This is a genomic window from Pandoraea thiooxydans (genome assembly GCF_001931675.1).
In the GTDB taxonomy this organism is placed as follows: Bacteria; Pseudomonadota; Gammaproteobacteria; order Burkholderiales; family Burkholderiaceae; genus Pandoraea; species Pandoraea thiooxydans.
Window position 1 is genome coordinate 227,549 of sequence record NZ_CP014839.1, and the last position, 57,464, is coordinate 285,012.

General features: G+C 64.7%; 49 protein-coding genes (2 of these 49 running past the window's edge). 19 read left to right on the forward strand and 30 right to left on the reverse strand.

The genetic code is table 11. The features are described from left to right. Positions 1–1,360: the 5' portion of an NAD-dependent succinate-semialdehyde dehydrogenase gene (locus PATSB16_RS01105; protein WP_083566633.1), read on the reverse strand. Its footprint begins 113 nt before the window's first position; the window shows 1,360 of its 1,473 coding nt (coding positions 1–1,360); its start codon is at positions 1,358–1,360; the stop codon falls past the left edge of the window. Positions 1,361–1,527: 167 nt separating this feature from the next. Then, entirely contained in the window at positions 1,528–3,084 is a 1,557-nt protein-coding gene (locus tag PATSB16_RS01110; protein WP_047216057.1) for a UbiD family decarboxylase, read from the reverse strand. A gap of 534 nt (positions 3,085–3,618) precedes the next feature. Between PATSB16_RS01110 and PATSB16_RS01115 the strand changes: the two genes are divergently transcribed. Next, positions 3,619–4,683 carry a lytic transglycosylase domain-containing protein gene (locus PATSB16_RS01115; protein ID WP_052892774.1) on the forward strand — a complete coding sequence of 355 codons (1,065 nt, stop codon included), beginning with the start codon at positions 3,619–3,621 and terminating at the stop codon, positions 4,681–4,683. A gap of 90 nt (positions 4,684–4,773) precedes the next feature. Here PATSB16_RS01115 and PATSB16_RS01120 read toward each other — a convergent pair whose 3' ends face one another. The 5 genes from PATSB16_RS01120 to PATSB16_RS01140 all read right to left on the reverse strand — a co-directional run bounded on the left by PATSB16_RS01120 (position 4,774) and on the right by PATSB16_RS01140 (position 9,158). Then, on the reverse strand, positions 4,774–5,961 hold the full coding sequence (locus PATSB16_RS01120) for a pyridoxal phosphate-dependent aminotransferase (protein ID WP_047216059.1): 1,188 nt from the start codon (positions 5,959–5,961) through the stop codon (positions 4,774–4,776). 18 nt (positions 5,962–5,979) lie between these two features. Continuing rightward, positions 5,980–6,444, reverse strand: coding sequence for a transcription antitermination factor NusB (nusB, locus tag PATSB16_RS01125; RefSeq protein ID WP_047216060.1), 465 nt, complete (start codon positions 6,442–6,444; stop codon positions 5,980–5,982). After that, entirely contained in the window at positions 6,444–6,974 is a 531-nt protein-coding gene (ribH, locus tag PATSB16_RS01130; RefSeq protein ID WP_047216061.1) for a 6,7-dimethyl-8-ribityllumazine synthase, read from the reverse strand. The genes nusB and ribH overlap by 1 nt, the downstream gene beginning before the upstream one ends. A gap of 167 nt (positions 6,975–7,141) precedes the next feature. Continuing rightward, positions 7,142–8,260: a bifunctional 3,4-dihydroxy-2-butanone-4-phosphate synthase/GTP cyclohydrolase II gene (gene ribBA / locus PATSB16_RS01135; RefSeq protein WP_047216062.1), complete on the reverse strand. Its 1,119-nt coding sequence runs from the start codon at positions 8,258–8,260 to the stop codon at positions 7,142–7,144. A 124-nt stretch (positions 8,261–8,384) separates the two neighbouring features. Beyond that, positions 8,385–9,158, reverse strand: coding sequence for a putative hydro-lyase (locus tag PATSB16_RS01140; RefSeq protein ID WP_047216063.1), 774 nt, complete (start codon positions 9,156–9,158; stop codon positions 8,385–8,387). A 132-nt stretch (positions 9,159–9,290) separates the two neighbouring features. Here PATSB16_RS01140 and PATSB16_RS01145 point away from each other — a divergent pair, with 132 nt between their 5' ends. Continuing rightward, a complete protein-coding gene (locus PATSB16_RS01145) occupies positions 9,291–10,229 on the forward strand; it encodes a LysR family transcriptional regulator (RefSeq protein ID WP_047216064.1) in 939 nt (312 codons plus the stop codon). A 134-nt stretch (positions 10,230–10,363) separates the two neighbouring features. After that, a complete protein-coding gene (locus tag PATSB16_RS01150) occupies positions 10,364–10,675 on the forward strand; it encodes a cupin domain-containing protein (RefSeq protein WP_047216066.1) in 312 nt (103 codons plus the stop codon). 30 nt (positions 10,676–10,705) lie between these two features. On the opposite strand, the gene PATSB16_RS01155 is transcribed toward PATSB16_RS01150, so the two are convergent. Continuing rightward, positions 10,706–11,617, reverse strand: coding sequence for a LysR family transcriptional regulator (locus PATSB16_RS01155; protein ID WP_047216067.1), 912 nt, complete (start codon positions 11,615–11,617; stop codon positions 10,706–10,708). Positions 11,618–11,762: 145 nt separating this feature from the next. On the opposite strand from PATSB16_RS01155, the gene PATSB16_RS01160 reads away from it, so the two are divergent. Continuing rightward, positions 11,763–13,226, forward strand: coding sequence for an MFS transporter (locus PATSB16_RS01160; protein ID WP_083566634.1), 1,464 nt, complete (start codon positions 11,763–11,765; stop codon positions 13,224–13,226). Here PATSB16_RS01160 and PATSB16_RS01165 read toward each other — a convergent pair. The 3 genes from PATSB16_RS01165 to PATSB16_RS01175 are packed head-to-tail and all read right to left on the reverse strand — an operon-like array spanning position 13,136 to position 16,768. Next, positions 13,136–14,350: a YbfB/YjiJ family MFS transporter gene (locus tag PATSB16_RS01165; protein ID WP_047216068.1), complete on the reverse strand. Its 1,215-nt coding sequence runs from the start codon at positions 14,348–14,350 to the stop codon at positions 13,136–13,138. The genes PATSB16_RS01160 and PATSB16_RS01165 overlap by 91 nt on opposite strands. A gap of 1 nt (position 14,351) precedes the next feature. Beyond that, on the reverse strand, positions 14,352–15,647 hold the full coding sequence (locus tag PATSB16_RS01170) for an MFS transporter (protein WP_047216069.1): 1,296 nt from the start codon (positions 15,645–15,647) through the stop codon (positions 14,352–14,354). Positions 15,648–15,694: 47 nt separating this feature from the next. After that, complete coding sequence (locus PATSB16_RS01175) at positions 15,695–16,768, reverse strand: NAD(P)H-dependent flavin oxidoreductase (protein WP_047216071.1); 1,074 nt, start codon at positions 16,766–16,768, stop codon at positions 15,695–15,697. A gap of 89 nt (positions 16,769–16,857) precedes the next feature. Between PATSB16_RS01175 and PATSB16_RS01180 the strand changes: the two genes are divergently transcribed. Continuing rightward, on the forward strand, positions 16,858–17,763 hold the full coding sequence (locus tag PATSB16_RS01180) for a LysR family transcriptional regulator (protein WP_047216072.1): 906 nt from the start codon (positions 16,858–16,860) through the stop codon (positions 17,761–17,763). Here PATSB16_RS01180 and PATSB16_RS01185 read toward each other — a convergent pair. From PATSB16_RS01185 to PATSB16_RS01200, 3 genes are all read right to left on the reverse strand, one after another. Further along, on the reverse strand, positions 17,760–19,016 hold the full coding sequence (locus PATSB16_RS01185) for a sensor domain-containing phosphodiesterase (RefSeq protein WP_047216073.1): 1,257 nt from the start codon (positions 19,014–19,016) through the stop codon (positions 17,760–17,762). The two genes, PATSB16_RS01180 and PATSB16_RS01185, sit on opposite strands and share 4 nt — an antisense overlap. A gap of 171 nt (positions 19,017–19,187) precedes the next feature. Then, positions 19,188–20,045 carry a helix-turn-helix domain-containing protein gene (locus PATSB16_RS01190; protein ID WP_047216075.1) on the reverse strand — a complete coding sequence of 286 codons (858 nt, stop codon included), beginning with the start codon at positions 20,043–20,045 and terminating at the stop codon, positions 19,188–19,190. A 278-nt stretch (positions 20,046–20,323) separates the two neighbouring features. Further along, on the reverse strand, positions 20,324–21,139 hold the full coding sequence (locus PATSB16_RS01200) for an acetoacetate decarboxylase family protein (protein WP_047216076.1): 816 nt from the start codon (positions 21,137–21,139) through the stop codon (positions 20,324–20,326). A gap of 437 nt (positions 21,140–21,576) precedes the next feature. Here PATSB16_RS01200 and PATSB16_RS01205 point away from each other — a divergent pair, with 437 nt between their 5' ends. Continuing rightward, positions 21,577–22,773 (forward strand): D-alanyl-D-alanine carboxypeptidase family protein, encoded by a 1,197-nt coding sequence (locus tag PATSB16_RS01205; RefSeq protein WP_052892775.1) that lies wholly within the window; start codon positions 21,577–21,579, stop codon positions 22,771–22,773. Here PATSB16_RS01205 and PATSB16_RS01210 read toward each other — a convergent pair. The 7 genes from PATSB16_RS01210 to PATSB16_RS01240 form a co-directional block, all read right to left on the reverse strand. Beyond that, positions 22,736–23,371, reverse strand: a complete 636-nt coding sequence (locus PATSB16_RS01210; protein ID WP_047216078.1) for a riboflavin synthase — start codon at positions 23,369–23,371, stop codon at positions 22,736–22,738. The two genes, PATSB16_RS01205 and PATSB16_RS01210, sit on opposite strands and share 38 nt — an antisense overlap. 2 nt (positions 23,372–23,373) lie before the next feature. Beyond that, the gene (gene ribD / locus PATSB16_RS01215; RefSeq protein WP_047216080.1) at positions 23,374–24,495 is read right to left on the reverse strand and encodes a bifunctional diaminohydroxyphosphoribosylaminopyrimidine deaminase/5-amino-6-(5-phosphoribosylamino)uracil reductase RibD; all 1,122 of its coding nucleotides are present in this window, start codon (positions 24,493–24,495) and stop codon (positions 23,374–23,376) included. A 14-nt stretch (positions 24,496–24,509) separates the two neighbouring features. After that, a complete protein-coding gene (locus tag PATSB16_RS01220; protein WP_047216835.1) occupies positions 24,510–25,019 on the reverse strand; it encodes a TPM domain-containing protein in 510 nt (169 codons plus the stop codon). Positions 25,020–25,024: 5 nt separating this feature from the next. Further along, positions 25,025–25,963, reverse strand: a complete 939-nt coding sequence (locus tag PATSB16_RS01225; protein WP_052892777.1) for a TPM domain-containing protein — start codon at positions 25,961–25,963, stop codon at positions 25,025–25,027. Positions 25,964–25,974: 11 nt separating this feature from the next. Beyond that, positions 25,975–26,595, reverse strand: a complete 621-nt coding sequence (locus PATSB16_RS01230; protein ID WP_047216082.1) for a LemA family protein — start codon at positions 26,593–26,595, stop codon at positions 25,975–25,977. A 116-nt stretch (positions 26,596–26,711) separates the two neighbouring features. Beyond that, positions 26,712–28,007, reverse strand: a complete 1,296-nt coding sequence (gene hemL / locus PATSB16_RS01235; RefSeq protein ID WP_047216084.1) for a glutamate-1-semialdehyde 2,1-aminomutase — start codon at positions 28,005–28,007, stop codon at positions 26,712–26,714. 137 nt (positions 28,008–28,144) lie between these two features. Beyond that, positions 28,145–28,774 (reverse strand): phosphatase PAP2 family protein, encoded by a 630-nt coding sequence (locus PATSB16_RS01240; RefSeq protein WP_052892778.1) that lies wholly within the window; start codon positions 28,772–28,774, stop codon positions 28,145–28,147. Positions 28,775–28,920: 146 nt separating this feature from the next. Here PATSB16_RS01240 and PATSB16_RS01245 point away from each other — a divergent pair, with 146 nt between their 5' ends. After that, the gene (locus PATSB16_RS01245; RefSeq protein WP_052892779.1) at positions 28,921–30,210 is read left to right on the forward strand and encodes a glycerol-3-phosphate dehydrogenase/oxidase; all 1,290 of its coding nucleotides are present in this window, start codon (positions 28,921–28,923) and stop codon (positions 30,208–30,210) included. Here the strand turns inward: PATSB16_RS01245 and edd are convergent. Further along, a complete protein-coding gene (gene edd, locus PATSB16_RS01250; protein WP_062551247.1) occupies positions 30,205–32,022 on the reverse strand; it encodes a phosphogluconate dehydratase in 1,818 nt (605 codons plus the stop codon). The genes PATSB16_RS01245 and edd overlap by 6 nt on opposite strands. Before the next feature lie 98 nt (positions 32,023–32,120). On the opposite strand from edd, the gene zwf reads away from it, so the two are divergent. The 5 genes from zwf to PATSB16_RS01275 all read left to right on the forward strand — a co-directional run bounded on the left by zwf (position 32,121) and on the right by PATSB16_RS01275 (position 38,118). After that, the gene (gene zwf / locus PATSB16_RS01255; RefSeq protein ID WP_047216086.1) at positions 32,121–33,590 is read left to right on the forward strand and encodes a glucose-6-phosphate dehydrogenase; all 1,470 of its coding nucleotides are present in this window, start codon (positions 32,121–32,123) and stop codon (positions 33,588–33,590) included. A 4-nt stretch (positions 33,591–33,594) separates the two neighbouring features. Further along, entirely contained in the window at positions 33,595–34,278 is a 684-nt protein-coding gene (gene pgl / locus PATSB16_RS01260; protein WP_047216087.1) for a 6-phosphogluconolactonase, read from the forward strand. Beyond that, complete coding sequence (locus tag PATSB16_RS01265) at positions 34,253–36,208, forward strand: bifunctional transcriptional regulator/glucokinase (protein ID WP_047216088.1); 1,956 nt, start codon at positions 34,253–34,255, stop codon at positions 36,206–36,208. The genes pgl and PATSB16_RS01265 overlap by 26 nt, the downstream gene beginning before the upstream one ends. 88 nt (positions 36,209–36,296) lie before the next feature. Then, positions 36,297–36,506 carry a dodecin gene (locus PATSB16_RS01270; protein WP_047216089.1) on the forward strand — a complete coding sequence of 70 codons (210 nt, stop codon included), beginning with the start codon at positions 36,297–36,299 and terminating at the stop codon, positions 36,504–36,506. 112 nt (positions 36,507–36,618) lie between these two features. Further along, positions 36,619–38,118: an AMP nucleosidase gene (locus PATSB16_RS01275; protein ID WP_047216090.1), complete on the forward strand. Its 1,500-nt coding sequence runs from the start codon at positions 36,619–36,621 to the stop codon at positions 38,116–38,118. 33 nt (positions 38,119–38,151) lie between these two features. On the opposite strand, the gene PATSB16_RS01280 is transcribed toward PATSB16_RS01275, so the two are convergent. The 6 genes from PATSB16_RS01280 to PATSB16_RS01305 all read right to left on the reverse strand — a co-directional run bounded on the left by PATSB16_RS01280 (position 38,152) and on the right by PATSB16_RS01305 (position 47,181). Continuing rightward, positions 38,152–38,934, reverse strand: coding sequence for a peptidylprolyl isomerase (locus PATSB16_RS01280; protein WP_047216091.1), 783 nt, complete (start codon positions 38,932–38,934; stop codon positions 38,152–38,154). Between the two features lie 15 nt (positions 38,935–38,949). Next, on the reverse strand, positions 38,950–39,636 hold the full coding sequence (narI, locus tag PATSB16_RS01285; RefSeq protein WP_047216092.1) for a respiratory nitrate reductase subunit gamma: 687 nt from the start codon (positions 39,634–39,636) through the stop codon (positions 38,950–38,952). Positions 39,637–39,704: 68 nt separating this feature from the next. After that, positions 39,705–40,394 (reverse strand): nitrate reductase molybdenum cofactor assembly chaperone, encoded by a 690-nt coding sequence (gene narJ / locus PATSB16_RS01290; RefSeq protein WP_047216093.1) that lies wholly within the window; start codon positions 40,392–40,394, stop codon positions 39,705–39,707. Further along, positions 40,391–41,932, reverse strand: a complete 1,542-nt coding sequence (gene narH / locus PATSB16_RS01295) for a nitrate reductase subunit beta (protein WP_047216094.1) — start codon at positions 41,930–41,932, stop codon at positions 40,391–40,393. Before narH ends, narJ begins: the two co-directional genes overlap by 4 nt. Next, positions 41,929–45,708 (reverse strand): nitrate reductase subunit alpha, encoded by a 3,780-nt coding sequence (locus PATSB16_RS01300; protein ID WP_047216095.1) that lies wholly within the window; start codon positions 45,706–45,708, stop codon positions 41,929–41,931. Before PATSB16_RS01300 ends, narH begins: the two co-directional genes overlap by 4 nt. Positions 45,709–45,822: 114 nt before the next feature. Then, positions 45,823–47,181, reverse strand: a complete 1,359-nt coding sequence (locus PATSB16_RS01305; RefSeq protein ID WP_047216096.1) for an MFS transporter — start codon at positions 47,179–47,181, stop codon at positions 45,823–45,825. Positions 47,182–47,485: 304 nt separating this feature from the next. On the opposite strand from PATSB16_RS01305, the gene hmpA reads away from it, so the two are divergent. The 4 genes from hmpA (at position 47,486) to PATSB16_RS01325 (ending at position 51,617) form a co-directional block, all read left to right on the forward strand. Next, positions 47,486–48,700, forward strand: a complete 1,215-nt coding sequence (hmpA, locus tag PATSB16_RS01310) for an NO-inducible flavohemoprotein (protein ID WP_047216097.1) — start codon at positions 47,486–47,488, stop codon at positions 48,698–48,700. Positions 48,701–49,076: 376 nt separating this feature from the next. After that, positions 49,077–50,258 (forward strand): HPP family protein, encoded by a 1,182-nt coding sequence (locus tag PATSB16_RS01315; RefSeq protein WP_047216098.1) that lies wholly within the window; start codon positions 49,077–49,079, stop codon positions 50,256–50,258. A gap of 36 nt (positions 50,259–50,294) precedes the next feature. After that, on the forward strand, positions 50,295–50,462 hold the full coding sequence (locus PATSB16_RS01320) for a rubredoxin (RefSeq protein ID WP_047216099.1): 168 nt from the start codon (positions 50,295–50,297) through the stop codon (positions 50,460–50,462). 6 nt (positions 50,463–50,468) lie between these two features. After that, a complete protein-coding gene (locus PATSB16_RS01325) occupies positions 50,469–51,617 on the forward strand; it encodes an NAD(P)/FAD-dependent oxidoreductase (protein WP_047216100.1) in 1,149 nt (382 codons plus the stop codon). Between the two features lie 66 nt (positions 51,618–51,683). Here the strand turns inward: PATSB16_RS01325 and PATSB16_RS01330 are convergent, their stop codons facing one another. Continuing rightward, on the reverse strand, positions 51,684–52,100 hold the full coding sequence (locus PATSB16_RS01330; protein ID WP_047216101.1) for a MarR family winged helix-turn-helix transcriptional regulator: 417 nt from the start codon (positions 52,098–52,100) through the stop codon (positions 51,684–51,686). A 392-nt stretch (positions 52,101–52,492) separates the two neighbouring features. On the opposite strand from PATSB16_RS01330, the gene PATSB16_RS01335 reads away from it, so the two are divergent. Both PATSB16_RS01335 and PATSB16_RS01340 read left to right on the forward strand, forming a co-directional pair. Continuing rightward, positions 52,493–54,250 carry an ABC transporter permease gene (locus tag PATSB16_RS01335; RefSeq protein WP_156884544.1) on the forward strand — a complete coding sequence of 586 codons (1,758 nt, stop codon included), beginning with the start codon at positions 52,493–52,495 and terminating at the stop codon, positions 54,248–54,250. 41 nt (positions 54,251–54,291) lie between these two features. Next, entirely contained in the window at positions 54,292–55,581 is a 1,290-nt protein-coding gene (locus PATSB16_RS01340) for an ABC transporter ATP-binding protein (RefSeq protein ID WP_072628694.1), read from the forward strand. 31 nt (positions 55,582–55,612) lie between these two features. Here PATSB16_RS01340 and PATSB16_RS01345 read toward each other — a convergent pair whose 3' ends face one another. Beyond that, on the reverse strand, positions 55,613–56,293 hold the full coding sequence (locus PATSB16_RS01345) for an ArsR/SmtB family transcription factor (RefSeq protein ID WP_047216103.1): 681 nt from the start codon (positions 56,291–56,293) through the stop codon (positions 55,613–55,615). Positions 56,294–56,451: 158 nt separating this feature from the next. Here PATSB16_RS01345 and PATSB16_RS01350 point away from each other — a divergent pair, with 158 nt between their 5' ends. After that, on the forward strand, positions 56,452–57,464 hold the 5' portion of the coding sequence (locus PATSB16_RS01350; protein WP_047216104.1) for an MFS transporter. 430 nt of this gene lie beyond the right edge of the window; only the first 1,013 of its 1,443 coding nucleotides appear in the window; it begins with the start codon at positions 56,452–56,454; its stop codon lies beyond the right edge, outside the window.

Genomic DNA, 57,464 nt, shown 5'->3' on the forward strand with positions numbered 1-57,464 from the left:
TGGAAATGATGCCGGTGTTGATGCCGACCATGCCGTAATCCAGCGCCTCCGCCACGCGCCATACGCGGCCGATGTCGCGGCTATAGAAGTACGAAGCCAGGCCGAAGTCGGTGTCGTTGGCCAACTGAACCACTTCGGCTTCGTCCTTGAACTTGAACACCGCTGCGACCGGCCCGAAGGTCTCTTCCTGCGCGATCAGCATGTTCTTGGTGGCGCCCGCCAGCACGGTCGGTTCGACGAAGTGGCCGGAAATCACCTTGCCGCCGGTGGCCACGCGGGCCCCCTTGCTCTGTGCATCCGCGATATGCTCCGAGACCTTCTTGACCGCGGCGTCGTCGATCAGCGGCCCCTGATTGACGCCCGGCTCGAAACCGTTGCCGACGCGCAGCTTCTTGACGGCCTCGGCCAGCTTCTCGACAAAGGCGTCATACAGCTTTTCCTGCACGTAAAAGCGGTTGGTACACACGCACGTTTGGCCGGCGTTGCGGTATTTCGAGGCGATCGCGCCTTCGATCGCGGCGCCCAGATCGGCGTCGTCGAAAACGATGAACGGCGCATGGCCGCCCAGTTCGAGCGCCATTTTCTTGACCGTCGGCGCGCACTGCTGCATCAGGATGCGGCCCACCGGCGTGGAGCCGGTAAACGACATGTGACGCACGCGCGGACTCGCGCACAGCACCTTGCCGACCTTGATCGAGTTGTCGCTGTCGGCGGTGATCACGTTGAAAACACCTTTCGGGATGCCGGCGCGATCGGCCAGTTCGGCCAGCGCCAGTGCCGACAGCGGCGTTTGCTCCGCCGGCTTGACGACGATCGTGCAGCCGGCGGCGATCGCCGGGGCGACCTTGCGCGTGATCATCGCAATCGGGAAGTTCCACGGGGTGATCGAGGCGCACACGCCAATCGGCTGTTTGATCGTAAACATGCGTTTGCCGGGTTGCGGGCTGTCGAGCACGTCACCGCACACCCGCTTGGCTTCCTCGGCGAACCATTCGAGAAACGACGCGCCATACACGACTTCTCCCTTGGCCTCGGCCAGCGGCTTGCCTTGCTCGGCGGTCATGATGGCCGCCAGATCGTCCTGATGGGCGATCACCAGATCGAACCAGGCGCGCAGAATCGCCGCGCGCTCCTTGCCGGTCTTCGCACGCCAGGCCGGCAGCGCGGCATCGGCCGCGGCAATCGCGCGCTCGGTTTCCGTCTCGCTCAGATCGGCAACCTGGGCAATCTCGGCCCGGGTTGCGGGGTCGACGACGGCGAATGTCGCCTTCGAATCGGCGCCGATCCAGGCGCCGTCGATATAGGCTCCGGTCTTCAGCAGAGCGGCATCTTTCAATTTGGCGAGGGCGGGGTGAGACACAGTGAACTCCTCATGCAAGGTGGCAATGGAATAGGGGTGGGCCGAGCACGCGAACCGCAAGCCCACGGTGTGGCAGTCCAGCTATTTAATTAATATATTAACAAAATTGTCGCGATGCGGACGTACCGCACCGGCATCGCTCAGCATAACGCAAATGCTTCGACCTTTCAGGCGCCCAGTCCGAGCTCGCGCCACAGCGCCGCCATGCGAGCGTCGACGGCGGGATCCATCTCGATCGGACGGCCCCATTCGCGTTGGGTTTCGCCCGGCCACTTGTTGGTGGCATCGATGCCCATTTTGGAACCCAGGCCGGCGACCGGCGAAGCGAAATCGAGATAGTCGATCGGTGTCTGGTCGACCAGGGTAGTGTCGCGAATCGGGTCGACCCGCGTGGTCATGGCCCAGATGACCTCTTTCCAGTCGCGAATATTGACGTCTTCGTCGACCACCACGATGAACTTGGTGTACATGAACTGGCGCAGAAAGCTCCATACCCCGAACATCACCCGCTTGGCGTGACCGGGATAGCTCTTTTTCATCTGCACGATGGCCATCCGGTAGCTGCATCCCTCCGGCGGCAGGTAGAAGTCGGTGATTTCAGCGAATTGCTTTTGCAGCAACGGCACGAATACTTCGTTGAGCGCCACGCCCAGAATCGCCGGCTCGTCAGGCGGCTTGCCGGTATACGTGGAGTGGTAGACCGGATCGCGACGCATCGTGATGCGCTCGATCGTCATGACCGGGAACCATTCCTGCTCGTTGTAGTAGCCCGTGTGGTCGCCGTAGGGGCCCTCCAATGCGTGCTCGTAGCCGGCGGTGGCGCCCTGGCGGGGCGCTGGCGGCGCGCCGGCCGGCACCACGGGCTGATGCGCGGCCGGACGGATAAATCCCTCCAGCACGATTTCCGCCCGCGCCGGCACACGCAGGGCTTCGAGCCCGGGGCTCAGGCATTTGGCCAGTTCGGTGCGCCCGCCGCGCAACAGGCCGGCGAATTGATACTCCGACAGCGTATCCGGTACCGGTGTGACCGCTCCGAGCGTGGTCGCGGGATCGGCGCCGAGCACTACCGCGATCGGAAACGGCTGGCCGGGGTTGGCGAGCGCGAACTCGCGAAAATCGAGCGCACCGCCGCGGTGGGCGAGCCAGCGCATGATGACCTGGTTGCGGCCGATCACCTGCTGGCGATAAATGCCGAGATTCTGCCGCTTGCGGTGCGGCCCCTGGGTGACCACCAAGCCCCAGGTGATGAGTGGCGCGACGTCGCCGGGCCAGCAGGTCTGGATCGGCAGGCGCGCCAAATCGACGTCATTGCCTTCCCAAACGATTTCCTGACATACAGGACTGCCAACGACCTTCGGGCCCATGTCCCAGACAGCCTTGGCCAGCGACAACAATTTCCCGGCATCCTTCAGGCCACGCGGGGGCTCGGGCTCCTTGAGCGCCGACAGGAGCCGGCCGATGTTGCGTAACTCGAGCAGTGGATCCGCGTCGCCGTCGATACCCATGCCGAGCGCCACTCGGCGTGGAGTGCCAAATAAATTGGCGAGCACCGGCATGGTGTGGGCCGTGGGGCGCTCGAACCACAGTGCCGGACCGCCGGCGCGCAAGGTTCGATCACACAGCGCGGTCATTTCCAGGTTCGGCGATACTTCGGCGCTTACGCGCTTGAGTTCGCCCAGATGTTCCAATTGCTCGGAGAAGTCCCGCAAGTCGTGGTAATTCATGCAACAAATCGTAACGGGGAAGAAAAAAATTCGGCAATTATTGCCGGCCCATGACAACGCTGAACGACCGGAAATCCCCGGTATGCCGTGCATTTTACCGACTGAGCCCACAATAACGGCAAGTTCGTTTGTGAATTTTAATTACTTTTAGTAATTGAAATTGATTTTTATAGTATTGACCATTTATATATCCTTGCTAGAATCCGCTCGTCGAATCCAATAAAGCGTGACACAGGTGCCGGGAAACTCCCGACTGTGATGCGCGACAACTACAACACCGACGTGGATTTTCAGTGACCGGTTCCCAGCGCTCAGCTATTCGGGAGCCGGTTTTTTAGGAAGCAGCGGGGATTTCGATTCCTCGACATTGGCCCAGAGACATGCCAATGCGCTGCGCGGCCGTGCCAACCGCTTGGTGCAGCCGCCCTGTTCCAAAATGCCGCATGAGCAACCCGGGGGAAGGCCGCGAGGCCTCCGTGGGCTCATCCATGCGCCGGCGTGCCGGCGAACGTGGCGTCAGAGGAGTAAGTTGCAATGAAGTTGTCTAACGTTAAATCTTGGCAATTGCTGGCCGGTCGCGCCGAAAAATCCAGCGACAGCGCGCGCGCCGCCGGACTGGATTGGCGTCGCGTATTGCGGCACAGCAGCCGTGTCAGTCTCTACGGCTTCAGCGCGGTCGGTTTGTTGTCGGTGCTGGGCGCGATGGCGCTTTGGACCCAACCGGCGCTGCGTAGTCAACTCGCCGCCCAGGTGGCGCCGCTGCTGGCTGCTGCCACGGGCAAGCAGGCCGCTTCGACGTCTTCGGTGCCATCCCCTGCTGGCGATGCCGACCTGATCGCCAAGGCTGCGCAGCACGCGCCGTCGATTGCAGTGCTGGCTTCCTATATCCCCAACAAGCGAATTGCCGTCGACGCCCGCAATGGCCAGATGCCGCTGACCACCAAGGAGCAGGTACTGGTAGCCGAATACCTGGCCAAACGTTATCACGTGGCCAGCGACGTCACCGCCAATCTGGTGAAGGCCTCTTATACGACCGGGCAGCAGGTTGGGCTCGATCCGTTGCTGCTGCTGGCCGTAATGGCCATTGAATCGGGCTTCAACCCCTATGCCGAGAGCGGCGTCGGTGCGCAGGGCTTGATGCAGGTGATGTCCAAGGTCCATATGGACAAGCTAGCCTACTTCGGTGGCGCTGACGCGGCGCTGCATCCGCTGACCAACATCAAGGTCGGCGCATTGATTTTGAAGGAATGCATCGCCCGTGGCGGTTCGTTGGCCAACGGGCTGCGTCTGTATGTCGGATCCACCAGTACCAACGACGGCGGCTATGGCGCCAAGGTGCTGGCCGAGCGCAATCGCTTGCGCAGCGTGGCGCTGGGGCGCCACGTGTCGGTGACTGCGCCGCAGGCGCCGGTGCTCGTGTCGCAACAAGGCAAGACAGCCGGCAAAACGGCGGGCAAGGCGGTGCAGCCTGCCGTGGAACCGTCCACGACCACGCCGACAGCGCCGCAAAATTCGGCGGCGATCGAAAAGGTCAAAGCCGCCGGGCAAGGTGCAACGATCGATGCTGATGCGACCGGCAAGGACGGCAGCGCAGCCTGAGTCTGTGCGTCAACGGCACATTCGCCGTGGCAATATTGATGAAAAAAGGAGCTTCGGCTCCTTTTTTTGTCGGCGCGATTTTCCGGGCGCTCAGGCCAGGCGTCGCGCCAGGCGCTCGACCGCTTCGTGCAGTTTCGCTTGCGAGGTTGCGTAAGACAGGCGGATGTAGCGGCGCGGATCGGCGTGGCCGAAATCGAGACCGGGTACGAGGACGACTTCGGCTTCGTGGAGCAGCGCCTGAGTCAGGGCGTCGCTGTCATGCCGCGCCGGATGGTTGACGGCGCTGACGTCGGCGTACACATAGAAGGCGCCGTCCGGCTTGACCGGTACCTGAAAGCCGAGCTTCTCCAGCGCGGGCACGATGAAATCCCGGCGCTGCCGGAATTCTTCCTTGCGCTGTTCGTAGATCGCCAGGGCTTCCGGTGAAAAACACGCCACCGCCGCATACTGCGCGACAGCCGACGGGCAAATGAACAAATTCTGCGAGAGTTTCTCGAAATCCGGAACCAGCGCCGGCGGCACGACCAGCCAGCCCAGGCGCCAGCCGGTCATGTTGAAATACTTCGAGAAGCTGTTGACCACCAGAATGTCGTCGCCGTGGGCCAGCGCGCTCACGGGCGGGGCATCATATGACAGGCCCTGATAGATTTCGTCGACCACCGTGAAGCCGCCACGCTCGCGGGCGATGCGCGCGATACGCGCCAGTTCGGCCGGCGCGATCGACGTACCGGTCGGGTTCGACGGCGAGGCAAGCAGCACGCCGCGCGTACGAGGCCCCCAATGGGCCTCGACGTGCTCGGCGCTCAGTTGAAAGCGGTCCGCCGGCCCGCTTGGGACCAGCACCGGCCGGCCGTCGAAGGCGGCCACGAAATGGCGATTGCACGGATAGCAGGGGTCGGGCATCAGCACTTCGTCGCCCGGGTTGACGAGCGCGGCGCACGCCAGCACCAGGGCAGCCGATGCGCCCGCCGTGACGATAATGCGCTCCGGCGCGACGTCCAGTCCGTGCTGGGCACGGTAAAAGCCGGCAATGGCCTCGCGCAGCTGCCGCAATCCGAGGGCGCTCGTGTACTGCGTGCGGCCGTCGCGCATCGCTTGAGCGGCGGCTGCCACGACCGGCTCGGGCGCGGTGAAATCGGGTTCGCCGATCCCCATATGAATGATCGGGCGCCCCGCGTGCTCGAGATGGGCGGCCTGCTTGGCCAGTTCCATCACATGGAAGGGGGCGATATGGGCTACGCGCTCGGCGAGCTGCAAGGCACAGGTCAGGCGGTCCATCGTCACGTATGGGGGTGATCAGTTGGCGGAACGTGCGCGGGGCGGTGCGTTGCGCGCCGCCTCGACCTCCGGTGCGCGCGCTTGCGCGGCGAATTTGTCCAGTACGCCGTTGACATAGCGGAATCCGTCGGCGCCGCCGAATGTCTTCGCCAGTTCGACCGCCTCGTTGATCACGACCTTGTAAGGGATGTCGAGGTGATGACGCAACTCGACCGCGCCGATCAGCAATACCGCGTGCTCGACCGGCGACAATTCGGCCACAGGCCTGTCGAGATAGGGTTGCAGTTGCGCGGACAGATCGCTGGCCTCGCGAATCGCGCTGTGCAGCAGTGCGTCGAGATGCGTCTTGTCGGCCTTCTCGAAACCCGGCGAGGCGCGCAGGTGCGCGTCGATCTCGCCGGCGTCGCTGCGCGAGAGCAGCCACTGGTACATGCCTTGCAGCGCCAACTCCCGGGCGCGGCGTCGTGCACTCTTGGTCGTCATTACCTAAGTTCCTCGTCGATGGCGGTCGGCTCGTCGTCGCCCTCGTCCTCGTCGTCGTCTTCGCCGTTGAGCAGGTCGAGCGCTTCGAGCAGATTGGCCATTTCGACGGCCACGCGTGCCGCGTCCCGCCCTTTCTCGGCACTGCGCGCATGGGCTTGTTCGTCGGTATCGGTGGTGAGTACCGCATTGGCCACCGGGATGCCGAAGTCCAACCCGATGCGGCTGATGCCGGCGCCGCTCTCGTTCGAGACCAGCTCGAAATGGTAGGTCTCGCCGCGAATCACCGCGCCGATTGCCACCAGGGCGTCGAATTGGCCGCTTTCGGCCAGTTTTTGCAGTGCCAGCGGAATCTCCAGAGCGCCGGGCACGGTGATCAGCAGCACGTCCTCGCCCGCGACGCCCAGGCGTTCGAGCTCGGCAACACAGGCTTCGCGCAGTTCATGGCCGACGCTGGTGTTGAAGCGGGCCTGTACGATGCCGATGCGCAACCCTTCGCCGTCCAGTTCGGGTTGATATTGTCCAATGTCCATGGCATTTTTCCTTCGAGGCCGTTGAAAATCAAAATGGGGGGCGGCACGGTCGGCATGGATCGTCTGACGCGTCCGAATTGCCAGGCCGAGCCGGACTGCGAAACCGCTTCGCCGAATCTTGCAACAGCTTCTTCAAACAGTGCAGTGTGGGCGGTAAACCGTAATTATCAGGCCATTGCCTTGGGTGTGGGTTGAAATCCGCAAACTTCCAGGCCGTAACCTGCCATGTTCGGAATCTTGCGCGGGCTTGAGAGCACCCGCATTTTGCTCACGCCAACGTCGCGCAGGATCTGGGCGCCGATGCCATGGGTGCGGAAATCCATCGGGCGTCGCTTGAGCGCCGCGGCCCGCTCCTGTTCGTCGAACGCTGAAAACAGCGTGAAGAAATGCTCGCGGTTGTCGGCGCAATTGAGCAGCACGATCACGCCCTGTCCGACCTCGGCGATTTCCTGCATGGCATTGTGCAGCGTCCAGGAATGCGTGGTGGAGGCTGTTTCGAGCAGATCGAGGGCCGACAACGGCTCGTGCACGCGCACCAGGGTTTCGGTCTCTGGGCGCGGGGTGCCGCGCACCAGCGCCAGATGAGGCATGCCGCTCGGTTTGTCGCGATACAGGGTGGCCTGGAACGGGCCGTGAGCCGTTTGCATTTCGCGCGAAGCGACGCGCTCGATGACGGATTCGGTCCGACTGCGGTAATGGATCAGGTCGACGATGGTGCCGATCTTGATATCGTGCGTTTCGGCGAACTCGAGCAAATCCGGCAAGCGCGCCATCGTACCGTCGTCTTTCATGATCTCGCAGATCACCGCGGCAGGCGTCAGGCCCGCCAGGTGCGTCAGATCGCAGCCGGCCTCGGTGTGCCCGGCGCGCATCAGCACACCGCCGGGCTGGGCCATGATCGGAAATACGTGTCCGGGTTGAACGATGTCTTCGGCGCTGGCGCCCGCAGCGATCGCGGTTTGCACCGTGCGTGCGCGATCTGCGGCGGAAATGCCGGTGGTCACGCCCTCGGCCGCTTCGATGCTGATGGTGAACGCGGTGCCGTACTGGGTGCCATTGCGGTGTGTCATCAGCGGCAAATTCAGCTGGCGGCAGCGCTCTTGCGTCAGGGTCAGGCAAATCAGCCCGCGGCCGTACTTCGACATGAAGTTGATCGCTTCCGGCGTGACGAAGTCGGCCGCCAGCACCAGGTCACCCTCGTTCTCGCGATCCTCCTCGTCGACCAGCACGACCATGCGGCCGGCCTTGAGCTCTGCAATGATTTCTTCTGTGGAGGCGAGGGGCATGATGCGTCAGAACACGTAAAGGCTCTATTCTACGTCATGCGCGGCGGGAATTGCGGGTTGCGAGATGGCGCCGGAGCGGCTCGCCGGCCGTGCCGCCATCGCACTGCCGGCGTATGGCGCCGGCTCAGAACACGGCCAGGCGTGAATTGGGAATGTCGGTCATCAGCATATGCCCCGGCTTATGCGTGATTGCGATCGGCAGGCGCGCCGCGCGCAGCGCTTCCTGAGGCGTCACTCCGCAGGCCCAGAAGACCGGAAGTTCGTTCGGCTTGACGGTGACTGGATCGCCATAGTCGGGCGCCTGCAGGTCGGCGATGCCGATCTCTCGCGGGTCGCCGATATGCACCGGCGCGCCGTGCACGGCCGGGAAGCGGCTGGTGATCTGCACCGCGCGGATCGCATCCGCGCCTCGCATCGGCCGCATCGAAACGACCAGATTGCCGCCGAACGGGCCGGCCGCGACGTTCGCCATGTTGGTGCGGTACATCGATACGTTCCGTTCTTCCTCGATATGCCGCAGCGGCACACCTGCCTGTGCCAGCATGTACTCGAACGAGAAGGAGCAGCCGATCGCGAACGTGACGAAGTCCTTTTGCCAGATTGTCTCCAGCGAATCCAATTCCTCAGCCACCTGGCCGTCCCGATAGACGTAATAACGCGGAATATCGGTCCGAATGTCGACGTCCCGGCCCAGCGAAGGCACCTGCCACTGGCCCGGCTCGCCCACGCCCAGCAGTGGGCAGGGTTTCGGGTTGAAGGTACAAAAACGCAGGAAGTCGTCGGCGTGAGCCTTGGGCAACACGACCAGATTGGCCTGGGCGAATTCGCCGCAGTAGCCGGCGGTAGGGCGGCGAAAGTCTCCGCGGCGAACTTGCTGCCTGAATTCTGAAGGGGTCATGACGTTATTCCGCGAGGGGCCAAAGAGGCATTGATCAGAGGATAAATTTAAATCAAATGCGTTGCTATCGAGTTTTTTTTATGAAAATGTATAGTTTTTCTTAACGACGGAATCACTTCTCCTGAGCCCTCCATGAATACGCGTTTCATCGAGACCTTTGTCACGCTGGCCCACTTGCGCAGTTTTCGTGCAACGGCGCGCGAATTGCATGCGACACCGGCGGCCATTTCGCTGCGGGTCAAGAGTCTGGAGCAGGAATTGGGCACCGACCTGATCGACCGCTCGTCAAAGACGTTCCGTCTGACTGCCAACGGCGAGCACCTGCTCAGCCACGCTCGCGCGGTCGTCGGCGCGGTGCGCAAGATGCAGGCCGCAGCACACGCGCAGGACCGCGTGCACGGCACGCTGCGCCTGGGGGTCAACGAATCGATCGTGCACAGCTGGCTGGCGCGCTACATCGAGGAGCTGGATGCGGCGTATCCGGAGCTCGAGGTCGATCTGACGGTCGACGCGAGCGGCGTGCTGCAGCGCCGCCTGCTGGCCGGTGAGCTCGATCTGGTGCTGCGCGTCGAGGGTATCGACAGCGATAAGGTCATGTCGGAGGCATTGGCGATATATCCGGTGCGCTGGATCGCGCGCCGAGGCCTGTTCTCGCCGCGCAAAAGCGGCCTGATCAAGCGTGTGCTGCAGCGTCCGGTGCTGACCTTCGGGCGGGGCACCGCGCCGCAGCGGGCGGTCGAGCAGATCATCGCCAGCCTGGCGGGCCAGGCGGATATCCCGGCGGGGCAGGTTCGCATAACCTGCTCGCCGTCGGTGGCGGCGATCGTACAACTGATCAGGGACGGCTTCGGCGTGGCCGCCATACCGGCGCTGTTCGTGGCAGAAGGCATTGCCAGCGGCGAATTCGTCGAGCTGCCGATCCAGCCCATCCCGCCCTCGATCGTCATTTCGATGTGCCGCCGGGTCGATGCCGGCAAGCATGTGCATGCCGCCGCCGCCGTGGCCCGTGCCGCCTGCGAGCAGTATTGCCGGCAAACCGAGCGCAACCTGGTCGAGGCGGTGCCCGATTGAGCGGCGTTCATTGCTTCGGTCGACAGCCGTGGCGACCGCCATGGCGCGAATAGCCCGGAACCTGTCCCGATTCGGCATTGCAGGCATGAATCGTCCTGCCTAGACTGGCCGGATCGTTTTGATCAGGAGGCAGCGTGCAATTTATCCAAAGCAGCGCATTTACCGCGCAACGCGCCTGGGGCGCACTCGACATCGCGAACCTGAACGGCATTACCGTGCGGTTGCATTGGACGGATGAACCCTATGTGTGGCACGTCAATGACGGAGAAGAGGTGTTTGCGGTCATGAGCGGACGAGTCGACATGCACTACCGCGAAAGCGGCGAGGAAAAGGTCGTGACGATGCTCGCGGGCGATATCTTCCACGCGACTGTCGGCACCGAGCACGTAGCTCATCCGATCGGGCAGGCGCGCATTCTCGTGATTGAAAAGGAGGGCAGCGTCTAATTGCGCGCGGCTCGACGGGGCGTGCCGCGGTTATCGAGCGTCAGGGCCGAAACGTTCGAGGACAAAATCGATGAAGCTGCGCAGCTTCGGCGAAATGCGCCGATCCTGCAAATACAGCAGGTTCAATGCGCGCGACGGCGGCGCGTAGGCGGGCAGCAGACGTACCAGACGGCCGGCGGCGATATCGTCGGACAGCATGATTTCCGGCAGCAGCACGATGCCCATGCCGGCGAGCGCCGCGCGGCGCAAGCCCTGCGCGCTGTCGGCCTGCAGGTGGCCCGCAATCGCGACGTTGATCTCCCCCTGCGGGCCGCTCATGCGCCACGACGACTGGGTCGAGCGCCATTCGGAGCGCGACGAATAGGTATAGGCGAGGCAATTGTGGCGCCCGAGTTCATCGGGGTGCCGTGGTTCGCCGTGCCGTGCCAGATAGCCGGGGGCGGCGCAGATAACGAGCCGATAGGGCGCCAGCGGGCGAGCGATCAGATTCGAGGCGGGCAGGCTGCCGATGCGGATCGCGGCTTCGAAACCTTCCTCGGCCAGATCCACCACGGTATCGGTGATTACGACGTCGAGATCGACGCCCGGATGGCGCGCCGCATAGTCGGCCAGCGCCGGTATCAGCCGCTCCGTGCCGAACGCGGCGGAGGATGTGATCCGCAAGCGACCCTTGGGCACCTTGTGCGACTCGAGCGCGAGCGCCTCGGTGTCTTCGACCAGGCCAAGGATTTCGACGCAGCGGTCATAGTAAGTCTTGCCGAACTCGGTCAGATGCTGCCGTCTTGTGGTGCGGTTGAGCAACCGTGTACCCAGATGCGCTTCGAGCGCCTGCAGGTGATTGCCCACCATCGTCGGCGACAAACCGCATTCCGCGGCCGCGGCCGACAGGCTGCCGCGATCGACGGTCAGTACGAACAGGCTCATCGCCTTGAAATGATCCATTACCAAATTTTTCTGGAAGATGATCCAAGTATAGGCATCTTTATCAAATTATTCGGATCAATAAAACTGGTCTCTGGTGCATGTCGCCGCCGGCTTGCCGGCGTGTGCGTGCAGATTTTGCTCATTCAACACCAGGACCTCTTTCATGTTGCCTCGCTCAACCTGCCGTCCCATTTCGCCGGGGTGGACGCTGGTCGCCGCCAGCCTCGGCTTCGTACTCGTCGTGCTCGACGTCACCGTCGTCAATGTCGCGATGGCGCGCATCCAGCTCTCATTGCAAACCAGCGTCACCGGCCTGCAGTGGGTGCTCAACGCCTACACGCTGGTATTCGCGAGCCTGTTGCTGACGGCTGGCGCGCTGGGTGACCGGCTCGGCGCAAAGCGCGTTTTCGTCGCTGGTTTCGTGCTGTTTACGGCGGCTTCGCTGGCGTGCGGCCTGTCGGGCAGCATTGCGGTGCTGATCGGCGCCCGGGCGGTCCAGGGCATTGGCGCGGCGCTGTGCGTGCCGGCCTCGCTGGCCTTGCTCAATGCCGCTTATCCTGAACCGGGCGCGCGTGCCAGGGCGATCAGCATTTGGGCTGGCGTGGGCGGCCTGGCCGTGGCGGCCGGACCGGTCGTGGGGGGCTTGATGGTCTACCGGCTCGGCTGGCCGAGTATCTTCTTCGTCAATGTACCCCTCGGTCTGGTGGGAATCGGCTTGACGCTGTTTCATGCGCCATCGGGTCCCAGGACACCCGGGCGCGGATTGGACCTGACGGGGCAACTGCTGGCCGTGCTTGCGCTGTCGGGCATCACGATTGCCTGCGTCGAGAGCGGTGCTCTAGGCTGGACGCACCCGTTGGTGATGGCTGGCTTCGGCGGTTTCGTCGTGGCAGGGGCGCTGTTTCTGATGGTGCAGGCGCGCAGCGCCGAGCCAATGCTGCCGTTGTCGCTGTTCCGCTCGTCGGTGGTGAGCGTGGCCTGCTGGACCGGGCTCACTGTCAACTTTGCGTTCTATGGACTGATGTTCGTGTTCAGCCTGTTTTTTCAGACAGTGAAAGGCTATTCGCCGCTGATGACCGGTCTGGCGTTCCTGCCGATGACGGCGCTGATAACCGTCGCCAACCTCGTCGCCGGCCGGCTGAGCGCACGCTTCGGCCCCACGGTGCCGATGATGGCGGGCCAGGCGATTGCCGCGTGCGGCTATTTCGCGCTGCTGGGCATCACGCCGGCGACCCGCTACGGTGTCATCGTAACGCCGCTGCTGGCGGCCGGCGTCGGCGCCGCGCTGACCGTGCCGGCGATGACCGCGGCCGTGCTCGATAATGCCCCTCGCCAGCAGGCTGGCATTGCCGCGGGGGCCCTGAACGCCGCGCGTCAGACAGGCGGCGTGATTGGCGTTGGTGTTTTCGGGTCGCTGCTCGCGAGCCGCGCGGGCCAGCCGCTGGGCAGTGTGCATTTGGCGCTGCTGATCGCCGGTCTGGCGTTGGTCGTCGGATGCATCTCGTGTTGGCTTTGGGGTGGCGTGCGGCGTGCGGATCACGACCGCCGTGAACTGTGTCCCACCACCAAATCGATGGCCAACGCCAGCAGCAAGGCCGCGACCCCCAGGACGAACAGCAGGCGGTAGTCGCCCCCTTGACTGGAGAACAAGTACGACATGCCATAGGCCGCGATCGCCTGCATGACGGCAAAGCTGGTGGTCGCGGCGCTCCAGGCGGTTTTCTGTTCGGCCGGATGGTGCGCGAGCAATTCATGCACGCGCCCCAACACCAGCGGAACGATACCTGGCGTGAAAGCGCCGACCACCACGCTCGAGAGCATCAGCCAGATCGATCCCAGTCCGAACGCCGGCAGCGACACCGCAATCGCCTGGATCAGATAGGCCAGCCGCAAGGCACGCCCGAAACCCACACGGTCGGCCAACAGGCCGCTGAGCAGCGGTCCGACCACGGCGCCCAGGCCGAATAGCACCCAGTATTCGGCCCCGACCTGCAGGCCCAGTCCGAGGCCGCGCGCGACAAAATCGACCAGAAAGATCATGTGCGGCACCAGCCCCGCGGCGTTCAGCGCATACTCGGCGTAGAGCGCGCGCAGCGTCGTGACTTGATGCGCGCGGCGCGGCTGCGCCGCTGCGAGAGCCGGCGCGGCATCCCCGCGCGGCCAGCTTCCCCAGGCGGCCAAGGTCAGCAGCAGCGAGAGCATACCCAGGCCAAGCCACGTCTGTGTCAGTCCGTGGCGCAGCAGCAGCGGCACCAGCGTGCCCGACGCGGCGATACCGACACCCACGCCCATGAATATCACGCCGCCGGCCAGCCCGCGGCGCGCTGGCGCGATGTGCGGCAGCACCGCCGGGGCCGCCAGCACCATCAGCGCGCCGCCTGCCAGGCCGGAGGCAAAGCGCCAAAGGAAGAACCACAGAAACGATACCGGCAATGCGCAAGCGAAGAATGCGGCGGTGGCCAGCGCCATCATCGCGCGAATGATCGTCGGCACTGCCATCGCGCGCGCCGCCGGGCGGGCGCTCAGCGCCCCGCCAAGATAACCGGCGAGATTGGCGGCCCCGAGGTACGCCGCCGCCGATGGGGCGAACCAGTGCGCACCGATGATCGCCGGCAGCAGCGGCGTGTACGCGAAACGGGCGATACCGATGCCCACGAGGCTGGCGCAGAAGCCGGCCATGGTGGCCCGCCATGCGCTGACGATGGGCGCTTGCGCGCCAGAGAGGCCCGCTTGGGCCGTGTTACCGTTCATCTCATTCTCCTGCATTGAGCAACGCCTCAGGCGTGTGCTGCGTCTTTCGCGGGCGGGCCCAATGATTGAGCCCGGCACATAACACCAGCAGCGACGCGGTGACGAAAAACACGTCGTGCAAGCCAACCCGGGCGCCGATTTGCCCGCCGATGAGCGGACCGACGACTTGACCAGTGAACTGGGACGACTGCAGATAGCCGAGCGTTTTCCCGGAGTTGTGTTCGGCTACCGAGTGACGCACCAGCTTGGCGATCGCCGGCAGCAATCCCGCGATGGTCATGCCCATCAGGCAGCGCAACACCGCCAGTTGCCACCATTGGGTCACGAATGCTTGCGGCACCATGACGAGCCCGGTTGCCAGCAGGCAGCCGATGATGACGTTCCAGGCGCCGACGCGGTCCGCCAGAGCGCCGAGGCGGGCGGCGGTCAGCAGGCTGCCCAGCGCCGAGCAGGCCATCACGATCCCTGCCATGCGAGCGAGGTGACCGGTGGGCACGCCGAGTTGCCCGATATAGACGGTGATGATCGGCTCGATCGACATATTGGCCAGCAACACCATCATTGCGGTGACCAGCAGCGCCGCCATGCGGGTACGGTCTGGCTTGGTGGGCGTGGCAGTTTGCGCGGCGGCGGCGTGCTTGGCGTCGGACACGTGATCGAACTCTTCACGCACCAGTGCGATGGTCGCGGCCGCCGCCACCGCGATCATTGCGCCGCCAACGAAAAAGGTCCCGCGAATACCGACCCAGTCGGGCAGAAAGCCGCCAACCAGCGGACCGACCAGGTTGCCCGCGAGCGCGCCGGTCGAAAGCACGCCGAGAGCCCATCCGGCCCGCTCGCGCGGTGCCTGGGTGCCGACCATCACGATCGACGCCGAGGCATAGCCACCGACCAGCCCGGCCAGCAGGCGAAGCCCGACCAGTTCGACCACGCTGTGCGCCATGCCGATGAGCGACATCACCACGGCCATGCCGATCGCCGCGCGTACCAGCATCGGCTTGCGCCCGTAGCGGTCGGCCAGGCGCCCCCACAGCGGGGCAGTGACTGCCGTGCCGAAGAAGGTGGCGCCGAATGCCACGCCGGACCATTGCACGACGGCCGACGGCGAAGAGATTCCCAACTCCTGCACGTAAAGAGGCAGAAATGGCAGCAACATGCTGAGGCTGACCAGGGTCGTGAAGGAGCCGAACACGCAGATCGCAAGGTTGCGCCGCCAGTACCGGGCGTTGCGCTCGGCGTAGCTGATTTTGGCGGGCTGCGCCGAGCGCAGCCCTGTTGAATGGAGACGGGGGGACATGAGGCTTTTTTGCTGCCGACAGGGGGTCGAGGGATGAACGGGCGTGCTTACATCGTCCGCACGTCGTTGAGTTCCTGCGCCAGGGTGGCGACCAATTCAGCCGCCGGCAGCGCGCGCGCCAGCGGCGCGCCTTGCCCGGCCCAGTGCGCCGCGAAGTCGCTGCTGCCCTGCGCGCTGGCTGCCGCATGCAGCCTTTTCGCCGCGTCGTAGGCGATCGGATAATCCGGCACCGGCGGCGACGTTGGCCCGCTCAGGTCGGTGACGAAGCGATTGACCAGCCCGCGTGCCGGGCGCCCGGAAATCGCCGCCGTGATGGCCGTGTGCCGCGCCCGTTGGCTGCTCAACGCCGTGCGGTAACTCACGTCGGCGGCCGATTCGGGACACAGGATGAACGCCGTACCAAGTTGCGCGGCCGCGGCGCCCAATTGCATGGCTGCCGCGATACCTCGCCCGTCCATGATGCCGCCGGCGGCGATTACCGGCCGCTGGGTTTGGCGGGCAATCAGGCGCACCAGCGCCAGCGTGCCGAATTGGGCATCGCCCTGGGCCGGATCGAAAACGCCACGGTGGCCGCCCGCCTCGGCGCCTTGCGCGATGATTGCGTCCACACCCGCTGCCTCGATCTGCGCGGCTTCCTCAGGCGTAGTGGCGCACCCCAGCGTGACGACGCCGGCCTCGCGCAACTCGCGCACCCAATCCGACGGCGGCACGCCGAAATGAAAGCTTACGACGGCTGGCCGTTCCTGCAGCAGCATCTCGAGCGCGCAGCGATCGGCAAGAAAGCCCTTGTAGATTTCGCCCAGCGCGGCGGGCGGGGTTGCGCCGAAGGATTCGAACCAGGGACGCAAATGCGCCAGCCAGGCCGTTTCCCGGGCTGAATTTGCCGTTGCGGGGCGATGACAAAAAACGTTGACATTAAACGGCCGGCCGGTGAGCGCGCGGGTGGCGGCGATCATCTCGCACGCTTTGTCGACAGAACTCGCGCCAATGCCGATCGAGCCGAGCGCGCCGGCCTCGGAGACGGCCGCGGCGAGCCGAGGTGTGGAGACGCCGGCCATTGGCGCCTGGATGATCGGATACTGGATCTTCAGCAAGTGCAATACTTCGTCGGTACGGTTCATGGCAAGCCACCTTGAACATTGAGCTTGCTTCGTATATTATCTTAAAAAAAGATTTATTCAATGTTTTTATTTTCATTTTGAGAATTTAAGTGGACCACTCGACCCTGGAAATTTTTTGTGTGGTTGCCGAAGAGCTCAGCATTACGCGTGCCGCGCAGCGGCTGGGCCGCGTGCAGTCCAACGTGACGACGCGCATCCAGCAACTCGAGGAAGAGCTCGGCGCGGCGCTTTTCCTGCGCGACAACAAGCGCTTGCGCCTGTCGCCGCAGGGCGAGAAATTCCTGGGATACGCGCAGAGCCTGCTGGCGCTCGCCGAAGAGGCGCGCCAGGTGCTGCACCCCGGCGTACCGGAAGGCCTGCTGAGCATCGGCTCGATGGAGAGCACGGCGGCCAGCCGCTTGCCGGCGGTGCTGGCGCGCTATCACCGCCAATGGCCCGAGGTGCAAATCCGCCTTTGCACCAATCCGTCGCGGCAGTTGCTGGAGGCTTTGCAGGCCCGGGCCATCGATTGTGCGCTGGTCGCCCTGCCGTTGCCGGCCAAGGACGAAGCGCCGCTCGATCTCGCGCAATTGGGTCTGGCCGGGCAACCGGTGTTTGGGGAGGAGTTGATGCTGGTGTTGCCGGCCGATCATCGACCGGTCAAGACTGCCAAGGACCTGACGGTGCGATCGCTGGCGGCGTTTCGCGGTGGGTGCACCTACCGCGCGTTTGCCGAAGACTGGCTGCGTGAGGCGTCCGGGCAAGCCGAAACGCCGTTCGACATCCAGGAGGTCGGCTCGTATCACGCGATGCTCGCCTGTGTTGCATCGGGGACGTGCGTGAGTGTGATCCCGCGCAGTGTGATCGAACTCACGCGCGAACCGGCGGCCGTGCGGCTAGTCGCATTGGGTCGCATCGACACTTGGCTGGTGTGGCGCGACGGCTATGAGACGCCGGCATTCGGGGCACTGCGAGAGGCGCTGGCGCAGGCGCGCGAGCCGCGCCAGCGGGGTTAGGACGCCTGCCAGTTGATGTCGACGCACAGCACCTGCATGCCGTGCGCGGTCGGCGCCGCGATCGAGGCGGTCACGCACAGATGCGCCTCATTGATCGATAGATAAGGCGCGGTGATGTGCGTTTGCCCGGGCGCGCGCATGGCTTCGATGAAATAGGGGCGGCGCGCCCAACTCGCGCCCTCGGAGTGCAGCAGGGGCCGGAACCGTTTGGCCCGTGGCGATACGTCGCCACCCGGCAGCACGTTATCGCCGACCTGGCGACCCGCGGCGTCGAGCAGGAAGCAACGCGCCGTATCGGGCAGCGCCAGCAGTTCACCGGCGGCTTGCGCGATGCTTTGCCCGTTGGCGGCAAGTTCGCTGGCCAATTCGAGAGCCGCGACGTAGGGTGCAAGGCGTGCCGCGAGCGTGCGCTCGCGCTCGGCCACGCGCAGTTGCAATGCGTCGGACAGCTGGTCCATGCATACCGCGGCTGCCAGCGGCTCCACCGGATCGATGCCGGGGCCGGCGAAATACTGGCCCTGCACGAAATCGACGTTGCATTCGAGCGCGATGAGCGCTTCGCGCTCGGTGCTCAGCCCGCCCATCAACACCAATTGCCCTGATTCGTGCAAGAGCGACACCAGCCCCGGCAACACGCGCTCCAGATAAGAGTGCTCGCTTGCCTGGGCGAGAATGCCGCGGTCGAGTGTCACGATATCCGGATGCAGGTGCCACACGCGATCGATATTCGAATGCTTGGCGCCAAATCCGCCGAGCGCGATCAGAAAGCCCGCCTTGCGCAAGCTCTCGACGATCGCCCCAAAGCGAGGCGTGTCCCCGCCTGCCTGCTCCGGCACTTCGAGCACGACGCGCTGTGGCGAGAGTCCGAGCGTTTTCAGGTTCGTCAGCAGCACGTCGCCATAGACCGTGTCGAGCAGCGCCGCCGGGTGCAGGCTCAGGAAGAGCCATTCGTCCCGACTGTCGAATACCTGGAAATTGCCCAGATGCAGAGACTCCGCGAGCCGTCCGAGTTCGAGCAGGTCGCCGCGTCGCGCGGCCTGCGTAAACACTTCGTGGGACGGCACCGGATCGCCCTGCGCATCGCGCGCCCGCAGCGACGCGTGATAGCCGATCGCGCGCCGGTGCGATACCGAGAATACTGGCTGGAACACGCTGAAGACGGTGTAGTCGCCGTAAAGTACGGTACGTCGATTGCCGTCTTCGCCGGCGATCGGGCGGGGTGGCTGAAAGCCGGGGGGGTCAATGTCGATCATGTCCGTAGGTCACGCCCAAAGTGCGCTCAGTTTACCTACAGAATAGCCGAGCAAGAAGCGTGCGCGGGCAATTCTACGCCGGCCGGCCGGGTTCGGCCGCACCGACGCCCGCCATGCCCATTTTCGGTGCAATCAGGGGCCGCGGCGGTGCGCCGCGCTTCCGCGCTTGCGTCAGCGATCGTGCCGGTGCGCCCGGAGGGTCTCGTCGTCGGTCTGCTCGGCACGGCGGACCGACGATTTCTGTAACGCCCCTGGGGCCGCGCCATGAATGCGCTTGAACACTCGGGTGAGGTGGGCCTGGTCGGCAAACCCGGTAGCGGCGGCGACGTCCGCCAGCGGCATGCCGTCGCGAATCAGTGCTTTGGCTTTGACGGCTCGCCAATTGCGCAGCCAGGTGTCGGGCGGTAACCCGTAGCGCTGCGCAAATCGCTTGCTCAAAGTCGTGCGATGCATTCCCCAGCGGCGTGCCAGTCCGTCCACGTCGGCCTTCGGCAGATCGCGCCCGTGCATCGATGCCTGCAGTTCGGCGCAAGCGTCGCCGCCCGTCACCGGAACCGACGGCATGTCTGGCGCCCGCGCGCCGTATTTCGCAAGCAGCTCGAGCAGCGCCAGCGAAATGGCCCGCTTGCGTTGCTCGTCGGACAGGTCAGGGCGGGTGAGCGCTGCGGCCCACCGCTCGCACAACGCGGTGTCCGAGATGACCACCGTGGGGAAGCCGACAGGCGCACCGTGAGTCAGCATGGCATGAGCGTCGAACCACTCGGTCTGGAGATAAGCCATGCCATAGGCAAGCGGCGCGGCCGAGGTGCCGCCGGTATGCACCGCGCGCGGCGGAATGATTACCATATCCGCCTGACGGGCAATGTGCTCCGTGCCGTGACAGGAAAATGTGCAGCATCCGGCGACGATTGCGCCGACCGACCACGCATCGTGGAAATGGGGTTGGAAATGATAGGCCTCGAGGGCGGCGTTCATGACTTCGCCCGGCAGTGTCGTGCCGCAATACCAGGTAAAGCTCGATATCGTCATTTGCGCCTCCGCGACCGTCCAGCCGAACCCGTAACCCTAGCCGTTGCCGCGCGCCGCGCGCGATCAGCCACGCGCTACGCGGAGGCTCGCCCACGCGCCGGGCCGCGCAGGGCCACCAGTCCTCGCCGAACGGCAGATAGACGCGTACCCGATAGCCCATGCTGCGTAGTTTAAGCTGCCAATCGGTGCGCAGGCCATACAGCAGCTCGAATTCGAATCAGCGCCGTGCGCCTGCCAGGCCGACGAATCCAGCGCGATCATGCCATTCTGAATGGAGGTCACGGTGTCGGCTCCGTGTAATCGTCGATCAACTGCAAGTCGTCCACGCTGAGCGACATGGTCATGCGAAACCCTCGCCCCACCGACAGCGGCCCGAATGCCGCGAGCTCGAGGCCCGGATGATCGAACAGGACGAGCGACGCATCGCCGACCATGAGGTTTTCGACCGCGACATTGCGGGCCCGCAGTTGGACGAGCTCGTGGACGGCTGGATCGTCGTGTCGGCCCGCGCTCAGACGCGCGAAATGGCGAACATTGAAGGTCGAGGCGAAGCCGGGATCCGGTAACCGATCGCTCTTGCTGTGCAGGGTGACTTGGGCGTCGGCGACACGCCGGTCGCGAAACGCCAGCGAAGCGGCAAAGCGTCCGCCGGCGCCGGCCGACGGCGAGGCGGGCGAACGCACGCCGTAGCTGCGGGTGATGGCGGTGCGTCCAAATTGCTTGGGCCAGCCCTGGATCAGACCGCGCATCAGCGCCAGATCCTGATCCACCCAGATGAATGGGCAGAACGATGCGCTCGCGCCATCGCGCTCGCAGGCCATTAGAAGAATGGTCTCCCGATATTGGCTGGCGACCGGATCCAGATATTCGAGACCGGCATCCGTGGCAAATTGCCATTCGCAAAAAAATATCGCGCAACGCCCCTCGCGCGCGCCGCGGGCCGCCGTCAGCCCGTCGGGAAGATGCGCGGCAAGCGCTTGCGGATCGGCCTCGAATTCAATGGACAAAGCCTCGCCCGCATAGTGCCACGGCGGGCGCGGCGCGAGCGACGAGCGCCCGGCGGGCGTGCGGGGAATGGAATAGCCTTGCAGCATGCTGTCTCCTTGTCGTGTGCCACGGAGGCAGTTTGGGCGCCGGCGGGCAGCACGTCTTGAACGCCAGTGCCCGGTGACGCGGCATACCGATGCGGGCTGCCCGGCGTCACGCGATTGTGATCCGGCGCGAGGCCGCAGACGGGAGGTTACTGACCGGTGGGCGGCACGCCGACGCCGGCACGCTTGGCGCGCGGTGCGGTAACTAGGCCACACCCGGGTGTCGCGCGCCGCCTCGCTCCTGTATATTGACGGCTTAATTGGCCAGCAACGGCATTTTCCCCTGCTGCTTCGGTCAGGGGCCAGTCATATTGAAGGAGATAGGGTAATTGGACGCGGCGCGAGCCTGGATAGTCATCCAGAAAAAATGGACTGCGGTGCTCACAGCGGTTTTTGGCTTGGTGGTTTGCGCTGCGATATTCCCGGCTCGGGCGGCCAGCATGATCGGCGTGCCGACGTTTCCGGGCACCGACTGGATCGTCATGGATGTCACCAGCGGGCGCGTTTTGTCCGAGCACGGCGCCCACACGGAGCGATACCCGGCCAGCCTGACCAAGCTGATGACGCTCGAACTCGCATTCGAGGCGTTGCACGCCGGGCGGCTGAAGCTCGATACGCGAATTCCCGTGAGCCGGGCCGCCGCCGGGGTTCAGCGTATGCGCCTCGACCTGCGGCCCGGCCAGACCATCACGGTGCGTCAGGCGATATTGGGCATGACGACACTGTCGGCCAACGACGCGGCGACCGCGCTTGGCGAGTATCTCGGCCACGGCAGCATCGAGCGGTTCGCCCGCGCCATGACGGCCCGCGCCCATGCACTGGGCATGCTTCACACGAGCTTTCGCAATCCATCCGGATTACCCGATCCCGAGCAAGTGGTCGACGCTTACGATATGGCGGTCCTGGCTCGTCATATTCTCGTGACCTATCCGCAGTACCGCTATATGTTCGCGGTGCCCAGCTTCGTGTTCGAGGGGCGCGTGATCCACAATCTGAACGGCATGCTCGGACACTACCCGGGCGTGATCGGCATGAAAACCGGTTATACGGATGCCGCCCGTTTCAATGTCGTGACTGCGGCGGTGCGCGATGGCCGGTTGCTGGTCGGGGTCGAGCTTCATGCGCAGTCGTGGAGCATGGCGTATGGCACGATGGGCAAACTGCTTGACGCCGGGTTCGCGTCGGATGCCAAACCCAACGAGATGCTGGCGGCAAATCACCATGTGCCGCCGGCCGTGGCCGATACCGCTGTCGATGCGACCGACCCCGCCGTCCCGGTGCAGTCGCTTGCGCGCCGACGGGTGCGGGTCACGCTGCCGGCGCCGCATCCGTCGCCGCGCCATCTGCTGGCTGCCCGCGCGGATCACGCGAACAAAGGTGGCTCGGCCAACTGGACCGCGCAGGTTGGCGCTTACGACGGTTATGCCCTTGCGCGCCGACAGGCGGCCCTGTTGCGAGACGTGCGGCATGGTGAGGCACGCGTCGTCGGACTGTTCCGACACCATCGCCGCATCTGGGTGGTGCGACTCACTAGATTGACCGAGTCGCGAGCCCGCGCGACCTGCGCGCGGCGAGACCTGCGCGGCAAGTCCTGCTTCGTCATTGCTCCGCGCAATGAAGTGTTGGCGGTGCGCTGAGCATCCGCTCCACATACCGCGCAATCAAATCGATCTCGAGATTCACCCGGCTGCCGGCCTGCAAATGGCGCAGCGTCGTGACGGCCACGGTATGCGGGATCAGGTTGATGGAAAACTCGCAGCCGTCGGCCTGGTCGGTCACGCGGTTGACCGTCAGGCTGACGCCATTGACGGTGATCGACCCTTTATAGGCGAGGTATTTACCCAGTTCGGCCGGCGCCAGGATGCGCAGTTCGTGCGACTCACCGACCGGAGCGAAATGCGTGACGGTGCCCAGGCCGTCGACGTGGCCTGACACCATGTGACCGCCCAGGCGGTCGTGAGGGCGCATGGCTTTTTCGAGGTTGACCTCGCCGGGCGCGTCCAGACCGATGGTCTTGTTCAGGCTCTCGCGTGAAATGTCGACGTCGAAACTGTTGCCGACCTTGGCAACCACGGTCATGCAGGCACCCTGGATGGCAATGCTGTCGCCGATTGCGACGTCGGACAAATCCAGTTCAGGAGCGGCAATGCGCACCCGGACTCCGCTGTCGGCATCGCCGTCGATCGGCGTGACTGCATCAATGCGGCCCACGGCCGCGACGATTCCGGTAAACATGCTTAACTCCTTGCTGAGGGGGCTGTGTCCGGCCGCACGATGCGCGCCATCAGGCGCAGGTCGGGGCCGAACTTGCGGGTATCGTGAAATTCGAGCGCGACGCCCTGCGTGAGCGTATCGATCGCCGGCAGATTGAACATGCCGCGTGCGTCGCCCAGCAGGCAGGGGGCCAGGTACACCAGCAGCTCATCCACGCAGTGCTCGCGCAACAGCGAACCGTTGAGCTTGAAGCCGGCCTCGACATGCAGTTCGTTGATGCCGCGCTGCGCCAGCGCGCGCAACAGCGCCGGCAAGTCGACCTTGCCGTGGGCATTGGGCATATCGAGCAGATCGATGCCCAGCGCACGCAGGTGCTCGGCACGTGCCGGATCGCCATGGGCATGCACCACCAGCACGTTGCCGCCCGCGAGGATTCGCGCACCAGGCGGCACGTCGAGTGCGCTGTCGACCAGCACACGCAATGGCTGGCGAGGCGTGGCGATGTCGCGTACGGTGAGTTGCGGATCATCCTCGCGTACCGTGCCGATGCCGGTGAGCAGCGCGCAGGCCCGCGCGCGCCACCAATGGCCGTCGGTGCGCGCGGCCGGACCGGTGATCCATTGACTGACGCCGTTGTGAAGCGCGGTCTTGCCGTCGAGGCTGGCGGCCACTTTCAGGCGCACCCACGGCAAGCCGCGCGCCATGCGCGAGACAAAACCGATGTTCAATTCGTGCGCCTCGGTCTCGAGCAGACCGCAGCGCACATCGATGCCAGCCTGACGGAGCATGGCAAAGCCGCGGCCGGCGACCTGCGGATTGGGATCTTCCATCGCCGCGATCACACGCGCCACGCCGGCCTCGATCAGCGCATTGGCGCACGGCGGTGTACGGCCGAAATGGCTGCACGGCTCGAGCGATACATAAGCGACTGCGCCGCGCACCTCGTTGCCCCGCGCGCGGGCGTCCTTGAGCGCCTGGATCTCGGCATGATCCTGGCCGGCCGGCTGCGTGAAGCCCTCGCCAATGATTTCACTGCCGCGCACCAGCACACATCCCACCCGGGGGTTGGGCGTGGTGATGAACATGCCGCGCTCGGCCAGTGCCAGCGCACGCCGCATGAAATCGAAGTCTTGTGCGGAAAACATGAATATGCGGCCTTCTAGAGCATCAGCGGCCGGTCGCTGAGTTCGTTGACCTGCAGGCCCGCGCGGGCGGGCAAATGGGTCACGGCAATGGTATGCAGTTCGGCCAGCGCGGCCAGTGCGCTCTGCAGATACTGCTGCTGGCGGAAACCCTGGCTCAGCAGCTCGACGACCTTGCTCCAGGCGCCGGGCTCGACGGTCTCGGTAATGGCGCGGTCGGCAATCAGTTCGATGTCGCGATCGGCCACGTTGATGTAGATCAGGATACCCGTGTGCGCCTCGGTGCGCCCGATATGCAAGTGGCGAAACAGGGACTGGGCGCGCTGCCGGCAAGTGCGCCCGTACCATACCTCGCGCAGCGGCATGGCGGCCTCGATGACGAATCGGATCTCGCAACGGTGCGCAGCCTCGCTGGTGCGGATGGCCGCCTCGATGGCGTCGAGCGTTCTGGGTGGAAACAGCCAGCGCGCATGCGCGTGCAGTGTGCCGAGGTGACGAAAGAAACGGGAGATATCGCGTCGTCGCATCGTGTTCACCAGTTGCCTGAAGCGCCGCCGCCGTCGAAGCCGCCACCGCCGCCGCCGTCGAAGCCGCCGCCGATATTGCCACCGATGTCGCCACCGCGGTTGCCGAAGTCGCCGCCGTTGCGCCAGCCTCCCAATCCGCCGATGCCGAAGCCCCCGAGCCCGCCACCCAGCATGCCGGTCCCGAAGCGCCCGCGCTGCCCGGAGTACACCCGTTGATTGGGGTCGTCGCCGTCGGGCGGACTGCCGCCGGTGGGCGGGCGGCGTGGGCGCTCCAGCGAGAGCACCAGCACCATCACGCCGAGAATGAACAGCAGCGGCAGGAAATCGTGCCATTCCGAATTCGGCGCTTTGGCCGCCGGCAACGAGGCCGGGGCGGGCAGATCGGATTGGGTCACCAGGCTCTCGATAACGGCCACGCCGGCGCTCAGACCGCCGTAGAAGTCACCCTGGCGAAAGCGCGGCGCCATGACGTCGCGCAGGATGCGCCCGCTCATGACATCGGTGAGCGTGCCTTGCACACCCAGGCCTGTCTCGATGCGCATGCGTCGCAAATCGGGCGGGTTATTCTTGGCGATCAGCACAATGACGCCGTCGTCGATGCCCTTGCGGCCGGCTTTCCAGGCGTCGGCCACGCGAATGCTGTACTGGTCGATAGTCTCCGGCGCGGTGCTGGGCACCATCAGAATAAAAATCTGGCTGCCGTGCTGCTTTTCGTACTGTGCCAGTTGGGTCTCGAGCGAAGCGCGCTGGGCCGCGCTCAGCGTCTGGGTCAGGTCGGTCACCCGTGCGGTGAGCGGCGGCACCGCCACCTGGGCCGCATCATCAGCCAGCGCCAGCGGCGCGAGCCAGCAACCGCACAGCAGCACAAACCAGGCCGCCAGCCACCGGCGCAGCGCGTGGGTATGGCGCTGGCTCGGCGAGAATGGGGCAAGCAAGTGCGTCATCGGAACGCCTTTCAGAATTTGACCGCCGGTGCCGTCGAAATGGCCTTTTCGTCCTGTACCGTGAAGTTCGGCTTCGGATGATAGCCGAACATCTTGGCCGTCAGATTATTGGGGAAGCTTCGCACCAGTACGTTGTATTTCTCGACGGCCTGAATATAGCGCGCGCGTGCAACCGAAATGCGGTTTTCTGTACCCTCGAGTTGCGACTGCAGATCGAGGAACAGGCTGTCGGCCTTCAGTTGAGGATAGTTTTCGCTGACCGCCATCAGGCGCGAGAGCGCGCCGGTCAGCTGGCTTTGCGCCTGCTGGAAGCGCTGGAAGGCCGCCGGATCGTTGAGCACTTCGGGGGTCACCTGAATGCTGGTGGCCTTGGCGCGCGCTTCGGTCACGGCCACCAGCGTCGATTGTTCGTGCTTGGTATAACCCTTGACCGTATTGACCAGATTCGGCACCAGATCAGCGCGGCGCTGGTACTGGTTGACCACTTCGCTCCATGCCGCCTTGACCGCCTCGTCCTGCACCTGGATCTGGTTATAGCCGCAAGCCGACAGCAGGCTCGCCAGCAGGCCGATGACCAGCCAACGGGACCAGCGCAGCAGCGCTGAGGAAGCATCGAGGCGAGCAGCAGACATGTCTTTCCTTTCCTGACAGAGTGGGCCAGCCAGCAAGATAGCACGCGAATGGCCCGATGCATCACATCCCATTGCGGGCTGTCGCCGGGGGCGCGAGCCGCCCGATGTCGTTCAGCTTACGCGATTTCCTTGAAGGCCTCGCGAGCGGCGTCGAGCGTTTGCGCCAGCACGTCCTCGCCGTGGGCGCTCGAGACAAAGCCGGCTTCGAACGCGCTCGGTGCCAGATAGACGCCACGCGCGAGCATGGCGTGAAAGAATTTATTGAAACGCGGCACGTCGGCCGCCGTCGTCTCCGCGTAGCTGACCGGAATCTCCGGGCGGAAGTAGAGTCCGAACATGCCGCCGGCGCTGTCGGCCGAGAACGGCACGCCGGCTTCTGCGGCGGCTTCGCTAAAGCCTTCGACGAGTTTGGCGGTCTGCGCCGCCAGACGGTCATGAAAGCCCGGCTGCTCGATCAGCCCGAGCGTGCTCAAGCCGGCGGCCACCGCCAGCGGATTGCCCGACAGCGTGCCGGCCTGATAGACGCCGCCCAGCGGCGCCAGGTGCTGCATGATCTCGCGCCGCCCGCCGAAGGCCGCGGCCGGCATGCCGCCGCCGATGATCTTGCCCAGGCACGTCATGTCCGGGCGAATGCCGTACAGCGCCTGGGCGCCGCCCAGGGCAACGCGAAATCCGCTCATTACCTCGTCGAAAATCAGCACCGCGCCATGGGCGCTGCACAATTCGCGCATGGTTTGCAGGAAGTGCGGCGTGCCGCGCACCAGATTCATGTTGCCGGCGACCGGTTCGACGATGACCGCGGCGATCTCACTGCCCTGAGCGGCGAATGCGTCGCGCAATTGCTCGACGTTGTTATATTCGAGCACCAGCGTATGGCGCGTGACCTCTTCCGGCACGCCCGCCGATGACGGCGCGTTCTTGGTCGAGTCGGCGAAGGTCAGCAGGCCCGAACCGGCCTTGACCAGCAGGCTGTCGGCATGGCCGTGATAGCAGCCCTCGAACTTGATGATCTTGTTGCGACCGGTAAAGCCGCGCGCCAGCCTCAGCGCGCTCATGGTGGCCTCGGTACCGCTCGATACCAGCCGCACCTGCTCGATGGACGGCACCAGCCGGCATAACGTCTCGGCCATCAGCACTTCGGCCTCGGTCGGCGCGCCGAAGCTGAAGCCCTGATGCAGCGCGGTTTCGACGGCGCGTACGACGTCGGGGTGGAGGTGGCCGACGATCATCGGCCCCCACGAGCCGATGTAATCGATGTAACGCGTTCCTTCGGCATCCCACATATAGGGCCCCTCGGCGCGCGCGATGAAACGCGGCGTTCCGCCAACCGAGCGAAAAGCCCGGACGGGGGAGTTGACGCCGCCGGGAATGGTTTGCTGGGCTCGCTCGAACAATGCTTGATTGGAAGACATGGAATTCACCTGAGGACAAAGTCGATCGGCTGGACAGACTGCGACTGCCCGCTTGCCGTCGGGCAGCGCGGCAACGGGCGCGCTGCGGATCTGGAGTAATTCTAACGGATGCGGCTGCCGACCGGGCGCGGGGTGCTTCAGGGTCTGAGCCAGCCGCGCGCGATCGGGCGCGCCAGCACGGCGCGGTAGATCGCTTCCAGCGCGGTTTGCAGCGTGCCGCACAGGCGCCGCCCCGGGGTGCTGCCGACCAGCAGGCAGGCACTGACGGCGACGAGCAGCGCGGCAACGATATCGAGCGGCCAGTGCACGCCGAGAAAAATGCGTGCCCACGCGGTCGGGAGCGTCAATAGCAGCAGCGCCCGGCCGCTGCGGCGCGGCAGCGGTTCGGCCGCGCGCAGCAGCACGAGCGCGGTGACGAGCATGATGGTGGTGTGATCGCTGGGCAGCGAGCTGTCCGGCGCGTGGGGCAGGAAGTTGGTGCCGAAATGGACCATGAACGGCCGTGGATGGAAAAATGCCTGGCCGATGCCGGCGTTGACGAGCAGCGCCACGGCGACCGCGGCGACCGCCGACACCGCCGCGCGGCGCGCGCCGCCACCTATCAGCCAGAGCCCCGTGAGCCACAGCGGCACCAGGTAGATCAGGCCATTGGCCAGCACGGCGGCGGCGGCGAGTTGCCAGGCGGGCGTATCGGCCGGGGCATTGAGCCAGAGAAACGAGATGTGATTGAAGGCTTCCATCGACAAAGGCAAGACGGCAACGGGCATTGAGACTATCACATGCCCCGTGAGTTCTGCGCCGGGCGGACGATTTCCGGGCTGTTACGGCCGCGCTGCGGCGCATCTGCCCGGTGGCGCGATTACAATGGGCGCCATCGCCAGGCACTCGACTTGCCGAAGGAACGCTGCGTACCATGAAACTGGATGTATCCCCCGAACTCCCGGACGCGCCCGCTCAGCCGCGCGGCGTACCTCTGCCTCACGAGGCGGCTCGGGCCGCCGGTCTGGCGCGCCTGCGCATCGACCGCCAATGGGATGTGATCGTCATTGGCGGCGGCGCCACCGGTCTGGGCTGCGCGGTCGATGCCGCCTCACGCGGCTTCTCGACGGTGCTGGTCGAGGCGCGCACGATCGGCAGCGGCACATCGTCGCGCTCGAGCAAGCTGGTGCATGGCGGCGTGCGGTATCTGGCGCAGGGCAATATCAAATTGGTGCGCGAGGCGCTGCACGAGCGCGCCACGCTGCTGCATATCGCACCGGACATCTGCCACGCGCTGCCGTTCGTGATTCCCTGCTACCGGTGGTTCGAGCAGCCGTTTTACTGGGCCGGCATGAAAATCTACGATGCGTTGGCCGGCCGCCGGCGCCTGGCGCCGGCCCGATGGCTGTCGCGCCGCGCCACGCTGGCGCGCGTGCCGTCGCTCAAGGCCGAGGGTCTGCGCGGCGGGGTTCTCTACTACGACGGCCAATTCGACGATTTACGCCTGGCGCGCGCGCTGGCCAATACCCTGCACGAGCTGGGCGGCGTGGCGCTCGAACACATGAGCGTGACTGCCGTGCCGCTGCGGCCCGACGGCCGCGCACAGGGCATCGAGGTGCGCGCCGAGGACACCGGCGAGCGCTACACGCTCAGCGGCAAGTGCGTGATCAACGCGACCGGCGTGTGGGTCGACACGATCCGCCGGCTGGCCGACCCGAGTGCCGAGGCACTGGTCTCGCCCAGTCAGGGCACGCATCTGCTGCTCGACGCGTCGTTCTGGCCGGGCGGGCATGCGCTGCTGATTCCGAATACCGCTGACGGGCGGGTGCTGTTCGTGCTGCCGTGGAACGGCAAGACGCTGATCGGCACCACCGACGTGCCGCGCGAGGACACGCCATTCGAGCCGCAACCGCGCGACGAGGAGATTGATTTCCTGCTGCAAACGGCCGGTCAATATTTGAGCCGCCGGCCTGGTCGGGGCGATATTCTTGGTCATTTCACCGGTTTGCGCCCGTTGGTCAGGGCAGGGGCATCGTCTACCGCCGAGCTCTCGCGCGAGCATCTGATCCGGGTCGAGCGCGACGGCATGATCACCGTCACCGGCGGCAAATGGACCACTTACCGGCGCATGGCGCAAGACACGCTGGACACGGCAATCCGTATCGGCCAGTTGCCGCCGGCGCCGTGCCGCACCGAGCGCCTGAAGCTCGCCGGCGCTTCATGACGCATCGGCGTTGCCAAACAACACCGACGCGCCGAGCGGCGCGGTGCCGACGTGGTGCCGAAACAATCCGAGCATATTGCGCCATGGGTCGAGCGCCCGCTCGGGTGGTGGCGCGACCTCGCGGCGCGCCATATCCTCGTCGCTGACTTCGCAATTCAAACGGTGGGTCGTCGCGTCGAGTTCGACCATGTCGCCGTCGCGCACGCGCGACAGGGGCCCGCCAGCGATCGCCTCCGGTGACACGTGAATCGCCGCCGGGACCTTACCCGAGGCGCCTGACATGCGCCCGTCGGTCACCAGCGCCACGCGATGCCCCCGATCCTGCAGCAGACCCAGCATCGGCATGAGTTTGTGCAACTCGGGCATGCCATTGGCCCGGGGCCCCTGGAAGCGCACGACCACCACCACGTCTCGCGTCAGCTCGCCGGCCTTGAATGCGGCCTGAGCTTCCTCCTGCGAGGCGAACACGCGTGCCGGCGCACGCACGCGATGCTGCTCGGGCTTGAGCGCCGAGGATTTGACGACGGCCTGCCCGAGGTTGCCGCGCAGCACGCGCAGCCCGCCCTCGGGCGCGAACGGATTACTCAGCGGGCGCACGATCGATTCGTCGAGGCTGGCTTGCGGCGCGGGCCGCCAGCATAGTGTGTCGCCTTGCAGACCGGCCTCCTGCGTGTATGCATCCAGACCCGCGCCCATCACGGTGTCGACGCCGGCGTGCAGCAGGCCGCCCGCGAGCAGCTCCCGAATCACGAAGTTCAGACCGCCGGCAGCCTGGAATTGGTTCACATCGGCCGATCCGTTCGGATAGATACGACTGAGCAGCGGCACCGCCTCGGACAGGTCGGCGATATCCTGCCAGGTGAGCAGCAGGCCCGCGGCGCGTGCCATTGCCACCAGATGCAGCGTGTGATTGGTCGAGCCGCCTGTGGCCAGCAGGCCGACCACGCCGTTGATGATGGCGCGCTCGTCGAGCATCGCCGCGAGCGTCGCGCCGTTGTGCGCCAGCGCCACCGCGCGCGCCGTGGCGGCTTGCGTGAGCGCATGCCGCAGGGGCGTGCCGGGATTGACGAACGACGCGCCCGGCAGGTGCAGCCCCATGAATTCCATCAGCATCTGGTTGCTGTTGGCGGTGCCATAGAAGGTGCAGGTGCCGGCGCCGTGATAAGCGGACAATTCGGCGTCCAGCAGCTGTTCTCGACTGACCTCGCCGGCGGCGTATTGCTGGCGGATCAGCGACTTCTCATCGTTGGGCAGGCCGGAGGGCATCGGACCTGCCGGGGCGAATACCGCGGGCATATGGCCGAAGCCAAGCGCGCCCATCACCAGGCCCGGCACGATCTTGTCGCATACGCCGAGAAAGATACCTGCGTCGAACACCTGATGCGACAGCGCGACGAGGGTCGCCAGCGCGATGATATCGCGCGAGAACAGCGACAGCTCCATGCCGGCATAACCCTGCGTAATGCCGTCGCACATTGCCGGCACACCGCCGGCGACCTGTGCGCTCGCGCCATGGGCGCGCGCGGCCGCCTTGATGATGTCGGGAAAAATCGCGAACGGCTGATGCGCGGACAGCATGTCGTTATAGGCCGAGACGATCGCGAGATTGGGGTTGTGCTCGGCGCGCAGCTTCAGGCGGTCGTCGGCGGGCGCGGCCGCCATTGCATGGGCCAGGTTCGCGCATCCGAGGGCGGCACGCCCCGGTTGGGTGCGCCGCGCAAGGTCGATACCTGCCAGATAGGCCAGTCGCGTGTCCCTGCTGCGCGTGCGAAGGCGCTCGGTGACCGCTTCAAGGGTAGGGTGGATTGCCATGATTGACCGGAATTCGCCTCGGGACTTGTGTTTGAGTGTAGTTAAACTACACTTTAGTGTCAAAAATGTTCTCTTTTAACTACATAGGCCCGCTCCCCATGGCTTCCACGAATACCACCCCCTCGTTCACTTTCGTGCTATTCGGCGCCACTGGCGATTTGTCGCTGCGCAAAGTATTGCCGGCGCTGTACCGCGCCCACCGTTCCGATCAACTGTGCGACGACGGGTATATCGTCGCGGTCGCCCGCAAGTCGATGGACTCGGCCGATTACCATGCGTGGGCGCGGGAGCAGGTGCGGCCCCATCTCGACATGGAACGGATCGACGAGGACGACTGGGAGCGTTTCCTGAACCGGATTACCTATGTAGCCCTCGATCTGACCCGGCAGGACGATTTCACGCAACTGCGCGACGCGCTGGACGGCAAGCCTGCCGCCCGGGTGTTTTATCTGGCGACCGGACCCGCCCTGTTCGAGCCGGTGTGCAAGGGACTGGCCGCGGCGGGGCTGCACGATGGCGGGCGAATCGTGCTGGAAAAGCCGCTTGGCCACGACTTGCGGTCGTCGCGAGAAATCAACGATACGGTCGGAGAGATCTTCAGCGAACAGCAGATCTACAGGATCGATCATTACCTCGGCAAGGAGGCGGTGCAGAATCTGCAGGCACTGCGTTTCGGCAACGCGTTGTTCGAGCCGCTGTGGCGCCGCGAGTGGATCGAGAATATTCAGATTACGATCGCCGAGGAGCTGGGGGTCGAAGGGCGGGGCGATTTTTACGATCAAACCGGCGCGTTGCGTGACATGGTGCAGAACCATCTGCTCCAGTTGCTGGCCATTGTCGCCATGGAGCCGCCGCATTCGATGGCCGCCGATCCGGTGCGCGACGAGAAGCTGCGCGTATTGCGCTCCCTCAAGCCGATTGCCATCGACGAGGTCAATCAGTTGGTGGTGCGCGGCCAGTACCAGAGCGGCCTGAGCGGCGGGGCATCGGTGCCCGCTTACGCGCGTGAGCCGGGTGTGGCTGCCGAGAGTCGGACCGAAACCTTCGTGGCGCTCAAGGCGGAGATCAACAACTGGCGCTGGGCCGGCGTGCCGTTTTTTCTGCGAACCGGCAAACGTCTGGCCGAGCGCGTGGCCGAGATCGTGATCAATTTCCGCCCGGTGCCGTATGCGCTGATGGGCGAAGCGTCGTTGCGCGCCGGCGCCAACCGGCTGGTGATCCGCCTCCAGCCGAATGAATCGATGCGGCTGTATTGCCTGGCCAAGCAACCCGGCGAAGGGATGCAATTGCAAAGTGTGCATCTTGACTTGGCGTTCGACCAGTTTTTCAAGGCCGGAAGCATGGACGCGTATGAGCGGTTGCTGCTCGACGTGATCCACGGTCGCCTGGCGCTGTTCGTACGGCGCGATGAGCAGGAGCAAGCATGGCGTTGGGTCGAACCGATCATGACCGGTTGGGCCGACAGCGCGCGCATGCCGAAACTGTATTCGGCCGGGACGTGGGGGCCGGCAGCGTCGAGCGCGCTGTTGGCGCAGCACGGCACGTGCTGGCTAGAGGAGGAAAACTGACATCATGTTGATCTGGCGAAATTTCGACTCGATCGAGGCCCAGGCCGATGGTTTGAGTGCCGCGCTGGTGCGTGCGCTGCACGACGTGCTGGAGCGCCAGCCGCGCGCATTGCTGGCGCTATCCGGCGGCAGCAGTCCGCGAGCCCTGCTGCCCCGGCTCGCGCAGTCCGGTCTGCCGTGGGAGCGCATCGATTTGACGCTGGCCGACGACCGCTGGGTTCCCGACAGCGATCCGGACAGCAATGCGCGGCTGCTGCGCGAGTGCCTGCGGCAGGCGGGCGCCGGCGCCGCGGGCTGGCTGCCGCTGGTCGACATGAGCAAGTCCGCGGCTGAACAGGTACAGCAGTTGAACGATCATTTCCCCTACCGGCAGCCCGACGTATGCGTGCTCGGCATGGGCCTCGACGGACACACCGCGTCGTTGTTTGCCGATGCGCCGCAATGGCCGCAGGCGCGCCACACGGAGGCTCGCTTCGTATTTATGGAGCCAGCCAATGCGCCCCATGCGCGCGTGAGCTGGTCGCTTGCCGCGTTGCGCGAGTGCGGCCGGCTGTTTCTATTGATTCAGGGCGAAGCCAAGCGCGACGTGCTGTGCGCCGCGGCCGAGCTCGACCAGGATAACGCGATTTCCCGTTTGAGCCGCGATCAAGGAGTGACACTGGATGTCTATTGGTGTGCCGAAGCATGAACGTGCCGGGGGCCGGGCGCGCGCCCCCCGTTTGCTGGCCGACGTCGGCGGCACGAACGCGCGCTTTACCCTCGAATTCGAGCCAGGGCAATGGCGCCATATCAAAGTCTACCCGTGTGCCGACTATGCCGGCCTGGCCGAGGTGATCCAGGCGTACCTGCGCGACGCCGCCGACGTGCTCGATGGCACGCGCGTCACGCATGCGGCCGTGGCGATCGCCACGCCGATCGATGGCGACGAAGTGGCAATGACCAATCACAACTGGCGTTTTTCGATCGAGCAGACTCGTACGACGCTCTCGCTCGATACGCTGTTGGTGGTCAATGATTTCGCCGCGCTGGCGATGGCGGTGCCGCGCCTGGACGAGCATCAGCGTGTGCCGGTGGGCGGCGGCAGCGCGCGCCCCGGCAGTGTGATCGGTGTGTTGGGCCCGGGCACCGGGCTGGGTGTCTCCGGGCTGGTGCCTGCCGGTGAGCGCTGGATACCGCTGGACAGCGAAGGCGGTCACGCAAATTTCTCGCCGGCCGATGCGCGCGAGCTCGCCGTCCTGCAGTATGCCTGGCAGACCCACGAGCATGTCTCGTTCGAGCGGCTGGTGTCGGGGCCGGGCATCGCGCTGGTGTATCAGGCGCTGGCGGCGCAGCACCAGCGTCGGGCCGAGCCGCTGGAGACCGCCGACATCGTCAAGCGGGGACTGGCCGGGCAGTGCGATCTGTGCATGGAGGCCGTCGAGTGTTTCTGCGGCATGCTCGGCACCTTCGCCGGCAATGTCGCCATCACGCTCGGCGCGCGCGGCGGTGTCTACATCGGGGGCGGTGTAGTGCCGCATCTGGGCGACTACTTCGCGCGCTCGCCGTTTCGTGCCCGCTTCGAGGCCAAGGGTCGTTTCACCGATTATCTGGCGCAGGTACCGACATTTGTCATCGCCGACCCATACCCGGCTTTCCTGGGCGTGTCCGCGATCCTGGCCGATCACCTGCGCGGCGGCACGCCCGGCGGCGCGCTGGTGGAACGGGTGCAGCATATGCAGAGCAAGCTCAGCCCGGCAGAGCGGCGCGTGGCCGACCTGATGATCAATCACCCGCGCACGCTGATCGGCGACCCGGTGGGAGAGATCGCCCGCAAGGCCAACGTCAGCCAGCCGACCGTGATCCGGTTTTGCCGATCGCTCGGTTGCCAGGGTCTGACCGATTTCAAGTTGAAACTGGCCGGCGAGCTGATCGGCTCGCTGCCGGTCGGGCAAAGCCGCGTGCGCCTGGGCGACGCCGCGTCGGATTTCGGCAGCAAGGTGCTGGACAACACCATGTCGGCGATTCTCCAAATGCGCGAGCATTTGAATTTCGACGCGCTCGAGCAAGCCATCGACCGCTTGCATCGGGCGCATCGTATCGAGTTCTATGGCTTGGGCAACTCCGGCATCGTGGCTCAGGATGCGCACTACAAATTCTTTCGCTTCGGCATCCCGACGATTGCCTATCACGACCCCTATCTTCAGGCGGCTTCGGCGGCGCTGTTGCGGCAAGGCGATGTAGTCGTGATGGTGTCGAATTCAGGCAAGTCGGAAGAGTTGCTGCGTCTGGCCGACCAGGTGCTGCGCGCTGGCGCAAGCGTCATTGCGCTGACCACCCGCGGCACGCCGCTGGCCAAAAAGGCGAGCGTGGCGCTCGAGACGGATCATCTCGAAATGCGCGATTCGCACCTGTCGATGATCTCGCGCATTCTGCATTTGCTGATGATCGACATCCTCGCGGTCGGCGTGGCGATTCGCAAGGCCTCGCCGGTGCTCGACAGCGCTGGTCAGGGCGAGGACGAGCACGGCGGGGCCCTGCCCAACGCCGCGCGCGATGCGGCCGATGCGGTGCTCGAGTGGCTCAGTCATGGCGCGGCAAGCGGCGAGGCGGTGCAACAGGGGGCCATCGGAGCGTCGTGACTTGGGGTTGATTTCGGTTGCATGACGCGCGACGCTGGCCTACGCTGGAACGAATCGGCCGCCGTCGCGGCCATCCAGGAGGAACGTCATGTCAAATCATGTCTACAAGATGATCGAATTGACCGGATCGTCGTCCACGTCGATCGAGGATGCCGTGCAACGAGCCATCGGCAAGGCCTCCGACACACTGCACAACCTGAACTGGTTCGAGATCGTCGATACGCGCGGCCATATCGAAGGCGGCAAGGTCGCGCACTGGCAAGTCACGCTCAAGGTCGGCATGCGGCTGGACGAATGACCGGCGCGCGGCCAGCGCGAATACGCCAAACGGAGTTTTGTCCAGGCGCGACCGGGCCATGTCAAAATAGGCGCACGCCGAAACCCGGCGCTTGTATTGCCAAGGATTCCGAATGCGCGAGAAAACCCCTAATCATGCGACCCGGACGATTGCCGACCCGGTTGCCGCAGTGGCGTACCTGAAGGAAATCTATGACGCCAATACGGCGCATCTGCGCGCCGCCTTCGCGCGCTTTTCCGCCGGCCGTGCGCCTGAACAGCGCGTGCGAGCCTTTTATCCGTTCGTGCGCATCACTACCGAGGATATTACGGCGCTCGACAAGCGCCTGTCATATGGTTTTGTTTCGGGGCCAGGCACTTACGAGACCACCGTGACCCGTCCGGATCTGTTTGGCAACTACTACGTCGAGCAATTGCGCCGGCTGGCCCAGAACCATCACGTTGCCTTCGACGTCGGCGTGAGCGAGGAGCCGATTCCGATCCATTTTGCGTTCGAAGAGGGTGTGTACCTCGAGGGCGACCTCGACCAGAGCCACCTGCGCGTGCTGCGCAACGCGTTCGACGTGCCCGATCTGGCGAGCATGGACGACGGCATCGTCAACGGCACTCACCCCGAATCTGCCGATGGCCCGAATCCGCTGGCATTGTTCACCGCGCCGCGGGTCGACTACTCGCTGCACCGCCTGCGGCATTACACGGCGACCTCGCCGCAGCACTTCCAGAATTTCGTGCTGTTTACCAACTACCAGTTCTATATCGATGAATTCATCGCGCTGGGCCGTGAATTGATGCGCGCCACCGATGACGCGACGCTGCGCGAATATCGCAGCCAGTACACCGCGTTTGTCGAACCTGGCGACGTGATTCACTGGAATGACAATCTCGGTGCGCGAGCCGCCGAGGGTACGCCAGTCAAGCGTCTGCCGCAGATGCCGGCATATCACCTGGTGCGCCCCGATGGCGCCGGCATCACGATGGTCAATATCGGCATCGGGCCGTCGAATGCCAAAACCATCACCGACCACATTGCCGTGCTGCGCCCGCATGCGTGGCTCATGTTGGGGCACTGCGCCGGTTTGCGAAATTCCCAGAGATTGGGCGATTACGTGCTGGCGCATGGCTACGTGCGCGAGGATCACGTGCTCGACGCCGATTTGCCGCTGTGGGTGCCGGTGCCGCCGCTGGCCGAGGTGCAGGTGGCTCTCGAGCGTGCGGTGGCCGATGTCACGCAACTCGATGATTACGAGCTCAAGCGCGTGATGCGCACCGGCACCGTGGTGACGGTCGACAACCGTAACTGGGAATTACGTGACCATCGCGAGCCGGTGCAGCGCATGAGCCAGAGTCGGGCGATCGCACTCGATATGGAAAGCGCCACAATTGCCGCCAACGGATTCCGGTTCCGGGTTCCGTACGGCACGTTGCTTTGCGTGTCAGACAAACCGCTGCATGGCGAACTCAAGCTGCCCGGCATGGCCGATCACTTTTACCGCGAGCGCGTCGACCAGCATCTGAAAATCGGCGTCAAGGCGATGGAGTTGTTGCGCGGCAGCGGCCTGGACCGGTTGCACAGCCGCAAGCTGCGCAGTTTCGCGGAAGTGGCGTTCCAGTAGACGGCGAGCCGGCCGGGCTGGAACGCCCGGCGCTCACTGCAGCAGCGGGCCCGCCTGCACGTCGAATGCAATGCCCCTGAGCTCGGCCGCGGATACCAGCAGGCTCAGGTATTGCCGGATAGACTGATGCCGCACGTGAGCCGCAAGATATTGACCGACTGCTTCCCGCACGGTGTCGAAAGGCAGTGTGGCGCCCGGCACGCGCCGCTCCACCACGACGATATGAAAGCCGTAGCGCGTGTTGACCAGGCCGGGCAACAGGCCGGTGCGCTCGCTGTCGAACACGGCCGCCTCGAATTCCGGCACGCTTTCGCCGCGGGTCAGTTGTCCCAGATTGCCGCCGACCTGCCCGGACGGGCAATTGGATAGGGTCTTTGCCAGCTCCTCGAAGCGTTCGGGATGCTGCGCCAGTTCCCGATGCGTTTGCTCGGCGCGCGCGCGCACCTGGGTCATCGCAGCGTTCGCCGTCACCGCGAAAAGGATATGGCGTACGAAGGCGACGTCAGGGCTGCGGAATTTCTTCTGGTTCGCCGTGTAGTAGCGCAAGCACTCCTCGTCCGACGGTTCGGGCATCGCGCACTCCATTGCCAGCAACCGGTCGATGGCGGCATCGTCCAACGCCGCTGCTTCGCTCAGGAGGCCCGCTTCCAGCGCCTTTTGCTTGAGCAGCTCCTGCACCACCAGCGCGCGTCGCGCCGCCTGCTCGGGGTCAGGCTGATCCGCGTGGGCCAGGGATTCCTCCGCAATCGCGCGGGCGTCGATCACGACGCCGTTGACGGCAAGCTCGGTTCCGCGGGAGACATTGATTTCCGGCATGAGAATCTCCTTCAGTTAGCGCTTGCGCACGATTTGATGCGGACGGACGAGGTACGCGGGCGTGGACAGACCGCTCCAGATGTGCACCAGGCGCGTGAACGGCGAAATCAGGAAGATCGTGAAGCCCAGTGCGATATGGGTTTTGTAGACGAGCGGCACACCCACCAGAAGAGCCGAGCTGCCGGGGGCGAACGTGACGATTCCTTTGACATAGTCGCTCAGCGTCTCGAACATGATGCCGTCCATATGCGCCATCGACATCGGCACCGTTGCCAGGCCGAGTGCGAGCTGAACCCATAATGCCAACAGCACGACGATGTCGGCGCGCGTGCTGTTGACGCGAATGCGGGGGTCGGAAAGGCGGCGGTAGAGCAGTATCGACAGCCCGATAATGGCGACGATGCCGGCGCTGCCGCCGCCGACCATGGCGATCATCTGGTGCTGGGATGCGTTCAGAAACGGCGACACCATCCAGTGCGGCGCAAGGAAGCCGGCGAAGTGGCCGGCTACCACGACCAGCACGCCGAAGTGAAACAGGTTGCTCCCCAGGCGCAATTGGCGGCGCCTCAGCAACTGGGATGAGTCACTTTTCCATGTGTATTGTTCGCGATCGAAGCGGATCAGACTGCCGATCAACCATATCGCGAGGCAGATATAAGGGTAGATGCCAAACAGGAAAGTGTTGACGAAGTGCTGGCTCATGGAACTGCTCCAACTAAAAATTGCGGTCAGGGCGGCATTGCCGATGCCGCTCCACGATGGCGGCCGAGTTATCGCGCGGGCCGTTTGTCATAAAAGTGCACGGGTTGCGGTGTCGCCCCCAGCGCGCCCGGCGCGCCCAGAAAACTCACCGGCGGATCTTCCCATTCGCGGTCGAGCGCTGCGTGGTCCGGCTCAGTCGACTCGCCGGCAACTTCCTCAGCGGCGCCCCGTTCCCGGAGCTCGCCGGCGAGCGCCAGGACTGCGTCGACCGCCGCCGCGTATGGTGTGCCCAGGGCACTGAGCGCATTCGCCAGATTGCTCACGATATGACTGATTTCGCCAAGCAGCGCTTGCGCTTCGTCGTGCTCGAGCTGGGCGAGAAACTCCAGGAATACCGGCAAATAGTCGGGCAGCTCGCCGTTGGCCAGCGCCAGCCCGTGGGCCTCGTAGGTGGTCAGTAAATCGACCATCGCCTGGCCCCGTTCGCGCGATTCGCCGTGCACGTGCTCGAACAGATAGAGCGACGCGGCGCGGCCGCGATCGAAGGTGTCGACGTAATCTTCCTGCGATTCGATGAGCGTTCTTGCCGACAGTTGATCGAGTAGCGTGTCCAGGTCAGCGCGCACGACGGGTGGCAGCGCATCAGCGCCGGCCAGTGCCGCGCGGATTTCGCCCAGCGAGTCGAGCAGGGCCTGATCGGGATAGTCGAGCAGGGCGCTGAGCATGCTCAATAACAATCGATTATGCTGAGCCATCATTTCTCCACCGAGTGTATTGGAATCGTCTTGCGCTGAGCCGACGGCCCCTTGTTGCCGGCGAACAGGCTGCCTTCGCTGGTGCCGCCCGAGCAGCCGTTGCCAAACGAGAAGCCGCATGAGGAACGCAACTCGAAGGCGTTCTCCGCATATTCCCGATGCGCGGTCGGAATCACGAAGCGATCCTCGTAGTTGGCGATCGCCAGGTACCGGTACATTTCCTCGACCTGAGCCACGTCCAGGGCGACATCGTCGAGCAGGGCCGGCGTGTCGCGGCGCTCGACGTGCCGCTCGCGCATGAAGGCGCGCATTGCCAGCAAACGCTTGAGCGCGAACTTCACTGGGGCTTCGTCACCCGCCGTGAGCAAGTTGGCGAGATAGCGCAGCGGAATGCGCAGGGCATCGACATCGGGCAGCAGACCGTTCATGCCGAGCCGTCCGTCATTGGCCGCCGCATTGATCGGCGAGAGCGGCGGCACATACCAGACCATCGGCAAGGTCCGGTATTCAGGGTGCAGCGGGAAGGCGATTTTCCATTCCATGGCCATCTTGTAGACCGGCGAATGACGTGCCGCCTCGAGCCAGCTTGCCGGCACGCCGTCGCGTTCGGCCTGCTCGCGCACCGCCGGATCGTTCGGGTCGAGGAAGATCGACAACTGAGCTTCGTACAGATCCTGCGGATCGGTTGCCGAGGCCGCTTCTTCGATGCGGTCGGCGTCGTACAGCAGCACGCCGAGATAGCGAATCCGGCCCACGCAGGTTTCGGAGCAGACCGTCGGCTGGCCGGCTTCGATACGCGGATAGCAGAAAATGCATTTCTCCGATTTGCCGCTTTGCCAGTTGTAATAGATTTTCTTGTAAGGGCAGCCCGACACGCACATGCGCCAGCCCCGGCATTTGTCCTGATCGATCAGCACGATGCCGTCTTCCTCGCGCTTGTAGATCGCGCCGGAAGGGCAGGAAGCCGCGCAGGCCGGGTTCAGGCAGTGCTCGCAAAGCCTGGGCAGGTACATCATGAAGGTGTTTTCGAACTCGCCGTAGATGTCGGTCTGCACCTGATCGAAGTTGTAGTCCTGCTTGCGCTTTTCGAATTCACCGCCGAGAATCTCTTCCCAGTTCGGGCCCCATTCGATCTTCTCCATCCGCTCGCCGGAAATCAGCGAGCGCGGGCGGGCGACCGGACTGCCCTTGCTGGCCGGCGCCTCCTGCAGGTGCGCATAATCGAAGGTGAACGGCTCATAGTAGTCGTCGATTTCCGGCAGATTCGGATTGCCGAAGATGTTCGCCAATACACGCCATTTGCTGCCGGCGCGCAGGTCGATCTTGCCGTTCGCCTTGCGCTTCCAGCCGCCCTGCCAGCGGTCCTGGTTTTCCCAGTCCTTCGGATAGCCGATGCCGGGCTTGGTCTCGACGTTGTTGAACCACGCGTATTCCATGCCCTCGCGCGATGTCCAGACGTTCTTGCAGGTGACTGAGCAGGTGTGACAGCCGATGCATTTGTCCAGATTCAGGACCATGCCGATTTGTGCGCGAATTTTCATTGCTTTTCTCCTGACCGGCCATCGCTCGACGTCTGCACCGGCGCAGACATTCGAGTGGGGGACGTGCCGTCTTTCCAATCGATCGTTGCCATTTTCCTGACGATGACGAATTCGTCGCGATTGGCGCCGACCGTGCCGTAATAGTTGAAACCGTAGGACAGCTGCGCGTAGCCGCCGATCATGTGGGTCGGCTTGAGCAAGACCCGGGTTACCGAGTTGTGAATGCCGCGTACGCCGCTGACTTCGGTGCCGGGCGTATTGATGATCTTTTCCTGCGCGTGATACATGAATACCGCGCCGGCCGGAATGCGCTGGCTGACCACCGCGCGTGCTGCCAGCGAGCCGTTCAGGTTGAACGCCTCGATCCAGTCGTTGTCGACCACGCCGATTTTCTTTGCGTCGATTTCCGAGATCCAGACGATCGGGCCGCCGCGCGAAAGCGTGAGCATCAGCAGATTGTCGGTATAGGTGCTGTGAATTCCCCACTTCTGGTGCGGCGTGAGGAAATTCAGCGCGATTTCGGGGTTGCCGTTTGAGCGTTCACCGGATGTTTGACCGATGCTGCGCGTGTCGACCGGCGGTTTGTAGACGCATAGCGCCTCGCCGAAATCGCGCATCCAGGGGTGATCCTGGTAAAGCTGTTGGCGACCCGACAGGGTGCGCCATGGAATCAGCTCGTGCACGTTGGTGTAGCCGGCGTTGTAGGACACATGCTCGGATTCGATACCGCTCCAGGTCGGCGACGAGATGATCTTGCGCGGTTGCGCCTGAATGTCACGAAAGCGGATGCGTTCGTCCTCCCTGGCGCGGGCGAGGTGCGTGTGGTCGATCCCGGTGCGGGCCGACAGCGCTTGCCAGGCCTTGACGGCAACGCCGCCATTGGTTTCGGGGGCCAGCGACAGGATCACTTCGGCCGCGTCGATGCCGGAAAGAATCTGGGGCCGGCCCTGCGAGATGCCTTCGTCTCTGACCGGGGAGTTCAGGTCGCGCAACTGCTCGATCTCGTCGCCGGTTTGCCAGTTGATGCCTTTGCCGCCGTTGCCCAGCGAATCCAGCAGCGGACCAAGCGAGGTGAATTGGCGGTAAATGTTCGGGTAGTCGCGCTTGACCACCGTCACATTGGGCATTGTCTTGCCGGGAATCGGTTCGCATTCGCCGTGTCCCCAGTCGGCGATTTCGCCGTTCTGGGCAATCTCCCCGGCGCTGTCATGCTGCAGCGGCGAGAGCACCACGTCCTGCTCGACGGCCAGGTGGCCGCGCGCGAGCGCGGAAAATTCGCGGGCAATGCCCTTGTAGATGTCCCAATCGCTCTTGGCCTGCCATGCGGGATCGACCGCTGCCGACAGCGGGTGAATGAACGGGTGCATGTCGGACGTGTTCATGTCGTCCTTCTCGTACCAGGTTGCCGTGGGCAGCACGACATCCGAGTACAGGCAGGTGGTCGACATCCGGAAGTCCAGCGTCACGACCAGATCGAGCTTGCCTTCAGGCGCCTGATCGTGCCACTTGACTTCCTTGGGCAGAACGCCCGCGGTGGCGCCGAGGTCCTTGCCCTGCACGCCATGTTCGGCGCCAATCAGGTGCTTGAGGAAGTATTCGTGCCCCTTGCCCGACGATCCGAGCAAGTTGGAGCGCCACACGAACAGATTGCGCGGGAAGTTCTCCGGCGCATCCGGATCGACACAGGACATTTCCAGCGAGCCGTCCTTGAGCGCCTGCGCGACATAAGCGGCGGCGCCGGCCGCGCCGGCCGCGCGGCCGATATCGAGCGGATTGGTCTTGAGCTGCGGCGCGGAGGGCAGCCACCCCATGCGCTCGGCACGCACGTTGTAATCGATCGGACTGTCGGAGTGCGCGGGTTGTCCGGCCAGCGGCGACAGAAGATCGCTGATTTTCATCGTTTCGTAGCGCCACTGGTCGGTGTGCGCATAGAAAAACGACGTGCCGTTCATGACCCGGTTCGGCCGATACCAATCGGTGCCGAACGCCAGCGGCAGCCAGCCGGTCTGCGGCCGCAGCTTTTCCTGGCCGACGTAATGCGACCAGCCCCCGCCTGAGCGCCCGATGCAGCCGCACATGATGAGCAGGTTGATGATCCCGCGATAGCTCATGTCCATGTTGAACCAGTGGTTCAGGCCGGCGCCGAGAATCACCATCGATTTGCCCTGCGTCTTGTCGGCATTGTCGGCAAATTCGCGCGCCACGGCGATGACGTCCTGACGTTTGACGCCGGTGATCTTTTCCTGCCATGCGGGCGTGTATGGCACGTCGTCGTCGAAACTGCCGGCCACGTTCGGGCCGCCGAGCCCCTGGTCCACGCCGTAATTGGCCACGAACAGGTCATACACCGTGGCGACCAGCACTTCGCCATTGCGCGTTTGCACCCTGCGTACGCCGATACGGCGCGGCAGTACGCTGTCGTGCCCGGTGTGGGCAAAGTGGGTGTGCTCGACGTTGCCGAAATACGGGAAGGCGACGTCGACCACCTCGTCATGCGCGGCAACGAAGGACATTGCCGGACGGATCCGCTGTCCTTGCGCGTCTTCTTCCTTCAGGTTCCATTTGCCGGCGTCGCCGCCTTCCTTCTGTCCCCAGCGAAAGCCGATCGAACCGAGCGGGGCCACCGGCTTGCCGCTCAGTTCGTCGAACGCGACAGTCTTCCAGTCCGCGTTGTTGTCCTGGCCGAGCGCATCGTCGAATTCCGCGGCACGCAGCATCCGCTCCGGCACGTAATGGTTGCCCTGCTTTACCACGCGTACCAGCAGAGGCATGTCGGTGTAGCGGCGGCAGTATTCGGCGAAATACTCGCTCTTGGCAGCCACATGAAACTCTTTGAGTACGACGTGCCCCATCGCCAGCGCGAGCGCCGCATCGGTGCCTTGCTTGGGGTGCAGCCAGATATCGCCGAACTTCGCTCCCTCGGCGTAGTCGGGAAACACCGAAACGACCTTGGTGCCGCGGTAGCGCACCTCGGTCATGAAGTGGGCGTCCGGCGTGCGGGTCTGCGGTACGTTGGAGCCCCACATCATGATGAAGGTGCTGTTGTACCAGTCTGCCGACTCAGGTACGTCGGTCTGTTCACCCCACGTTTGCGGCGAGGCGGGCGGCAGATCGCAGTACCAGTCGTAGAAGCTCAGGCCGACACCGCCGATCAGCGAGAGATAGCGGCTGCCGGCTGCGTATGAAACCATCGACATGGCCGGAATCGGCGAGAAGCCGATGACCCGGTCGGGACCATATTTTTTGACGGTATGCACGTTGGCCGCGGCGACGATCTCGTTGACCTCGTCCCAGCTCGCGCGCACGAAACCGCCCAGGCCGCGACGCCGCACGTATGAAGCACGGGCTGTGGGATCGTCGACGATCGCACGCCAGGCTTCGACCGGCTCCATGCTCAGCCGCTTCTCGCGCCACTGCGTGAGCAAGGCGCTTCGGACCAGCGGGTATTTGAGGCGGTTGGCACTGTACAGGTACCAGGAATACGAGGCGCCGCGCGCGCAGCCGCGCGGCTCGTGATTCGGCATGCCGGCGCGGGTGCGCGGATAGTCGGTCTGCTGGGTCTCCCAGGTCACGATGCCGTTCTTGACGTAAATCTTCCAGGAGCACGAACCGGTGCAATTGACACCATGGGTCGAGCGGACGATTTTGTCATGTTGCCAGCGCTGCCGGTAACCGTTTTCCCATTTGCGGTCTTCCTGGGTGGTCATCCCATGACCGTCGGAGAATTTGGGCCGGGCCGAGGAAAAGTAGCGCAATCTATCCAGAAAGTGGCTCATAGGTATCTCAGGTCGTTGCCTTCGGGTGGGCAGGGTGTGTGAAGTAGAAGGTGGCGGTCGATCCGTGGGCCGTGCGGCTCACACGCGGCCGCCGCACGGATACGGGCATACCGCTCACGCGCCGGCGCGTGAACCGGCCGCCGCTCGGGCAACGCTGCCGACCACGCGCGGCTTGACATCGTTGCGCTTGACGTAGAGCAGGCATGTCAGCGCCAGGCTTGCGATGGCCAGGACGATATAAACCATGTAGCCGCGCGCATAGCCGATGTGGCCCATCGATTGCGCGACCCGCCCGAGCAGCGGGGGTACCACGAAGCCGCCGAGCGCACCCAACCCGCCGACCCAGCCGGCTGTGCCGCCGACCGCATCCGGAACGTAATGGGGCACCAGCTTGAAGACTGCCGCGTTGGCCACGCCCATGCCGGCGCCGATCAGGAACTCACCGGTGACCGTCAGCCAGAAGTCTTGCGAGACGGTCATGAGCACCGCGCCAACCAGCACTGTCGTGTAGGACGCCAGCGCGACCTTTTCTCCGCCGAAGCGATCCGACCAACTGCCGCCAGGCACGCGGATGATGGAGGCGAACAGCGAGAAACCGGCGGTCAGTGCCACGGCGACCCAGCCCGGCGCCTTGTAGAAGGACGTCCAGAAAGTGGGCAGCCAGGCCGTCAGCGCAAGGAAGCCACCGAAGGAAGTGAAATACAGCGCTACCAGAGGCCAGGTACGCCAGCTGGCCGCCGAATCGAGCAGAGTGCGCAGCACACTGGTTGCCGGGAACATCTCCTGGCCGTGGGTTTTCGCCAGTGCTTGCGCTTCGGCGACCGGCAGGTCCTGCTGGCCACGCAGCTGGAAATACGGCGCGTTGTAACCAAGGAAGAGATACAGCACGATACCGACGAGCACGATGGCCAGCGAGACCAGGTAGCCTACCCACAAGCCGCCGGCGGCAATGATCAGCGGCAGCAGGATCGCGACCAACCCCGGCGAGGTGTTGCCCAACCCGGCGTAGATGGCCAGAGCCTTGCCCTGCTCGGACTTCGGAAACCAGTAGGAGACCTGCCCGATACCGACGGAGAACGTCGCTATGCCGCACCCGCCCAGCGCGCCGAAGAACAGCAGCAGCGGGTAGTGCGCCTGGGTCAGATTGTTCGGGTAAAGCGTCAGGAGCATCCAGTAAAGTCCGGCAATGCCGACCACCGAGGCGAGCAGCAACACCAGGAACGGCAGCTTGCCGCCGTTGCGGTCGACCCAGGCGCCGAACGGAATGCGCAGGAGCGAGCCGGTAAGCATCGGCATCGCCACCAGAAATCCGACTTGCGATGGGCCGAGCTTCATGACCTCGATGAAGCTGCGTGCGGTGGGGCCGAACAGCGAGACCGCACCGAAGCCGATGAAAAATCCGATCGTCGCTCCGATCAGGGAGCGTTTCGCACTGCCATGAATGTCATGAGTGCCCGGAGATGAAGATGCCATTTTCTTCCTCGCTGAATATCTGGTCAGGGTCTGTTTCCGGGGCAGTGGCCCCTGTGCTTGGTTGACGGCCCGGGTTCGGGAGAACCCGGTGTAGCCGAGGTAGCGCAATTTGCTTTTTTAAAGGCTACCGAGATGGTTATATCGCGCCATGACAAATATCAAAGTTGATGCCGCATTTGCGAAAATGCCGCAAAAACCGCGGTTTTCATGTGTTCACGGCAGGGGTGCGGCACTCTGTCACAGGGACAAACGCAGGACGTTCCATTTAATATGCATATAACATGCCTATTTACAAAAGGAACCGATGATGACTCCCGAACAAATCGCCGTGGTGCAAGCAACCGTCCCCGTTTTGGAAGTTCACGGCGAAGACATTACGCGGCACTTTTATCGCCGCATGTTCACGCATCACCCCGAGCTGAAGAACATCTTCAATCAGGGACATCAGGCCAGCGGCAATCAGCAACGCGCGCTGGCCGGCGCCGTGTATGCCTATGCGCGCAACATTGCGAATCCAGGCGTGCTGGAAGCGGCATTGACCCGCATCGCGCACAAGCATGTGAGCCTGGGCATCGAGCCGGCCCAATATTCGATCGTGGGCACCCATCTGCTGGCGTCGATTCGCGAGGTATTGGGCGAGGCGGCGACCGACGAGATTCTCGACGCCTGGAAGGCCGCTTACGAACAGCTGGCCGATCTATTGATCGCGCAGGAAGCCTCGTTGTATGAGGCAAACGATGCCGTGCCCGGCAGCTGGCGCGGCTGGCGCAAATTGAAAGTGGAGCGAAAAGTTCGGGAGAGCAGCGAGATCACGTCGTTTTATCTGGTGGCTTCCGACGGCAGCGCCTTGCCGACGTTTCGCCCCGGGCAGTACGTCAGCGTCAAGCGGCATATCCCCGGCCTCGAGCTGGAACAGCCCCGCCAATACAGTTTGTCGGACGCCCCTCATGGCCGCTGGCTGCGCATTTCGGTCAAGCGTGAAGACGGCGACGCGGCTGCGCAACGGCCGGCGGGATGGGTATCGAGCGAGCTGCACGCCAACCTCAATGAAGGGGACGAGCTGCACGTCAGCGCGCCGTATGGCGATTTCTATCTGGACGAATCCCGTGATACGCCGATCGTCATGATCAGCGGCGGTGTGGGACTCACGCCGATGATGTCGATGCTCAATGCGCTGGTATGGCAAGGCAGCCAGCGGCCCGTGCTGTTCGTGCACGCTTGCCGCGACGCTCAAGTGCATGCCATGAAAACGCGCCTGAACCGCATCGTCGAGGAATGCCCGCAAGTCACGCGTGCGGTGTTTTACGAAACCGTCACGCCCCAGGATGTGCGCGGGCGGGATCATGACTTCGCCGGTCTCGTCGATCTCGACGCGTTGGGCGAAGCCTTGCTGATGCCGCAGGCCGACTACTATTTGTGCGGTCCGTTGCCGTTCATGCAGGCGCAGCGCGACGGCTTGCTGGCGCGCGGCGTGGATCCCGAGCGCATCCATTGGGAGGTTTTCGGGTCCGGCAACTGAGCGCCGGATATCCGGCGATCCACCCATACCTATCAGGCGTACCCGCCGGAACGTCGCGCGGGTAGCTGCAAATCAATCAAGGGGAGCTGCGGGCTCCCCTTGCGCATTTCCCTCTTCGGTTTTTCTCTGCCGTGCGGCGCACCCGGTTCCGTGTGCGCTGTAACGGTTGCGCCTTGCGTGCTGATCGCCAGAATCCCCACCCGAGCGGTTTCCGACTGTGTCGGGTTGTTTTGTTTATAAGTAAAACATTATGAAAACAATAATAACAATTTAATTTTAATTATATTGAAAGGCTTCCATCATGCCAGCTCGGATTCGCCGCGCGGCATGCCATCGAACGGCACGGCGCGGCATCACAGTGGAGGAGCCCTCGTCGATGGCGTATCCCGAGCCCCAAGCCGGCATCAAGCGCTGGTTGCTCAGCTTTGTGCCGAGCCAGGTCGCCGTGCGCTGGCCGGAGCGCCTGCGCGCGTGCCTTGGCGCGCTGCTGGGGATCGCCCTGACCGGCGGCTCGACAGTTTTCCTGCTCGGCTCGACGACAGCGATTCCCATGCTGGTCGCCCCGATGGGCGCCTCTACCGTATTGCTGTTCGCGGCGCCGGCCAGCCCGCTGGCGCAACCGTGGTCGATCATCGGCGGGAATATCGTGGCCGCGGTGGTGGGAGTCGCGTGCGCGCAATGGATCGCCAGTCCGCTCGACGCCGCGGCGCTGGCCGTGTCGCTGGCAATCGGCGTCATGCTGGTACTGCGCTGCCTGCATCCGCCCTCGGGCGCCGTGGCGCTGACCGCCGTGCTCGGCGGGCCGTCGATCCATGCCATGGGTTACGGCTTTGTACTGGCGCCGGTGGCCCTGCAGTCTTTCGCCCTGCTCGGGGCCGCGCTGATTTACCACGCAGCCACCGGGCATCGCTACCCGCACGGCGGCGTCCAACTCGCGGAGCCGGCGGCTTCCGATGCCGGGCCGGTCGCCGCGGGCATCACGCATGCCGACGTCGAGGCGGTGCTGCGTCGGCGCACCGAATGGCTCGACATCGATCCAGCGGATCTGGAGGCCCTGTTGCGCGAGACCGAGTGGCAAGCGTATGCGCGCACCTTCAGCGAACTCAGCTGCGGCGACATCATGTCGCGTCGGATACGTGCCGTGCCCGCCACCGCGACGCTGGATGCGGCTCGCCGCCTTTTGAGCGAGCAGGGGGTCGGGGTGCTGCCTGTGATCGATGTGGGCCGTCGAGTGATCGGCAGCGTCGCGCTGGAAGACCTGCGCCATGCGCGGACCGAGGGGTGGGCGGCCAGGCTCATTGGCGCTATGCTGCGGCCCTGGCAGGAGACTGCTGCCGGCATTGCCACGGTTGATCGGACGGTAATGCGCGACGACCAGAGCGGCACGGTGGATGCCAACGCGTCGATCGCCGAATTGGTGCCGCTGTTTGCGCAATCGGAGCGCCAATGCGTCGCCGTGCTCGATGCGAACCGGCAACTTGCCGGCATTATCACGCAAGCGGATTTGATCGCCGGCATGTATCGTTACACCCGAGCGCCGCAGCGTGCCGCGGCCTGAGGCTGCCGCCGGCGGCCCGTGCTCAGGAGGTGCCCCATGAAAATCTGGCAATGCTCGATTTGCGGCTTTACCTACGACGAGGCCTTGGGCCTGCCCGAGGAGGGCGTCGCGCCCGGCACGCGCTGGGAAGATGTGCCTGCGAGCTGGTCGTGCCCGGAGTGCGGCGCCACCAAGAGCGAATTCGACATGGTCGAGCAGCGCTGAGCGGACATGGCCAACGCGAACGCGCCCATTGTCATCGTCGGCAGCGGGCTGGCCGGGTACAACGTGGCGCGCGAAGTGCGCAAGCTCGACAGGCAAGTCGCAATACTGCTCGTGACCGAAGAGCGCGGCGACTTCTATTACAAGCCGGGGCTGTCCACCGCCCTCGCGCAGAAAAAAACGCCCGAGATGCTGGTCGGCACGCCCGCCGACGAAATGGCCCGCTCGCTCGAGCTCACCCTGTTGGCCGACACCGAAACCACAGCGGTCGACCTCGAGCGGCGCCGCATCGTCACGTCGAGCGGGCAATTCGGCTACGGCAAATTGGTGTTGGCGCTGGGCGCCGACCCGATCGTCCTGCCGATCGGTGGCGACGGCGCGGCCTGTTGCCTGCCGGTCAATGATTTGGCCGGTTACGCGCGCTGGCGCACGCGCCTCGCGTCGGCACGGCGCGTCGCGGTGATCGGTGCGGGGCTGATTGGGTGCGAGTTTGCCAATGACCTGCTGCACGCCGGCATGACGCCGCACGTCATCGATCCCAATCCATTGCCGCTGGCCACCCTGATCCCGCCGACGGCGGGGCAGGCCCTGCGCGACGCCCTGGCTGCGGCCGGCGTGCAGTGGCGGCTGGGCACCGCGGTCAGCACCATCGAGCGGGCCGCGGGCGGCCTTTGCCTGCAATTGACCGACGACCAAACGCTCGCAGCCGACCTGGTGCTGTCGGCCGTCGGCCTGCGGCCGCGCACCGGCCTGGCCCGGGCATGCGGTCTGCGCACGGGCCGCGGCATTTGGGTCGACGAATTCGGGCAAACCAGTGCGCAAGATGTCTTTGCGATAGGCGATTGCGCCGAATACGGCAGCGGTGTGCTGCTTTTCGTGCAGCCGATCATGCTTGCCGCGCGCCAGCTGGCGAAAACGCTGACCGGTGCGTCCAGCGCCATTCGCTTTCCACCGATGCCGGTGATCGTGAAAACCCCGGCCCACCCGGTGGTGGCGCTGAATCCGCCGCCGGCGACGCCTGGCGCATGGAGCGCGGAATCGTCACAGGACGGCGTGGTTCAGTGGTTCGAGACGCCCGACGGCCAGACCCGCGGCTTCGCGCTTACCGGGGCGGCGACACAACGGCGCGCCGAGGCGATGAAACGAGTGGGCGCCTGACAGGCTCGCCGCCGCCCCGCCGGCCGTCATTGTCCGGTGGCAAAGTCACGCCATGCGAGCGCCCGCTCACATATTGATGCGCGGTACCCTGAAGGTGCCATCGAGCGTTTTGAGCTCGGCGCGGTGCAACGCCGCGAGTGCCGACAGGAATTGCTCGCCGCGCGGCAGCAAGTGGACTTCGACCTGACGCCGGTCATGGACGCTGGGCTTGCGCTTGACCAGCTTCAGCTTCTCGCAGCGCGAAACCAGCGCCACGGCGCTGTGGTGCTGCGACTGCAGCCGCTCGGCCAGTTCACCCACGGTGGCCCACTCGCGCCCGGGAAAGCCTTTGATGTGCAGCAGCAATAAATATTGCTGGGGCGTGATACCGGCCCGATGGGCCGCGTTTTCACTGAAACGTATGAAGCTGCGCAATTGGTAGCGGAATTCCGAGAGCGCCTCGAAATCCTGTTTGCGCAAATCGGACGGGGGGGATTGAGTCATATCGGGCTCATAAAAGTGTCAGTCAGCCGCGACAGTGTAACGCCCGACGGCAGCGGAAAACCGCGGCGAGCCTGGAAAACGCGCAGGCGACGCTGTCGCTTTCTCCCCGGGAAAACCCCATGCTTTGGGCCATTTCCAGGGTCGTGGTGTGCGTTGCGAGGATTCGCCCGGAGCACGTCGCAACGAGCGTGCGCGGCCTCGCCACGAGGCTTGGCGCGGGGCCGCAAGCAATAAAAATAACGGGAATCGGTCAATCGGGGGCTCGGGAAAGTATCATATAGCCCTTGCGCCGGCCCGATCGGGCCGGCGATTGTGACTGTCACAGACTTGTAGTAGTGTCGCGGCAAGCTTTGGCGCACCGTGCCGCCTCAACCCCCTTTCCCAGACTGAAGATGCGCTTTCAATTGAGCTTGCAGCTGAATGCATCGGCCCAGCGATTGCTGCCCAATCGCTGGGATTTCGTCGCTTTTCCGCTCATTATCGGGCTGATCGCACTGATCGGCATTGGCGTGCATCAGACTTGGGAGCCACTGTCGAAGCTGCAGGCCTCGGCGATTTCGCTCGATCCGGCCGAGCTGCCCTGGTATGCGTTGCGCACCATCCTGCGCATGCTGACCGCGATGGCCGTCGCGCTGATATTCACGCTGACCTACGGCACCCTGGCGGCCAAGAATCGGCGTGCCGAAAAGGTGCTGGTGCCGATTCTCGACATCCTGCAGTCGGTGCCGGTGCTCGGCTACATCTCGTTTACCGTGACGTTTTTCCTGGCGCTGTTCCCTGGCAGGGTAATCGGCGCCGAATGCGCGGCGATTTTCGCGATCTTCACCAGCCAGGCATGGAACATGACGTTCAGCTTTTACCAGTCGCTGCGCACCGTGCCACGCGATCTGGACGAAGTCGCGCGCAGTTTTCACCTGAGCGCATGGCAGCGGTTCTGGAAGCTCGACGTGCCATTCTCGATGCCCGGGCTGGTGTGGAACATGATGATGAGCATGTCCGGCGGCTGGTTCTTCGTGGTCGCCTCCGAGGCCATCACCGTCGGTAACAGCACCATCACGCTGCCGGGGGTGGGCTCGTACCTCGCGCAGGCCATCGCCGAGCGCAACCTGCATGCGATCGGCTGGGTCATCGTGACGATGGTGGTGGTCATTTTGCTGTACGACCAATTGCTGTTCCGCCCGCTCGTGGCCTGGACCGACAAGTTCCGCATGGACCAGACCAGCGCGCAGGACGAGCCGGAATCGTGGGTGCTCAACCTGGTGCGCCGCACGCGTCTGATCCAGTTCATTCTGCGGCCGTTCGGCGCGCTCTGGCAGCGTTTCATGCGGCTGCGCTGGCGCGCGGTGCAGGGCGGTCGCCCGAGCGCGCCGTGGCGCGCGCCGCTGCCCGGCATCCTCGGCAATCGGCGCGCAGGGGATATCCTGTGGGGCGGCGTCGCGTTGATCCTGACCGTGACGGTCGCCGGGTGGGTGATCTCCTACATGAGCCGCAGCGTCACCTGGGGCGATATCGGTTACGTGCTGCTGCTCGGCGTGATTACGCTGCTGCGCGTGACGTTGCTGATCGCGCTGGCTTCGCTGGTATGGGTGCCGATCGGCGTGATCATCGGATTGCGCCCGGCGCTGGCGGAAAAAGTGCAGCCGCTGGCCCAATTCCTCGCGGCGTTTCCGGCCAACCTGCTGTTCCCGGTGTTCGTCGTGGTGATCGTGCGCTTTCACCTGAACCCCGATATCTGGCTCAGTCCGCTGATCGTGCTGGGCACGCAGTGGTACATCCTGTTCAACGTCGTGGCTGGTGCTTCGGCGTTTCCCAACGACCTGCGCGAGGCGGCCACCAACCTGCGCATTCGCGGCTGGCAGTGGTGGCGCCAAATCATGCTGCCGGGTATCTTCCCGTATTACGTGACGGGGGCCATCACTGCCTCGGGCGGTGCGTGGAACGCCAGCATCGTGGCCGAAGCCGTATCCTGGGGCAACACCCACGTGGCCGCGCACGGGCTCGGCGCCTACATCGCGCAGACCACGGCGGCCGGGGACTATGCCCATATCGTGCTGGGCATCATCGTCATGTCGCTGTTCGTGACCTTATTCAATCGCCTGCTGTGGCGTCCGCTGTACGCTTTCGCGGAAAATCGCCTGCGCCTCGATTAAGGAGTCTTTTCGTGTACAACCCCAATGCCGCCGCCAAACCCATGCTGGGACCGGAAATCCTGTCGGTCAAGAATGTCCAGCGCGGTTTCAGCAAGGCGCAGGGCACGCTGCTGGTGCTCGACGATGCCAATCTGACGCTGCGCGAAGGCGAGATCGTCGGGCTGCTCGGGCGTTCGGGCTCCGGCAAATCGACCCTGTTGCGCATCATCGCCGGACTGATCCAGCCGACCAGCGGCGAGGTGCTCTATCAGGGCAAGCCGCTCGATGGCCCGGCGCAGGGCGTGGCGATGGTGTTCCAGACCTTCGCGCTGTTTCCCTGGCTGACGGTGCTGGAAAACGTCGAAGCCGGGCTCGAGGCGCTCGACGTCCCGCCGCGCGAGCGCCGTGCGCGCGCGCTGGCGGCAATCGATCTGATCGGTCTGGACGGGTTCGAGAACGCCTATCCGCGCGAGATGTCGGGCGGCATGCGGCAACGCGTCGGGTTTGCCCGCGCGCTGGTGGTCGATCCCAACATTCTGCTGATGGACGAGCCGTTTTCTGCGCTCGACGTGCTCACCGCCGAGACGCTGCGCACCGATCTGCTCGACCTGTGGAACGACAGCAAGCTGCCGATCAAGTCGGTCCTGATCGTCACCCACAATATCGAGGAAGCGGTCTTCATGTGCGACCGCATTCTCGTGTTGTCGTCCAACCCGGGGCGCATCATGGCCGAGATCACCGTGCCGTTCCCGCATCCTCGCAATCGGCTCGACCCCGGTTTTCGCCAGATGGTCGACGACATCTACACACGCATGACCGCGCGCCAGTCGTTCGATGCCGCGCGTCGGGCCACATTGGAGCTGGGCAGCCGCCTGGCGCAGGTCTCGACCAACCTGATGGCTGGTCTTATCGAGACGGTCGCCTCGGCCCCCTACAACGGCAATGCCGATTTGCCGGAAATCGCCCGCAGCCTGCACTTCGAGGTCGACGATCTTTTTCCGGTCGCCGAATTCCTGCAGACGGTCGGCTTCGCCGAGGTGCGCGAGGGCGACATCAAGCTCACCCCCGCCGGGCGCGTCTTCGCCGAACACGGCACCCAGGAGCGCAAGATGCTGTTCGCCGATCTGCTGCTGCGCTCGGTGCCGCTGGCCGCGCGCATCAAACAGGTGCTCAACGAGCGCCCTGGCCGGCGCGCGCCGCGCGTGCGCTTCAAGCAGGAGCTGGAGGATTTTCTGTCCGACAGCGCGGCCGACGACACGCTCGATGCCGTCATCAACTGGGGCCGCTACGCCGAGATCTTCTCGTACGACGACCAGACCGAGATGTTCAGTCTGGACGACATCGTCAGCTGAAGCCCGCCGGGCGGCCGCCTCGCCCGGCTTCTCATAACAGCGGGCGCAACGCCTGGGCACCGGCAGGCGTCAGGCGCAGCACCCGATGTTCGCGCGTGCGCTCGACATACTTGTGCGCCAGCAAATGCTCGAGCAGGGCCGCGCCCAGGCTGCCCGCCATATGCGGCTTGCGCTCGCTCCAGTCCAGGCATTTGGGGGCGAAGGCCCGTCGCCTGCGGCGCAGCGCGCCGGCGTCGATACCCTGCTGGACACACCAGCGCTCGCCCGCCGGCGTCAGAGAGAACTCCCGCTCGGTCTCGGCAAGCAGGCCCTGGCGCGTCAACCCGCCCAGCAGATCGATCGCCAGCGCGCCGGCGAGATGGTCGTAGCAGGTGCGCGCGAAACGCATGGTGTCGGGCGTGCTCGATGGCACCTCGCGGGCTTCGGTGCTCATGGCGCCGAGCGCGGCGAACGACTCGACGGCCATCGCCACGCGCGGGCTGGCCAGCGTGAAATAGCGGTGCCGGCCCTGTTCGATCACGTGCAGCAGGCCCGCATTGAGCAGCTTGCGCAAATGCATGCTGGTATTTTGCGCCGACGCGTTGGCGGCCCAGGCCAGCTCGCTGGCGGTCCGGGCCTTGCCGTCGAGCAGCGCCCACAGAATGGTCAGACGCGTGGCATCGCCCAGCAGGGTGGCGATGGCGCGGGCTTCGGCATGCGGGACACCGGTCATGGCGATGCTCCTGGCAGTTGTCGATAAGGTCTATTGTGCCGCAGCGTATGCCATGACGATTCATCGTGCAATGAAACGTCGATGCTTCAGCCGGCGCTGAAACCCGGCGCGGCCCGCGCGTCGCACACTGGCTCATATCGATTTCGAGAGCCCGAACCATGATTTCCCCCTCCAACCTTGCTTCCGCGCCCGCCACGCAAATGATCGCGCGCCGTCGCCGCGCGATACTGATCACCATGTGCCTGGGCGTGCTGATGGCACAGATCGACACCTCGGTCGTCAATCTGGCCGCGCGGCAAATCGGCCAGGACCTGCATGCTTCGCTGTCGCAACTGCAGTGGGTCATCGACGCCTACAACCTTGCGTATGCCACGCTGCTGCTCAGCGGCGGCGCGCTCGGCGACCTGTTCGGGCGACGCCGGCTGTTTCTCGCCGGCGTGGCGCTGTTCGCGCTCGGCTCGGCGATGTGCGGGCTGGCGCCCGCGATCGGCTGGTTGCTCGTCGGGCGCGTGGTGGCCGGCCTCGGCGCGGCGGTGATGCTGCCCAACTCGCTGGCGATTCTGGCCGACACCTACCCGGAAGCCAAAGCCCGCTCGCAGGCCATTGGCGTGTGGGCCGGCTGCAACGGCCTGGCCTTCGCGCTCGGTCCGACCATCGGCGGCATGCTGGTCGACAGTGCCGGCTGGCGCAGCATCTTCGCGCTGATCCTGCCGTTGGCCGGCCTCGCGGGGTGGATGGCCGGGCTGTACGTGCCGGCCACCCGCGGCGCGCCGCAACGCAAGCTCGACCTGCCGGGGCAGATCCTTGCCGCGGCGGCCCTCGCGGCGCTGGCCTTCGCAGTGATTCAATGGCCCGTGACGGGCCCGCACGCGCTCATCATGCGCGCGGCGATTGCCGTGGCCGGGCTGGCCACGCCCGCCTTCATCGGCTGGCAGATTCGCTGCGGCGACGGGCTGATGCCGCTGGCCTTGTTTCGCAATGCGTCGTTCTCCGCCGCGATGGTGATTGCCGCGGCCATGACGTTCGGCATGTATGGCCTGATTTTCCTGTTGCCGCTGCTGCTGCAGTCGAGTTACGGCTTGAGTGCCCTCGAGGCCGGGCTGGCGATGCTGCCGATGTCGCTGTCGTTTCTGATCGTGTCCCGCTATGTCGGCTCGCTCGCGCATGCGCT

Coding starts and splice junctions, on each gene's coding strand:
- ribH (WP_047216061.1), bottom strand. CDS start 6,974: ATGGACATTGGACAATATCAACCCGAACTGGACGGCGAAGGGTTGCGC.
- PATSB16_RS01170 (WP_047216069.1), bottom strand. CDS start 15,647: ATGTCCCCCCGTCTCCATTCAACAGGGCTGCGCTCGGCGCAGCCCGCC.
- PATSB16_RS01265 (WP_047216088.1), top strand. CDS start 34,253: ATGTCTATTGGTGTGCCGAAGCATGAACGTGCCGGGGGCCGGGCGCGC.
- PATSB16_RS01145 (WP_047216064.1), top strand. CDS start 9,291: ATGAATACGCGTTTCATCGAGACCTTTGTCACGCTGGCCCACTTGCGC.
- PATSB16_RS01240 (WP_052892778.1), bottom strand. CDS start 28,774: ATGCCCGTTGCCGTCTTGCCTTTGTCGATGGAAGCCTTCAATCACATC.
- PATSB16_RS01165 (WP_047216068.1), bottom strand. CDS start 14,350: ATGAACGGTAACACGGCCCAAGCGGGCCTCTCTGGCGCGCAAGCGCCC.
- PATSB16_RS01245 (WP_052892779.1), top strand. CDS start 28,921: ATGAAACTGGATGTATCCCCCGAACTCCCGGACGCGCCCGCTCAGCCG.
- PATSB16_RS01345 (WP_047216103.1), bottom strand. CDS start 56,293: ATGACCGGTGTCCCGCATGCCGAAGCCCGCGCCATCGCCACCCTGCTG.
- PATSB16_RS01305 (WP_047216096.1), bottom strand. CDS start 47,181: ATGGCATCTTCATCTCCGGGCACTCATGACATTCATGGCAGTGCGAAA.
- PATSB16_RS01140 (WP_047216063.1), bottom strand. CDS start 9,158: ATGACCCCTTCAGAATTCAGGCAGCAAGTTCGCCGCGGAGACTTTCGC.
- PATSB16_RS01185 (WP_047216073.1), bottom strand. CDS start 19,016: ATGATCGACATTGACCCCCCCGGCTTTCAGCCACCCCGCCCGATCGCC.
- PATSB16_RS01160 (WP_083566634.1), top strand. CDS start 11,763: ATGTTGCCTCGCTCAACCTGCCGTCCCATTTCGCCGGGGTGGACGCTG.
- PATSB16_RS01155 (WP_047216067.1), bottom strand. CDS start 11,617: ATGGATCATTTCAAGGCGATGAGCCTGTTCGTACTGACCGTCGATCGC.
- PATSB16_RS01280 (WP_047216091.1), bottom strand. CDS start 38,934: ATGCCGGAAATCAATGTCTCCCGCGGAACCGAGCTTGCCGTCAACGGC.
- ribD (WP_047216080.1), bottom strand. CDS start 24,495: ATGTTTTCCGCACAAGACTTCGATTTCATGCGGCGTGCGCTGGCACTG.
- pgl (WP_047216087.1), top strand. CDS start 33,595: ATGTTGATCTGGCGAAATTTCGACTCGATCGAGGCCCAGGCCGATGGT.
- PATSB16_RS01210 (WP_047216078.1), bottom strand. CDS start 23,371: ATGTTTACCGGAATCGTCGCGGCCGTGGGCCGCATTGATGCAGTCACG.
- PATSB16_RS01315 (WP_047216098.1), top strand. CDS start 49,077: ATGGCGTATCCCGAGCCCCAAGCCGGCATCAAGCGCTGGTTGCTCAGC.
- PATSB16_RS01340 (WP_072628694.1), top strand. CDS start 54,292: ATGCTGGGACCGGAAATCCTGTCGGTCAAGAATGTCCAGCGCGGTTTC.
- narJ (WP_047216093.1), bottom strand. CDS start 40,394: ATGATGGCTCAGCATAATCGATTGTTATTGAGCATGCTCAGCGCCCTG.
- PATSB16_RS01330 (WP_047216101.1), bottom strand. CDS start 52,100: ATGACTCAATCCCCCCCGTCCGATTTGCGCAAACAGGATTTCGAGGCG.
- PATSB16_RS01230 (WP_047216082.1), bottom strand. CDS start 26,595: ATGTCTGCTGCTCGCCTCGATGCTTCCTCAGCGCTGCTGCGCTGGTCC.
- narH (WP_047216094.1), bottom strand. CDS start 41,932: ATGAAAATTCGCGCACAAATCGGCATGGTCCTGAATCTGGACAAATGC.
- hmpA (WP_047216097.1), top strand. CDS start 47,486: ATGATGACTCCCGAACAAATCGCCGTGGTGCAAGCAACCGTCCCCGTT.
- PATSB16_RS01320 (WP_047216099.1), top strand. CDS start 50,295: ATGAAAATCTGGCAATGCTCGATTTGCGGCTTTACCTACGACGAGGCC.
- PATSB16_RS01335 (WP_156884544.1), top strand. CDS start 52,493: ATGCGCTTTCAATTGAGCTTGCAGCTGAATGCATCGGCCCAGCGATTG.
- PATSB16_RS01275 (WP_047216090.1), top strand. CDS start 36,619: ATGCGCGAGAAAACCCCTAATCATGCGACCCGGACGATTGCCGACCCG.
- edd (WP_062551247.1), bottom strand. CDS start 32,022: ATGGCAATCCACCCTACCCTTGAAGCGGTCACCGAGCGCCTTCGCACG.
- ribBA (WP_047216062.1), bottom strand. CDS start 8,260: ATGCCCCTCGCCTCCACAGAAGAAATCATTGCAGAGCTCAAGGCCGGC.
- PATSB16_RS01225 (WP_052892777.1), bottom strand. CDS start 25,963: ATGACGCACTTGCTTGCCCCATTCTCGCCGAGCCAGCGCCATACCCAC.
- PATSB16_RS01200 (WP_047216076.1), bottom strand. CDS start 21,139: ATGCTGCAAGGCTATTCCATTCCCCGCACGCCCGCCGGGCGCTCGTCG.
- PATSB16_RS01300 (WP_047216095.1), bottom strand. CDS start 45,708: ATGAGCCACTTTCTGGATAGATTGCGCTACTTTTCCTCGGCCCGGCCC.
- nusB (WP_047216060.1), bottom strand. CDS start 6,444: ATGACGACCAAGAGTGCACGACGCCGCGCCCGGGAGTTGGCGCTGCAA.
- PATSB16_RS01175 (WP_047216071.1), bottom strand. CDS start 16,768: ATGAACCGTACCGACGAAGTATTGCACTTGCTGAAGATCCAGTATCCG.
- PATSB16_RS01110 (WP_047216057.1), bottom strand. CDS start 3,084: ATGAATTACCACGACTTGCGGGACTTCTCCGAGCAATTGGAACATCTG.
- PATSB16_RS01120 (WP_047216059.1), bottom strand. CDS start 5,961: ATGGACCGCCTGACCTGTGCCTTGCAGCTCGCCGAGCGCGTAGCCCAT.
- PATSB16_RS01220 (WP_047216835.1), bottom strand. CDS start 25,019: ATGCGACGACGCGATATCTCCCGTTTCTTTCGTCACCTCGGCACACTG.
- PATSB16_RS01115 (WP_052892774.1), top strand. CDS start 3,619: ATGAAGTTGTCTAACGTTAAATCTTGGCAATTGCTGGCCGGTCGCGCC.
- narI (WP_047216092.1), bottom strand. CDS start 39,636: ATGAGCCAGCACTTCGTCAACACTTTCCTGTTTGGCATCTACCCTTAT.
- PATSB16_RS01325 (WP_047216100.1), top strand. CDS start 50,469: ATGGCCAACGCGAACGCGCCCATTGTCATCGTCGGCAGCGGGCTGGCC.
- PATSB16_RS01270 (WP_047216089.1), top strand. CDS start 36,297: ATGTCAAATCATGTCTACAAGATGATCGAATTGACCGGATCGTCGTCC.
- PATSB16_RS01190 (WP_047216075.1), bottom strand. CDS start 20,045: ATGACGATATCGAGCTTTACCTGGTATTGCGGCACGACACTGCCGGGC.
- zwf (WP_047216086.1), top strand. CDS start 32,121: ATGGCTTCCACGAATACCACCCCCTCGTTCACTTTCGTGCTATTCGGC.
- PATSB16_RS01205 (WP_052892775.1), top strand. CDS start 21,577: ATGATCGGCGTGCCGACGTTTCCGGGCACCGACTGGATCGTCATGGAT.
- hemL (WP_047216084.1), bottom strand. CDS start 28,007: ATGTCTTCCAATCAAGCATTGTTCGAGCGAGCCCAGCAAACCATTCCC.